The 56174-nt window shown below is 69.4% G+C and carries 52 protein-coding genes and 1 pseudogene; 27 read left to right on the forward strand and 26 right to left on the reverse strand.

Annotated features, from left to right (window positions below; genetic code table 11):
• Window positions 1-379: 379 nt before the first annotated feature.
• Both ACIRHA_RS03435 and ACIRHA_RS03440 read right to left on the reverse strand, forming a co-directional pair.
• A complete protein-coding gene (locus tag ACIRHA_RS03435) occupies window positions 380-2161 on the reverse strand; it encodes a glycoside hydrolase family 3 protein (RefSeq protein WP_403839337.1) in 1782 nt (593 codons plus the stop codon).
• Window positions 2162-2218: 57 nt separating this feature from the next.
• Window positions 2219-3553, reverse strand: a complete 1335-nt coding sequence (locus ACIRHA_RS03440; RefSeq protein WP_403839339.1) for an MFS transporter — start codon at window positions 3551-3553, stop codon at window positions 2219-2221.
• Window positions 3554-3723: 170 nt separating this feature from the next.
• Here ACIRHA_RS03440 and ACIRHA_RS03445 point away from each other — a divergent pair, with 170 nt between their 5' ends.
• A complete protein-coding gene (locus ACIRHA_RS03445) occupies window positions 3724-4428 on the forward strand; it encodes a TetR/AcrR family transcriptional regulator (RefSeq protein ID WP_403839341.1) in 705 nt (234 codons plus the stop codon).
• A gap of 41 nt (window positions 4429-4469) precedes the next feature.
• Here the strand turns inward: ACIRHA_RS03445 and ACIRHA_RS03450 are convergent, their stop codons facing one another.
• Both ACIRHA_RS03450 and ACIRHA_RS03455 read right to left on the reverse strand, forming a co-directional pair.
• A complete protein-coding gene (locus tag ACIRHA_RS03450; RefSeq protein ID WP_403839343.1) occupies window positions 4470-5672 on the reverse strand; it encodes a hypothetical protein in 1203 nt (400 codons plus the stop codon).
• A gap of 92 nt (window positions 5673-5764) precedes the next feature.
• A complete protein-coding gene (locus tag ACIRHA_RS03455; RefSeq protein WP_403839345.1) occupies window positions 5765-6919 on the reverse strand; it encodes a M20 family metallopeptidase in 1155 nt (384 codons plus the stop codon).
• A 169-nt stretch (window positions 6920-7088) separates the two neighbouring features.
• Between ACIRHA_RS03455 and ACIRHA_RS03460 the strand changes: the two genes are divergently transcribed.
• Window positions 7089-8072 (forward strand): Lrp/AsnC family transcriptional regulator, encoded by a 984-nt coding sequence (locus ACIRHA_RS03460; protein WP_403839347.1) that lies wholly within the window; start codon window positions 7089-7091, stop codon window positions 8070-8072.
• Between the two features lie 28 nt (window positions 8073-8100).
• Here the strand turns inward: ACIRHA_RS03460 and ACIRHA_RS03465 are convergent, their stop codons facing one another.
• Window positions 8101-8751 carry a TetR/AcrR family transcriptional regulator gene (locus ACIRHA_RS03465; RefSeq protein WP_403839349.1) on the reverse strand — a complete coding sequence of 217 codons (651 nt, stop codon included), beginning with the start codon at window positions 8749-8751 and terminating at the stop codon, window positions 8101-8103.
• A 252-nt stretch (window positions 8752-9003) separates the two neighbouring features.
• Between ACIRHA_RS03465 and ACIRHA_RS03470 the strand changes: the two genes are divergently transcribed.
• The 5 genes from ACIRHA_RS03470 (at window position 9004) to ACIRHA_RS03490 (ending at window position 13620) form a co-directional block, all read left to right on the forward strand.
• A complete protein-coding gene (locus ACIRHA_RS03470; protein ID WP_403839351.1) occupies window positions 9004-10218 on the forward strand; it encodes a cytochrome P450 in 1215 nt (404 codons plus the stop codon).
• A gap of 91 nt (window positions 10219-10309) precedes the next feature.
• Window positions 10310-10633: a 2Fe-2S iron-sulfur cluster-binding protein gene (locus ACIRHA_RS03475; RefSeq protein WP_403839353.1), complete on the forward strand. Its 324-nt coding sequence runs from the start codon at window positions 10310-10312 to the stop codon at window positions 10631-10633.
• Window positions 10630-11853 carry an NAD(P)/FAD-dependent oxidoreductase gene (locus tag ACIRHA_RS03480; RefSeq protein ID WP_403839355.1) on the forward strand — a complete coding sequence of 408 codons (1224 nt, stop codon included), beginning with the start codon at window positions 10630-10632 and terminating at the stop codon, window positions 11851-11853. The genes ACIRHA_RS03475 and ACIRHA_RS03480 overlap by 4 nt, the downstream gene beginning before the upstream one ends.
• 31 nt (window positions 11854-11884) lie before the next feature.
• A complete protein-coding gene (locus ACIRHA_RS03485) occupies window positions 11885-12970 on the forward strand; it encodes an S-(hydroxymethyl)mycothiol dehydrogenase (RefSeq protein WP_403839357.1) in 1086 nt (361 codons plus the stop codon).
• Window positions 12970-13620, forward strand: a complete 651-nt coding sequence (locus ACIRHA_RS03490; RefSeq protein WP_403839359.1) for an MBL fold metallo-hydrolase — start codon at window positions 12970-12972, stop codon at window positions 13618-13620. Before ACIRHA_RS03485 ends, ACIRHA_RS03490 begins: the two co-directional genes overlap by 1 nt.
• A 25-nt stretch (window positions 13621-13645) precedes the next feature.
• Here the strand turns inward: ACIRHA_RS03490 and ACIRHA_RS03495 are convergent, their stop codons facing one another.
• Complete coding sequence (locus ACIRHA_RS03495) at window positions 13646-14152, reverse strand: MarR family winged helix-turn-helix transcriptional regulator (RefSeq protein ID WP_403839361.1); 507 nt, start codon at window positions 14150-14152, stop codon at window positions 13646-13648.
• Between the two features lie 65 nt (window positions 14153-14217).
• Here ACIRHA_RS03495 and ACIRHA_RS03500 point away from each other — a divergent pair, with 65 nt between their 5' ends.
• The 3 genes from ACIRHA_RS03500 (at window position 14218) to hisC (ending at window position 17124) form a co-directional block, all read left to right on the forward strand.
• Window positions 14218-15285 carry an amidohydrolase family protein gene (locus ACIRHA_RS03500; RefSeq protein WP_403839363.1) on the forward strand — a complete coding sequence of 356 codons (1068 nt, stop codon included), beginning with the start codon at window positions 14218-14220 and terminating at the stop codon, window positions 15283-15285.
• Complete coding sequence (locus ACIRHA_RS03505) at window positions 15282-15875, forward strand: nuclear transport factor 2 family protein (protein WP_403839365.1); 594 nt, start codon at window positions 15282-15284, stop codon at window positions 15873-15875. Before ACIRHA_RS03500 ends, ACIRHA_RS03505 begins: the two co-directional genes overlap by 4 nt.
• Window positions 15876-16053: 178 nt before the next feature.
• Window positions 16054-17124 carry a histidinol-phosphate transaminase gene (gene hisC / locus ACIRHA_RS03510; RefSeq protein ID WP_403839367.1) on the forward strand — a complete coding sequence of 357 codons (1071 nt, stop codon included), beginning with the start codon at window positions 16054-16056 and terminating at the stop codon, window positions 17122-17124.
• A 46-nt stretch (window positions 17125-17170) separates the two neighbouring features.
• Here the strand turns inward: hisC and ACIRHA_RS03515 are convergent, their stop codons facing one another.
• The 8 genes and pseudogenes from ACIRHA_RS03515 to ACIRHA_RS03550 form a co-directional block, all read right to left on the reverse strand.
• Window positions 17171-18736 carry an FAD-dependent monooxygenase gene (locus ACIRHA_RS03515; protein WP_403839369.1) on the reverse strand — a complete coding sequence of 522 codons (1566 nt, stop codon included), beginning with the start codon at window positions 18734-18736 and terminating at the stop codon, window positions 17171-17173.
• 142 nt (window positions 18737-18878) lie between these two features.
• Entirely contained in the window at window positions 18879-19445 is a 567-nt protein-coding gene (locus ACIRHA_RS03520; RefSeq protein ID WP_403839371.1) for a VOC family protein, read from the reverse strand.
• A gap of 57 nt (window positions 19446-19502) precedes the next feature.
• A complete protein-coding gene (locus ACIRHA_RS03525) occupies window positions 19503-20345 on the reverse strand; it encodes a fumarylacetoacetate hydrolase family protein (protein WP_403839373.1) in 843 nt (280 codons plus the stop codon).
• Between the two features lie 76 nt (window positions 20346-20421).
• Window positions 20422-21645: an acyl-CoA dehydrogenase family protein gene (locus tag ACIRHA_RS03530; RefSeq protein ID WP_403839375.1), complete on the reverse strand. Its 1224-nt coding sequence runs from the start codon at window positions 21643-21645 to the stop codon at window positions 20422-20424.
• A 97-nt stretch (window positions 21646-21742) separates the two neighbouring features.
• The gene (locus ACIRHA_RS03535) at window positions 21743-22264 is read right to left on the reverse strand and encodes a flavin reductase family protein (RefSeq protein ID WP_403839377.1); all 522 of its coding nucleotides are present in this window, start codon (window positions 22262-22264) and stop codon (window positions 21743-21745) included.
• A 309-nt stretch (window positions 22265-22573) separates the two neighbouring features.
• Window positions 22574-23263: a GntR family transcriptional regulator gene (locus ACIRHA_RS03540; protein WP_403839379.1), complete on the reverse strand. Its 690-nt coding sequence runs from the start codon at window positions 23261-23263 to the stop codon at window positions 22574-22576.
• A 60-nt stretch (window positions 23264-23323) separates the two neighbouring features.
• Window positions 23324-23785 (reverse strand): Lrp/AsnC family transcriptional regulator, encoded by a 462-nt coding sequence (locus ACIRHA_RS03545; protein ID WP_403839381.1) that lies wholly within the window; start codon window positions 23783-23785, stop codon window positions 23324-23326.
• Window positions 23739-23858: pseudogene (locus ACIRHA_RS03550) on the reverse strand (hypothetical protein); the annotation flags it as partial. The pseudogene ACIRHA_RS03550 and the gene ACIRHA_RS03545, both read right to left, overlap by 47 nt.
• Before the next feature lie 230 nt (window positions 23859-24088).
• Here ACIRHA_RS03550 and ACIRHA_RS03555 point away from each other — a divergent pair.
• Window positions 24089-26416: a transketolase-like TK C-terminal-containing protein gene (locus tag ACIRHA_RS03555; RefSeq protein WP_403839383.1), complete on the forward strand. Its 2328-nt coding sequence runs from the start codon at window positions 24089-24091 to the stop codon at window positions 26414-26416.
• Window positions 26417-26426: 10 nt separating this feature from the next.
• A complete protein-coding gene (locus ACIRHA_RS03560; RefSeq protein ID WP_403839385.1) occupies window positions 26427-26630 on the forward strand; it encodes a hypothetical protein in 204 nt (67 codons plus the stop codon).
• 380 nt (window positions 26631-27010) lie between these two features.
• Here ACIRHA_RS03560 and ACIRHA_RS03565 read toward each other — a convergent pair whose 3' ends face one another.
• Window positions 27011-27478 carry a hypothetical protein gene (locus ACIRHA_RS03565; protein ID WP_403839387.1) on the reverse strand — a complete coding sequence of 156 codons (468 nt, stop codon included), beginning with the start codon at window positions 27476-27478 and terminating at the stop codon, window positions 27011-27013.
• 425 nt (window positions 27479-27903) lie between these two features.
• Here ACIRHA_RS03565 and ACIRHA_RS03570 point away from each other — a divergent pair, with 425 nt between their 5' ends.
• Window positions 27904-28395, forward strand: coding sequence for a TetR family transcriptional regulator C-terminal domain-containing protein (locus ACIRHA_RS03570; protein ID WP_403842081.1), 492 nt, complete (start codon window positions 27904-27906; stop codon window positions 28393-28395).
• A gap of 490 nt (window positions 28396-28885) precedes the next feature.
• On the opposite strand, the gene ACIRHA_RS03575 is transcribed toward ACIRHA_RS03570, so the two are convergent.
• From ACIRHA_RS03575 to ACIRHA_RS03590, 4 genes are all read right to left on the reverse strand, one after another.
• The gene (locus tag ACIRHA_RS03575) at window positions 28886-29593 is read right to left on the reverse strand and encodes a FadR/GntR family transcriptional regulator (RefSeq protein WP_403839389.1); all 708 of its coding nucleotides are present in this window, start codon (window positions 29591-29593) and stop codon (window positions 28886-28888) included.
• A 258-nt stretch (window positions 29594-29851) separates the two neighbouring features.
• Window positions 29852-30790, reverse strand: a complete 939-nt coding sequence (locus tag ACIRHA_RS03580) for an alpha/beta hydrolase (protein ID WP_403839391.1) — start codon at window positions 30788-30790, stop codon at window positions 29852-29854.
• A 194-nt stretch (window positions 30791-30984) separates the two neighbouring features.
• Complete coding sequence (locus ACIRHA_RS03585) at window positions 30985-31860, reverse strand: cyclase family protein (protein WP_403839393.1); 876 nt, start codon at window positions 31858-31860, stop codon at window positions 30985-30987.
• Window positions 31861-32005: 145 nt separating this feature from the next.
• The gene (locus tag ACIRHA_RS03590) at window positions 32006-32446 is read right to left on the reverse strand and encodes a MarR family winged helix-turn-helix transcriptional regulator (protein ID WP_403839395.1); all 441 of its coding nucleotides are present in this window, start codon (window positions 32444-32446) and stop codon (window positions 32006-32008) included.
• A 72-nt stretch (window positions 32447-32518) separates the two neighbouring features.
• Between ACIRHA_RS03590 and ACIRHA_RS03595 the strand changes: the two genes are divergently transcribed.
• The 6 genes from ACIRHA_RS03595 to ACIRHA_RS03620 all read left to right on the forward strand — a co-directional run bounded on the left by ACIRHA_RS03595 (window position 32519) and on the right by ACIRHA_RS03620 (window position 40019).
• Window positions 32519-34120: an FAD-dependent oxidoreductase gene (locus tag ACIRHA_RS03595; protein WP_403839397.1), complete on the forward strand. Its 1602-nt coding sequence runs from the start codon at window positions 32519-32521 to the stop codon at window positions 34118-34120.
• Window positions 34121-34265: 145 nt separating this feature from the next.
• Window positions 34266-35276, forward strand: a complete 1011-nt coding sequence (locus ACIRHA_RS03600; protein WP_403839399.1) for a LacI family DNA-binding transcriptional regulator — start codon at window positions 34266-34268, stop codon at window positions 35274-35276.
• Window positions 35277-35398: 122 nt separating this feature from the next.
• Window positions 35399-36757 carry an ADP-ribosylglycohydrolase family protein gene (locus ACIRHA_RS03605; RefSeq protein WP_403839401.1) on the forward strand — a complete coding sequence of 453 codons (1359 nt, stop codon included), beginning with the start codon at window positions 35399-35401 and terminating at the stop codon, window positions 36755-36757.
• A 60-nt stretch (window positions 36758-36817) separates the two neighbouring features.
• Window positions 36818-38179, forward strand: a complete 1362-nt coding sequence (locus tag ACIRHA_RS03610; protein ID WP_403839403.1) for an ABC transporter substrate-binding protein — start codon at window positions 36818-36820, stop codon at window positions 38177-38179.
• A complete protein-coding gene (locus ACIRHA_RS03615; protein WP_403839405.1) occupies window positions 38176-39120 on the forward strand; it encodes a carbohydrate ABC transporter permease in 945 nt (314 codons plus the stop codon). The genes ACIRHA_RS03610 and ACIRHA_RS03615 overlap by 4 nt, the downstream gene beginning before the upstream one ends.
• Window positions 39117-40019, forward strand: coding sequence for a carbohydrate ABC transporter permease (locus ACIRHA_RS03620; RefSeq protein WP_403839407.1), 903 nt, complete (start codon window positions 39117-39119; stop codon window positions 40017-40019). The genes ACIRHA_RS03615 and ACIRHA_RS03620 overlap by 4 nt, the downstream gene beginning before the upstream one ends.
• Window positions 40020-40114: 95 nt before the next feature.
• Here the strand turns inward: ACIRHA_RS03620 and ACIRHA_RS03625 are convergent, their stop codons facing one another.
• The 4 genes from ACIRHA_RS03625 to ACIRHA_RS03640 form a co-directional block, all read right to left on the reverse strand.
• Window positions 40115-40690, reverse strand: coding sequence for an integrase core domain-containing protein (locus tag ACIRHA_RS03625; protein WP_403839409.1), 576 nt, complete (start codon window positions 40688-40690; stop codon window positions 40115-40117).
• A gap of 9 nt (window positions 40691-40699) precedes the next feature.
• A complete protein-coding gene (locus ACIRHA_RS03630; protein ID WP_403839411.1) occupies window positions 40700-41794 on the reverse strand; it encodes an integrase core domain-containing protein in 1095 nt (364 codons plus the stop codon).
• 9 nt (window positions 41795-41803) lie between these two features.
• On the reverse strand, window positions 41804-42208 hold the full coding sequence (locus ACIRHA_RS03635) for a hypothetical protein (protein WP_403839412.1): 405 nt from the start codon (window positions 42206-42208) through the stop codon (window positions 41804-41806).
• Between the two features lie 222 nt (window positions 42209-42430).
• On the reverse strand, window positions 42431-44524 hold the full coding sequence (locus ACIRHA_RS03640; RefSeq protein ID WP_403839414.1) for a beta-galactosidase: 2094 nt from the start codon (window positions 44522-44524) through the stop codon (window positions 42431-42433).
• A 315-nt stretch (window positions 44525-44839) separates the two neighbouring features.
• On the opposite strand from ACIRHA_RS03640, the gene ACIRHA_RS03645 reads away from it, so the two are divergent.
• From ACIRHA_RS03645 to ACIRHA_RS03665, 5 genes are all read left to right on the forward strand, one after another.
• Window positions 44840-46132: an ABC transporter substrate-binding protein gene (locus ACIRHA_RS03645; protein WP_403839416.1), complete on the forward strand. Its 1293-nt coding sequence runs from the start codon at window positions 44840-44842 to the stop codon at window positions 46130-46132.
• 32 nt (window positions 46133-46164) lie between these two features.
• A complete protein-coding gene (locus tag ACIRHA_RS03650; RefSeq protein ID WP_403839418.1) occupies window positions 46165-47067 on the forward strand; it encodes a carbohydrate ABC transporter permease in 903 nt (300 codons plus the stop codon).
• On the forward strand, window positions 47067-47975 hold the full coding sequence (locus ACIRHA_RS03655) for a carbohydrate ABC transporter permease (protein ID WP_403839420.1): 909 nt from the start codon (window positions 47067-47069) through the stop codon (window positions 47973-47975). The genes ACIRHA_RS03650 and ACIRHA_RS03655 overlap by 1 nt, the downstream gene beginning before the upstream one ends.
• Window positions 47976-48002: 27 nt before the next feature.
• Window positions 48003-49799, forward strand: a complete 1797-nt coding sequence (locus ACIRHA_RS03660) for a sulfatase (protein ID WP_403839422.1) — start codon at window positions 48003-48005, stop codon at window positions 49797-49799.
• A 121-nt stretch (window positions 49800-49920) separates the two neighbouring features.
• A complete protein-coding gene (locus tag ACIRHA_RS03665) occupies window positions 49921-51729 on the forward strand; it encodes a glycoside hydrolase family 3 N-terminal domain-containing protein (RefSeq protein WP_403839424.1) in 1809 nt (602 codons plus the stop codon).
• Between the two features lie 554 nt (window positions 51730-52283).
• On the opposite strand, the gene ACIRHA_RS03670 is transcribed toward ACIRHA_RS03665, so the two are convergent.
• Complete coding sequence (locus ACIRHA_RS03670; protein ID WP_403839426.1) at window positions 52284-52568, reverse strand: hypothetical protein; 285 nt, start codon at window positions 52566-52568, stop codon at window positions 52284-52286.
• Window positions 52569-52853: 285 nt separating this feature from the next.
• Between ACIRHA_RS03670 and ACIRHA_RS03675 the strand changes: the two genes are divergently transcribed.
• Genes ACIRHA_RS03675 through ACIRHA_RS03685 form a run of 3 tightly spaced genes read left to right on the forward strand, consistent with a single transcriptional unit; the run spans window position 52854 to window position 53950 of the window.
• Window positions 52854-53087, forward strand: coding sequence for an HNH/endonuclease VII fold putative polymorphic toxin (locus ACIRHA_RS03675; RefSeq protein ID WP_403842083.1), 234 nt, complete (start codon window positions 52854-52856; stop codon window positions 53085-53087).
• Entirely contained in the window at window positions 53056-53553 is a 498-nt protein-coding gene (locus ACIRHA_RS03680) for an Imm50 family immunity protein (protein WP_403839428.1), read from the forward strand. The genes ACIRHA_RS03675 and ACIRHA_RS03680 overlap by 32 nt, the downstream gene beginning before the upstream one ends.
• A gap of 34 nt (window positions 53554-53587) precedes the next feature.
• Window positions 53588-53950 (forward strand): Imm50 family immunity protein, encoded by a 363-nt coding sequence (locus ACIRHA_RS03685; protein WP_403839430.1) that lies wholly within the window; start codon window positions 53588-53590, stop codon window positions 53948-53950.
• A 1157-nt stretch (window positions 53951-55107) separates the two neighbouring features.
• On the opposite strand, the gene ACIRHA_RS03690 is transcribed toward ACIRHA_RS03685, so the two are convergent.
• Window positions 55108-55578 (reverse strand): hypothetical protein, encoded by a 471-nt coding sequence (locus tag ACIRHA_RS03690; RefSeq protein ID WP_403839432.1) that lies wholly within the window; start codon window positions 55576-55578, stop codon window positions 55108-55110.
• Window positions 55579-55714: 136 nt separating this feature from the next.
• Window positions 55715-56092 carry a hypothetical protein gene (locus ACIRHA_RS03695; RefSeq protein WP_403839434.1) on the reverse strand — a complete coding sequence of 126 codons (378 nt, stop codon included), beginning with the start codon at window positions 56090-56092 and terminating at the stop codon, window positions 55715-55717.
• Between the last annotated feature and the right edge of the window lie 82 nt (window positions 56093-56174).

The raw sequence follows: 56174 nt of genomic DNA on the forward strand, positions 1-56174 counted from the left end.
GGCGGTGAAGGTGCCGCCGTGCAGAGCGACGATCACAGCCATTGGCGCTGTCTCCGGCGGGGCCTGCGGCAATGGCTGTGATCTTGTGTCCATCGACTTCGAAGGTCAGGCTCTCGCGTTGCGTGGCCAGGCGGGGGCTCCCTGTCGAAGGATGGAGTGTGCGTGCGAGTACAGGGGCGCGGCTCATCGTGCATCGCTGCGGCCCGTTTCCTGGCGTGGGAGGTGACACGAAATTCGGCCGGGGCAGGCGGTATTGGTCCCTGCGGGGCTACCGCACAAGGGGCAGGTACGTACGCCGTCCTGCCTTGGGTGGACTGACCCACCAGGTCCGCCGACTCACCAAGGCGGGACTGCGCACCACCATTGGGCGAGATACCCCTCAGACCGGCGGATACCGAAGCCCGAAGCCCAGCGGGAAGAGTGGGTCGGGGCCCTGCTGGGGCTGGTCGGGGAGGCTCTTTTCAACCTCCGTCATGGAACGGGGGAGTTGGAAGGGGAGGCGTCCCTGCGGGGTCGCGTGGCCGAACAAGACGTCGAACAGTGCTGCGTCCGAGGCTCCGTAGACACCCAGCAGGGCGGCAGCGTCTTCGGCGATCTCCGGGATGACGGCCGGCCGGTCCAGGTGAAGGGCGACCACCGTGGGTACGGCGTTCAACAGGGCCTGGATCGCGGCCAGTTGATCGGCGGGGAAGTCGAGCCGGCCGGCGTGGAAGAACGCCTCGAAGCCGCCGGGACGGGGCTCGTACGGGGTGGACAGGCGGAGCACGGCGACGTCGGCCTGGGCCGGGTCGTCGACCACCTCGCCGTACTGGGCCGCCACGTCCGCGGCGACGCCTCGTACGTAGACCTTCGGACGGTCGTCGCTGAGCGGCAGGAGCCCGGCGTCGTTCTTGAGGAGCGTGAGGGAGCGTCGCTGCGCCGCGTCGCCGAGTGCCCGGAACCGGCGGCTGCCGACGACCTCCTCCGCCTCGTCGGGGTTGACGTAACGGCGGTCGTCGAAGAGTCCGAGACGGAACTTCTCGGTCAGCAGACGACCGGCGGACTGGTCGAGGCGTGCTGCGGTGATGCGGCCGGAGCGAACCAGTTCGACGACGAGGTCGGTGCACCATTCGCCGCCGAACTGGTCGGCGCCGGCGTCCAGGACCTTCGCGGCCCGTTCCAGCGGGGTGAGGTGTTCGACTCCCCAGGCGCGGGCGGGCATCGGCTGGCCGAATATCACGTCGTCGGTGATCAGGCCCCAGTCGGTGCACACGATGCCGTCGAAGCCCAGCTGCTCGCGCAACAGGCCGGTGATGACGCCCTTGTTGAAGCCGAAGCCGACCTCCTCGTACGAGGTGCCGACGGGCATGCCGTAGTAGGGCATGATCTGCGTCGCCCCGGCGGCGATGGCGGCCTTGAAGGGCTCCAGGTGATAGTCGAAGAAGCCGCCGGGATACACCTGTTCGCGGCCGTAGACGAAGTGTGCGTCCTCGCCGTCCTTCTGGGGGCCCGCGCCGGGGAAGTGCTTGACCATGGCGGCGACACTGTCCGCGCCGAGGTGTCCGTCGGGACCCTGTAGCCCCTCCAAGTAGGCGGTGACGAGGCGGGAGGTGAGGTCGGCGTCCTCGCCGAAGGTGCCGCTGACGCGCGCCCATCGCGGCTCGGTCGCCAGGTCGATCTGCGGGTGCAGTGCGAGCCGGATGCCGACGGCGAGGTACTCGCGGCGCACGACGTCGGCGTACTCGCGCATCAGCTCCGGGTCGTCCAGCGCGGCCAGACCGAGCGTCTCGGGCCACTGGGAGAAGGCACCGGCACGCATCGCGGTGCCGGGGTTGTCGGTGAAGGCGTGCCGGGGGTCGGAGGAGAGGGTGACCGGGATGCCGAGGCGGGTGTCGGCGGCCAGTACCTGCAGCCGGTTGTGCCATTCCGCGATCTGCCGCGGACCGGCGCCGCCGAGCAGGTTGAAGTGGTTCATCTGCTGCTGCCCCACCAGCTCACCGGCGGTGTAGGGGAGCATGTCGGGTGCGTCGGCGAGGGAGCCGTCCGTGTTCATGGTGAGCACGGTCTGGAAGAGCAGGCCCACCTTCTCCTCGACGGTCATGCGGGCCAGCAGGTCGGTGACGCGCCGCTCCACGGGGAGGTTGGGGTCACGGTAGGTGCCGGCGTCGGCGGGAGTGGTCATGCGGTTGCTCCGGAGGTCACGAGTGTGCGGGGAAAAAGAGGAAGGCGAGCGAGACGCTCAGCGCACGGCGCGGATGAAGCGCAGTGCCACGGCGCCCGCTGCCGCAGCGGCGGCGCCGAAGAGGTAGAGCGCCAGGTAGTTGGTCCGGTCGGCGCTGGCGATGCCGAGGAAGAGGGGAGCGATGGCCGGGACGAGTGACTGCGGGAGGGCGTTGGCCACGTTGAGTACGCCCAGGTCCTTCGCCGCGTCCTCGGCGCGAGGCAGCGTCTTGACGGCGATGGCGGTGTCGACGGCCAGGTAGGCGCCCATGCCGAGACCGAACACCGTGATGGCCGCGAGGAACGCGCCCGTGGAGTGCGCCGTCGCGAGGCCCGCGATCCCGGCGGCGAGGATGGCGGTGCCGGTGTAGACGCAGAACTTGCGGCGGCCTGTCCGGTCCGACAGCCAGCCGAAGAACAGGGAGCCGAAGACCGCGCCGATGGTCATGACCGTCATACCGATGGCGACGGTGCCGGTGGCCTCGTGCGTGCTCTGGCCGAGCTGGTCCTCGGCGAAGTAGAGCTGGTAGCCCGTTGCGGACGAGACACCGACGAAGACCAGGAAGCGGCCGACGAAGTTCCAGGCGAAGTCGGGGTGCCGGCGCGGCGAGACCCAGAAGGAGCGCAGGAACGAGCCGATCCGGAACGGCGGCAGCGCGCCCTTGTCGGCGGGCGGGTCGCCGCGCAGCGCCGTGTTGATCAGCGCTGCTCCGGCCAGGCCCAGCACGCCGGGGAGAGCGAACAGCAGCAGGGAGGATCCGGTCAGTGCCCGCGCCAGGACGGCGCCGACGACCATGGCCACATACGTCATCATCCCCACGGCGCCGGAGATACGGCCCCGGACGCGGTCCGGTACCCGGTCGGCCAGCACCGCGTGCATGGCGGCCAACGCGGCGTTGACGCCGAGCTGGGTGATCGCCCAGCCGCAGGCCAGGACCGCGATGTTGTCGGCGAGGCCACTCACCACGAGACCGACGAAGCCGACCGCCATGCCGCCTGCCACCCACGGACGCCGGCGGCCGAACCGGGACGTGGTGCGGTCGGAGAGCGCACCGAAGAGCGGGCCACCGATCAGGGCGAGGAACCCGCCGATCGCCAGCACCGTGCTGAGCGAGGAGGCCTTGCCGTCCGGGTCGATCTGCGAGACCCGCAGGGACAGCGAGACCGTGACCGGGGTGAAGAGCGCGAGGGATATGAGGAACTGAGCGGCGACGAGCCGGATCGCGAAGCCGGTTGTGTAGCCGGGCAGTTGGCTCGATTCTGACCCGGCCGCTCGATGGGTCGGTACGGCCTCGGGCGTCGCCTGGTCCGCGCTTACGGGCGACGTCTGCCGGTCGGCGAACGATCTTTCCATGGTGACCTCCATGTACGACGGCACCGTCGCGCGTCGACCGGGCCACAGTAAAACTGAACGAGTCGAATAGTTTCACTTAGTGACGCAGCTCACCCTGTGGTTGGGTGTCGCCGCGGAGTGGTGGTGGCTCTGGGGTCGCCTCGAAGATCGTCCTCGATAGGGTGATGCCCATGACCCCTACGGCTGGATCTTCGGCGTCGAGCCCGAAGACGGCGGGCAGACGACGGGCAGGTGGCACCTACGCCGCGGCCGACGCCCGCCGTGAGGCGATCCTCGACGCCGCCACGACGGCCTTCGCGCAGGCCGGGTACGGCAGTTCCTCACTGGCCCGGATCGCCGCCGACGCCGGTACGTCCGCGACGGTGGTCGTGCACCATTTCGGTTCCAAGGAACGGCTGTTGGTGGCCGTGCTCGAGCAGCACGAGGCCGTCACGCGTGATCGTACGATCGCGCTGGAGACGGCCGGTCTGCTGAACTCTCTGGCGGCGCTGCGCGACCTCAAGCTGGAGACCGCCACGTACAACCTCGCCCACCCGGGCAGGCTGCAACTGTTCGTCCAGCTCTCCGCGGAGGCGGGGAACCCGGCCCACCCGGCACACGAACGCTTCCGTCGCCGCTATGTCGAGAACCGTGCCGCGCACGAGCGTTGTCTGCGTGCGGCGATCGCCTCGGGCGAGATCCGCGACGACGTGAACGTGCGGTCGGTGGCCCGCGAGATTCCGGCCGTCAGCGATGGCCTCCAGGTCCAGTGGGCGCTGGAACCCGACTCCATCGACCTGCACGCCGAGCTGAACAGCTACTTCGACCGCCTCTCCCGCGCCCTCAGCCCCGACGGCAGAACCCTGCCACCACCCACGGAGCTGCCGCAGGTCTGAGCGGCCGGGGCTCGGGTCTCGGTGGCTTGGGAGGCTCGGGCTCAGAGGGTCCGCACCAGCAGACTCGCGATGACGACGGAACCGATACTGACCGTGGTGAACCCGCCGGTGAGCATCGGGGCGAGCAGGTCGTCGGTGATGGCTTTCCGCTCGTGCTCGTCGCCGCCCACACTGCGAGCCACTTCGGTGGTGGTGAGATAGTCCAGCGGGAAACCGAGCAGCGCCGTGAGCGCGACCGCCATGCCCTTGACCGGACGCCAGCCGACCAGCCGCGCTCCCACCCAGCCGCCGAGCATCAGGCCCGCCACACCGACGAGGACGATCGAGGCGACGACGGGCAGCACCCGGAACAGTTGCCCGGTCGAGATGGTGGTGGCGCTCGCCAGGGCGACGACGAGCAGGCCGATCATCGCGACGGTGAAGCCGTTCGCCTTCTCCAGGGCCTTCTCCGGATACACGCCCAGCCACGGGCCGAGGACGCCGATGCCGAGACCCCACACGCTGTAGCTGATGTGCGTGAGGGACTGCAGGCCGACGGCGCAGGCGCCGCCGGTGAAGACGAGCAGCAGGAGCGCGGTGTTGCTCTGTGCGTACCGCTCCGGGACGAGCAGTTTCCGCCGCGCCGGTGGAAGGTCGTCCGGCTCCTGCGGCGGGGAGGCCGCGGCGGGCAGGCCGTCGGGTGTCACGGGCACCGGCTGTCGCGGCTGCCGGGCGAGCGCCGTGATGTGTGCGGCGTGCCGGCGCAGCAGGTTCGTCACCAGGGGGAGGCCGACCAGTTGTTGCAGGGCGAACACGAGCAGCGGCACAGCTGTCAGCGAGGTCAGCCCGACCTGGTGAAGTGCCTTGTCGGTGATGAGGTAGGCCAGCAGACCACCGTTGATCGGTCCCACTCCCGCGACCGCGGCGGCGTAGCCGAACAGTGGGGTGACGACGGCCGTCACCAGCAGGGCCGCGCCCAGCATGCCGCAGACGCCGATGAGTACCGCGCGGTACTGCTGCCGCATGACGCGCAGCGGGATCATGGTGCCCATGTGCACCATGAGCGCCGGAGCCAGCAGGTTGCCGGTGGTCGTCAGCGTGGAGTCGGCCACGAGGTGGTGGGGCAGGACATGCAGGCTCGTCAGGGCGAACAGCGTCACGAAGGCGACGAGGAAGCCGGGGACCCTGGCCCGGGTGAGGACGGAGAGCACCTCGCCGAGGGTCAACAGGGCCAGGACGAGGGTGGCAGCCAGTACCGGGTTCATGCGCGGTGTTGCCTTTCCGCCGCAGGGCGCACCCGAGGGGGCGTCCGTTCGCTGAGTACGGGGGCACTGCCAGGTGTGACGGGATGAGGTGGTCAACCCGCGGCGCGCAGAAGGCTGTTGCGCCGGTCGTCGTCGAGAGCGAGGTCGATACCTGTCCAAGCCATGGCGAGGGCGCCTTGCAGCATCGCCGCTTCTGCCGCCGTGGTCGCGCAGGCCTTGGTGAAGCCCTTCTGGTGGTTGACGTGTCCGGCCGCGTCGATGCCGACGCTCGCGTGCAGGGCGGGCATGGCCTGCGAGACGTCGGACATGTCCGACGAGGCGCGGGGGCTCGGTTCGGTGGAGAAGCGGCGGCCGAGGGACTCGGCGTTGCGCTGATAGAGGCCGGTGAGCGTGGTGTTGTTGCGGAACTCGGCGTACGGCGGGCACGGCGCGTCGATCTTCAGCGTCGCACCGGTGGCCGTGGCGCCCGCCTCGAAGCACGCCTCGACCCGGGGCCGTAGCCGCTGAAGTCCCTCCAGGGTCTCCGAGCGCAGGATCCAGGTGCCGGTGGTGTGGCCGGGCACGATGTTGGGGGCGTCGCCGCCATAGGTGACGATGCCGTGGATGCGGTCGCCGTCCGGGATGTGCTGGCGCAGCAGCCCGATGCCGACCTGCGCGACGGTCTGCGCGTCGGCGGCGTTCACGCCCCGCTCCGGCCAGTTGGCGGACTGCGCGGACCGTCCCGTGTAGTCGATCTCCAGCCGGGCGTTGGCCATCATCCGGGCGTCGGCCCGTTCCGTGGGGGCCGGTACGGGGTGGATCATCATCGCCGCGTGGGTGCCGTCGAACACGCCGCGGTCGAGCATGAGGATCTTGCCGCCGCCGTTCTCCTCCGCCGGAGTGCCGAACACGCGGACGGTGAGCCCGAGTTCGTCGGCGAGCGGGGCGAGGGCCAGTGCGGTCGCCACACCCGAGGCGGCGATCAGGTTGTGCCCGCAGGCGTGCCCCACATCCGGCAGCGCGTCGTACTCGCAGCAGATACCGAGGACGAGCGGCCCGGAACCGACCGAGGCCAGCAGGGCCGTCGGCAGGTCCGCTACACCGCGCCGCACCTCGAACCCGGCCTGCTCCAGTGTGTCGGCCACCCAGCCGCTCGCCCGGTGCTCCTCGAAACCGAGTTCGGGGTGGGCGTGAATGCGACGGCTGAGATCGGTGAGCCGGTCGTGCTCGCGCTCGAGCGTCCTACGGGCCTGGCCCTTGGTATCCACGAGGCACCTCGCTGGTGAAGGGGGAATTCGATGTAGCCAGTACCGTCCCGTTTCCTGATGAGATGGGCCAGACAGCTGGTTCTCTTCGTAAGAAACAGCCGCCTTGATGGCGGAGAGTTTCACAAGTGGGGGCTGTGCCACGGACTTGGTGGGGGCATATCGTCGCGATGTGTCTGAGCCGACCCGACCTCCCCTGACCGAGCTGGACCGCCGGATCGTGGGGGCGCTGCAAGTGAACGGCCGTGCGTCGTGGCGCCGGATCGCCGCAGCACTCGGCGAGCCCGAGCGCACGGTCGCCCGTCGCGGCAGTGACCTGCTGCGGTCCGGCGTCGTCTCCGTGGTGGCCACGGCCGCGCGCGGTGAGGCCGCTGTTCTCCGCATCCGGTGTGCCCCCGGTGCCGCTCGGCTCGTCGGCTCGGTGCTGGCCGGACGTGTCGAGTGCACGAGCTGCTACCTGCTCACCGGTCGCGTGCACTGCCATGCCGAGGTGTTCGTGCCGCGCGGCCGGCTCGCGTCCTTCGCACTCGACGAAGTGAACGCCACACGGGGGCTGTTGGAGGTCGAGACGCACATGGTCACCCGCTACTTCCGCGGAGTGCACCGCTGGCGACCCGGTCTTGTCACCTCGCAGGAGGCGGCCGGGCTGACGGACGAGCCGGACGAGCCCGCCCCGTCCACGGGCGCCGCAGCCCTGCCGGTACTCACGCGTGAGGACCGCGTCATCCGGGACGCGCTGGCCGCCGACGGCCGGATGGCCAACGAGGCGCTGGCCCGCCTCGCGGGAGTCTCCGAACCCACCGCTCAGCGGCGTGTACGCAGCCTGCTGAGCACGACGCGCGTGAACGTACGGGCAGTCGTCGATCCGGCGCTGATCGGCCTGCACGTGTGCGCCGTCGTGTGGATCCAGGCCCGCCCCGGTCGCGTCGACGAGATCGGCAAGGCCCTGGCCGAGTCACCATACGTCCGGTACGCGGCGGCGACGACGGGGGAGTTCCAGCTCGTCGCCGACCTCGCGGTCCCGGACATGCCCGCGCTGCACGAGGCGCTGACGGGATCGGCCTGGGCGGAACACGCCACCGTGGTGGAGTCGGCGGTCATCGTCGAGGCGCCCAAGCGCAGTGGCGTCGTCCGGGTCGAGGACGAACGCCGCTGAGCCGTTTCGTGGCGAGGGGCGGGGGCCGTCAGCCCTTCCGGCTGTCGCGGGGGGCCAGGAGCGGCATCAGCACATGGGTCACGATGCTGTCGATGTCCCGGTCGGTGATGGTGCCGCGTTCCATGTGTTCGGCGCTGACGAGGCGCTGCCCCACTGCCGCGATCTGCGGGGTGACCGCCGCGGGGTCGACCTCTCCGCGCTCCGCGCCCGCCTGCAGCACCGACAGCAGGATGTCCAGACGCTCCTGCACGACCAGTTGGTGCACCTGGTTGTAGAGGTCGGGGTGGCGCGGACGCTGGGTCATCAGCGGTCGCAGTGCCTGGCCGTGCGGCTCGTCCAGGACGCGGGCGAAGTCAGTGAGCACGGCGGTCAGGTCGTCCCGGACGGAGCCGGTGTGGGGATGCACGATGTCGGCGTAGCCCGCGCAAGGGTCGGTCAGCGCCTGCAGGACGAGCTCGGCGGGAGTGTTCCAGCGCCGGTAGAGCGACGCCTTCCCCGCTCCCGCACGTGCGGCGATCTTGTCGAAGCTCAGTTCCTCGAAGCTGGTCTCGGCGAGTTCGGCGAGGGTGGCCAGGTAGATCGCCCGGGTCAGGTTCGCCCCGTGGCGGCGCGGAGGCCGGGCCTCGGGTCGCTGGGGATCCTGATGTGTGCGGGATGTCGTCTTGGGCGCGGAGGTCACTCTTCCTGTTATAGCCGCGGCGACGCCGCCGCGTCGACCCGGGCCTGGTGGGCACGGAACGCGGCGTGCTACGTTCGGATCTCAGTGAACAAAGTTGTCTCTTGAGTGCCGGGTCGACGCGTCGTCGTGGTCCTGCCGACGGCGGCCTCGACCCGCAGCAGCCGCAACAAGGTCCCCCCACCTGACGAGCAGTCACGAGACAGCCCCTCATCAGTCCAGGTCCATCGCATGCGCAACAGGAGGGAATTCACCATGACTTCCGCCGCTCCTACCGAACCCCCCACCGACTGCCCGATATCGGACGTGGACCCCTTCTCCGACGAGTTCCTCGCGGACCCCTTCCCGTCCATGGATCGGCTGCGTGAGTCGGGCGAGGTCTTCTACCTGCGCGCGTACGACGTGTGGGGTGTCGCGCGGGACGAACAGGTCGCCGCGGTGCTGCGCGACCACGAGACCTTCTCCAACGCCGCGGGCATCGGCTACACCAACCTCGCCGAGGAAGACGCGTGGCGTTCGCCCAGTCTGATTCTGGAAGCGGATCCGCCCGCACACACCAGGACCCGCTCGGTCGTCACCCGCGTCCTCTCCCCGCGTGCGCTGCGTGATCTCAAGAAGCCGTTCGAGGAGCAGGCCGGGCTACTCGCCGACAGCCTCGTGGCCAAGGGCACCTTCGACGCGGTCCCCGAACTCGCCGAGGCGTTCCCCCTGCGGGTCTTCGGGGACGCCCTGGGCCTGCCCGAACGCGACCGGCACAAGCTGCTCGTCTACGGCGGCATGACCTTCAACGCCAACGGCCCGGACAACCGGCACTTCCAGGAAGCCGTCGCCCAGGTCGGCGGCATGCAGGGCTGGGTCGACGAGCAGTGCTCGCGTGAAGCGCTCGGCCCGGACTCCTTCGGCGCGCACATCTACGCAGCGGTGGACTCCGGCGAACTGGCCGAGAGCGAAGCCAAGTTGCTGGTGCGCTCGTTCCTGACGGCCGGCGTCGACACCACGGTCAGCTCGCTCGGCTTCGCGATCCGCCGCTTCGCCGAACACCCCGACCAGTGGGATCTGCTGCGCGCGGATCCGTCCCTGGCCCGCTCCGCGTTCGACGAGATCGTGCGCCTGGAGTCGCCGGTGATCGGCTTCTTCCGCACCACCAAGACCGAGGCCGTCCTCTCCGGCGCCACGATCCCGGCCGGATCGAAGGTCATGGTGTTCTTCGCGGGCGCCAACCGCGACCCCCGCCGCTGGGACGACCCCGAGCGCTTCGACATCCGCCGCCGCAGCGCCGGGCACGCCGGCTTCGGCGTCGGCGTCCACGGCTGCGCCGGGCAGATGCTCGCCCGGTTGGAGGCCGAGACGATCCTCAAGGCCCTGGCCACCCGGGTCGCACGGTGGGAGCTGACCGGCACACCCCGCGTCAGGCTCAACAACACCCTGCGCGGCCTGGAGACCCTGCCCGTGCGGGCGCACCCCGCGTAACCACCCGACACACCAAGTCTCCCCGCCCGCTTCTCGTAGCCGCAGTGGGTGGGCCGTGGTGTCCACACCTGCTTCAGAAAGGAGCACAGGCATGCCGAAAATCCACTTCCACAATGTCGACGGAGGCGAGGACACGGTGGAGGCGGACGCCGGCACCAGCGTCATGCAGGCCGCGATGGTGCACGACGTGCCGGGCATCGTCGCCGAATGCGGCGGATCCATGATGTGCGCCACCTGTCATGTCTACGTCGACCCCGACTGGGCCGAGCGGCTTCAGCCGTGCGGCGAGGTCGAGGACGAGATGCTGGAGTCCGCCGCGAGCCCCCGCCAGGAGAGCAGCCGACTGTCCTGCCAGATCACCATGACCGACGAACTCGACGGCCTCGTCGTGCACACCCCGGAGGCCCAGCTGTGAGCTCGCCCCGCGTACTGATCGCGGGGGCGGGCCACGCCGGCTACCAGGTGGCCACCTCGCTGCGGTCGGCCGGTTTCGATGGGCACGTGACCCTCGTGGGTGACGAACCCTGCCTGCCGTACCAGCGCCCACCGCTGTCCAAGGACTACCTGCTCGGCAAGGTGCCCGAGGAGTTGGTTCCGTTCCGTGCGCCGGCCTTCTATCCCGACCACGACATCGAGGTACGGGTCGGGGCCGCGGTGGCCGGGATCGACCGGGACCGGCGCCACGTCGCGCTCGCCTCCGGTGAGGACGACCTCGGCTACGACCACCTGGTCCTCGCCCTCGGCGCACGTTGCCGCCAACTCGGGCTTCCCGGCTCGGACTTGCGCGGCGTGGTGGAACTCCGCACCCGAGCCGACGCCGAACTCCTGCGCCGACAGCTGACGCCCGGCGTACGGGTCGCCGTCGTGGGCGGCGGCTTCATCGGCCTGGAGGTCGCCGCCGCGGCAAGGAGCCTCGGCGCCGAAGTGACCGTCCTGGAGGCGTCACCGGAGCTGATGGGCCGCGTGCTGTCGCGACCCACCGCCGCCCACCTCGCCGATCTGCACGGACGCAGCGGCGTGAACATCCGCTGTGCCACCGGCGTGGCGGCGATCGAGGGTACGGACGGGCGGGTCACCGCGGTGCGCACCGCCACCGGGGACCTCCTCGACGCCGATGTCGTCGTGCTCGGCGTCGGCGTCGTCCCGAACACCGAACTCGCTGCCGACGCAGGCCTCGTGGTCGACAACGGCATCGTCGTCGACCACGATCTGCTGACCAGCGATACGGCGATCTCCGCGATCGGTGACTGTGCGAGCTTCCCCACCCGCTTCAGCCCGCACCCGACCCGACTGGAATCGGTGCAGAACGCCGCGGACCAGGCCCGCCACGTCGCCGCGCGCCTCACCGGCCGCGCCGACGGCCCGTACGACGCGGTGCCGTACTTCTGGAGCAGCCAGTACGCCGCCAAACTGCAGATCGCCGGTCTCCGCAACGGACATGACCACACCGTGCGCCGCGGCGGCGTCGACGCCTTCTCCACCTTCTGCTTCCAGGGAGACCGGCTCCTGGCCGTCGAATCGGTCAACGCGCCCGCGGATCACCTTGCCGCCCGCAAGATCCTCTCCGCACAGACGCGCATCACCCCTGACCAAGCCGCAGACATGAGCGTCAAGCTTCGCACGCTTGTTCCGTGACAACTCACCCCTGCACGAAAGGAGTTACGCAATGTCCCAGCAAGTACGAGGTGTGATCGCGCGGGCGAAGGGCGCCCCGGTGGAGATCGCCACGATCACCGTTCCGGACCCCGGGCCCGGCGAGGCCGTCGTGAAGGTCCAGGCGTGCGGGGTCTGTCACACGGACCTGCACTACCGGGAGGGCGGGATCAACGACGACTTCCCGTTCCTGCTCGGGCACGAGGCGGCGGGCATCGTGGAGGCGGTGGGCGCCGGTGTCACGGAGGTCGTCCCCGGTGACTTCGTGATCCTCAACTGGCGTGCGGTGTGCGGCCAGTGCCGTGCCTGCAAGCGGGGGCGGTCCCAGTACTGCTTCGCCACGCACAACGCGAAGCAGAAGATGACGCTGGAAGACGGGACGGAGCTGTCGCCGGCGCTGGGTATCGGTGCCTTCGCCGAGAAGACCCTGGTGGCCGCCGGGCAGTGCACCAAGGTCGATGAGGCGGCCTCGCCGGCCGCGGCGGGACTGCTCGGCTGCGGTGTGATGGCCGGGATCGGCGCCGCCATCAACACCGGCAACGTGGGCCGCGGTGACTCGGTCGCCGTGATCGGCTGTGGCGGGGTCGGCAACGCCGCCGTCGTCGGGTCCCGGCTGGCCGGCGCCGCGAAGATCATCGCCGTCGACATCGACGACGAGAAGCTCGCCACGGCGCGCGAGCTGGGCGCCACGCACACCGTCAACTCCCGCTCCACCGACCCGATCGAGGCCGTGCGCGGGCTGACCGGCGGGTTCGGCGCGGACGTCGTCATCGAGGCGGTCGGCCGCCCGGAGACGTACGAGCAGGCCTTCTACGCGCGCGACTTGGCGGGCACGGTCGTCCTGGTCGGGGTGCCGACGCCGGAGATGCGCATCGATCTGCCGCTCCTGGACGTGTTCGGGCGGGGTGGCGCCCTCAAGTCGTCCTGGTACGGCGACTGTCTGCCGGCCCGCGACTTCCCGATGCTCATCGACCTCTACCAGCAGGGCCGGCTCGATCTCGACGCGTTCGTGACCGAGACCATCGCCCTGGAGGACGTGGAGAAGGCGTTCGAGCGGATGCACCACGGCGACGTGCTGCGATCGGTGGTGATGTTCTGATGTCCGCACACACCGCGAGCGGTTCCGTCCGCATCGAGCACCTCGTCACCTCCGGCACGTTCTCCCTCGACGGAGGCACCTGGGAGGTCGACAACAATGTATGGATCGTCGGTGACGACCGTGAGGCGATCGTCATCGACGCGGCGCATGACGCCGACGCCATCGCGGAGGCCGTCGGCTCGCGGCGGCTCGTCGCGATCGTGTGCACCCATGCCCACGACGACCACATCGACGCGGCGCCCGCGCTCGCCGAGCGCACCGGCGCGCCGATCCTGCTGCACCCCGCCGACACGGACCTGTGGAAGCGTACGCACCCGGACCGCGCGCCCGACGGAGAACTCGCCGATGGGCAGCAAGTGGCCGTCGCAGGAGTGGAGTTGACGGTTCTGCACACGCCGGGCCACTGCCACGGTGCGGTCAGCCTGTACGCGCCCGCGCTCGGCACCGTCTTCACCGGGGACACCCTGTTCCAGGGCGGCCCCGGCGCCACGGGGCGGACGTTCAGCGACTTCCCGACGATCGTCGAGTCGATCCGGGAGCGTCTGCTGACGCTGCCGCCCGAGACCGCCGTACGCACCGGACACGGTGACAGTACGACCGTCAAGGAGGAGGCGCCCCACCTGAGCGAGTGGATCGCCCAGGGGCAGTGAGAGGAGAGAGGAACGCCGGGCGGCGCTACCGGCCGTCCTCGCGCTTCCCGGGAAGGGGAACGGGCGGAGCGTCGTCAATCGTGCCGAGGATCGACTGCAACTGCTGCAGGGTGTCTTGCAGTGTCGCGGTCGGCACCGCGGACAGAGTGCCGTGGAGTGCGGCGGTCGCCGCGGTGGTGATGGCCTCCGCGTCGGTGACTCCCTCAGGCGTCAGGCGCACGTTGTGGCTGCGTCCGTCCTGGGGGTCGGGGACGCGCGACACGAGGTCGCGGGCCTCCAGCCGGCGCAGGACGTTGCTCAGTCCGCCGGTGGTCAGCAGCAGACGCGTGGCCAGCTCCTTGGGCCGGAGCTGGTAGGGCTCGCCGACGGCACGCAGCGCGCCGAGCACGTCGAGTTCCGCGGCCGTGAGGCCCTGTGCCGCAAGAGATGGGGCTATGGCGCGCTCCAGCAGACCCTGCAGGCGAACGACATGTTGAGAGAGCGTGAGCGCCAGACGTTCGTCGCTCAAGCCGTTCTCGCTGTGGGAAGCCATGGCCCGATCATACCGAATAATGCTTTTGTGATACCTTTCAAGAAAGGTAAATGGAGGAGGTCCTGATGGCGACTGTTACTGCGATCGACGATGTCCGCGTATTCACGGGCGACGGTCTGACCCGGCCCCGGCGGGTGTACGTCGAGGGCGAGAGCATCGTCGCCGACGGAACCCCGGACGTGGTGGTGGACGGTGCGGGCAAGGTGCTGCTGCCGGGTCTGATCGACTCGCACATCCACACGCTGGGGCGGGACGACCTGGCGGACCTGGCACAGGCGGGCGTCACCACCGGCCTGGACATGGCGGCCTGGCCGCTCCCGTTCGTGACCGAGATGCGCGGACAGGCAGGCGTGGCCCAGATCCTGTCCGCGACGACTCCCGCGGTCGGGCCCGGCGGCAACCACGCCAAGATGCCCGGCTTCCCCGCGGACGGCATCGTCACGACCCCGCAGGAGGCGCACGCCTTCGTCGAGCGGCGGATCGCCGACGGCGCCGACTACATCAAGATCGTCACGGAGGCCGCGCCGCCGGAGGGCATGGACCGGGCGACCGTGAAGGCGATCGTCGAGGCGGCGCACGAGCACAACCGCCTCGTCGTGGCGCACTCGATCACCACCGGCGCGTTCCGCGTCGCGGTCGAGGCCGGCGTCGACATCAGCACGCACGCGCCTCTGGACGCCGTCCTCGACGACGAGACCGTCGCGCGGATGCGGGACGCCGGAATGGTGTCCTCACCCACCCTGACGATGATGAGGGGCATCGCCGGCGTCCGGGCCGGGGCCGGGCTCAAGTACGAGTACGCCCGCGACACCGTGACCAAGTTCCACGAGGCCGGAATCCGGCTGCTGGTCGGCACCGACGCGAACTCCGCGCCCGGGGTCCCCTTCGCACCCCGGCACGGCACGTCCTTCCACGACGAGCTGGAGCTCATGGTCGAGGCCGGGCTCACGCCCGTCGAGGCGCTGCGCGGTGCCACGACGCTCACCGCGCGCACCTTCGAACTCGACGACCGCGGTGCGGTCGAACCGGGCCGACGCGCCGACCTGGTCCTCGTCGACGGCGACCCGACCACCGACATCACCGCGACGCGCGCCATCGAGGGTGTCTGGATCGCCGGGGAGCGTGTCCGATGAGCAGGAGCGACGCTGTCAGCCGGATCGAACAGGCCATCCTCCACGAACGGCAGGGCCGTGATCGGGGCTGGTGGGCCCAGATGGGCGCCTCCTTCGCCGCCGACTCGTCGGTGAGTCTGTCCTGGTACACCGGTGACGGGCCCGGCTTCGTGGCGGCCTCGGAAGGTATGAGCGCTCAGGGGGACACGGCCGTGCACCGGCTCTCCCCGCCCGTCGTCCATGTCCGGGGCGACCGTGCCATCGCGGAGGTGTCGTGCGGCGTGGAGTTCCAGATCACGATCAAGGGCGTTCCGGCGCACCTGGTCTCGTACACACGGCTGAACTACCGGCTCACCGAGCGCGACGACCGCTGGCTGGTCCAGCGCATGGACGCGATCTACGAACGGGACACCCTCACCCCGGCGTACCCCGGCGACACCGTGGACGTCGGCAGCTCCGACGTAGCGGGGTTCCGGACCAGCTACGCGCTGCTGACCTACTACCTGGGCAGCAAGGGATACACCATCGGAGAGGACCTCCTCGGCGACGATCGCCCCGGTGAGGTGCAGGCGTTCTACGACGGTCTGCTTGAATGGCTGAACGCTGCCTGAGCGGGGCGTCTCTGACGGAATGCGCGCGATGCGCGGGATCAACGGGGGCCGGTGGGCCTGGCCGCAGCGCCGACCACCAGCCGTCGGCCTCCAGCCCCCGGGTCGATCATCACTGGAAAAGTCGGCCGGTAAGGCCGGTGAACGGACGCACATGAGCACACCAAGCAAGGACATGGCAATGACTCCAGCCGGCAGAGGCTCGTCACCGCGGCTGCGTACGTCGCTGGACGCGATCCCGGTCTACGTGCCCGGTAAAACGGCCGCGTCCGGCTGGAAGCTGTCCTCCAACGAGAACCCCTACCCGCCGCTCGACGGCGTGCTGGACGCCGTGACCGCCGCCGCCGGGCAGATGCACCGCTACCCGGATCTGCACAGCACCGAGCTGACGGACCGGCTTGCGGAACACCTTTCGGTCCCCGTCGCGCACATTGCCCTGGGCACGGGTTCCAGCGGGCTGCTGCAGCAGTTGATGCAGATCACCGTCGAGCCGGGTGACGAAGTCGTCTACGCCTGGCGGTCGTTCGAGTCCTACCCCATCGTCACCCGCCTGTTCGGGGCCCGTCCGGTAGAGGTGCCCCTCACCGGGGACGAGGCACACGACCTCGACGCGATGGCACAGGCGGTCACCGACCGCACCCGGCTGGTGTTCGTGTGCACGCCCAACAACCCCACCGGCAGGGCCCTGCACCGGGACGAACTGGAACGGTTCCTGGACCGCCTGCCGGTCGACGTGCTGGTCGCCCTGGACGAGGCCTACGTGGAGTTCATCACCGACCCCGACTGCGCCGACGGCGTGGAGCTGTACCGGGACCGGCCGAACGTCGTGGTCCTGCGGACGTTCTCCAAGGCCTACGGTCTGGCCGGGCTGCGGGTCGGCTACGCCGTCGCCCACGCACCGGTCGCCGAGGCGCTGCGCAAGACCGCCGTACCCTTCGGTGTCTCCACCACCGCGCAGAGCGCCGCGATCGCCTCGCTCGACCGGCAGGCCGAGCTGATGGAACGCGTCGACGAACTCGTCACCGAACGCGGACGCGTCCACCAGACGCTGTCGGAACAGGGCTGGACCGTGCCCGACAGCCAGGCCAACTTCGTCTGGCTCCGCCTCGGCGAACGGACCACCGCCTTCGCCGACCACTGCCGTGACGCCGGAGTGATCGTGCGGCCCTACGGCCAGGACGGCGTACGGATCACCATCGGCGAACGACAGGCCAACGACGCCTTTGTGGTCGCGGCCGGGCAGTTCCGCTGACGGGAGCGTGCCCCGTCCCCTGGCGCGGCGTGAGACGGGCGTCCGCTCACGCCGCACCGGCGCGAGCGGTCACCCGTGCGAGGACCTGATCGGCGGCGGGCAGCCGATCGCCGGCCCAGGCGACGTACTGGTCCGGACGGACGAGGACCAGGTCGGCTCCGTAACGGGAGCGCAGACCCGCATCGCCGAGATCCACCACGGTGAGCGGGACTCCCGCTGCCGCCGCGGCTTCCGTCAGGGGCGTGACACCCGTCCGTGCGTCCTGCGTCAGGCAGAGCAGGGTGAACCCGGTCCCCAGCCGGTCGTAGAGCGATCCGGAATCCAGCTGGGCATGGGGCAGCCTGCTGCCCGCGACCCTGTCGGCCCCGTGGGAGATGAGCGGTGAGGAGTCGAGGCTGACGTCGAGCACCAGGTCGAGGGCGTGGAACTCCGCCGCCTTGGTGGCCTGGATCCGCTTGTCGGCCGCTTGGCGCGCACTGTCGCCGAGCGGCCCTTCGACGTCGAGGCCGTCGTCCATCAGCTCGGCGGAGGTGTTCGCCATGTTGGCCGTCGCCTCCTGGATCACCAACTCCTGCACCGGGCGGCGCTCCGCTTCATAGCTGTCGAGCAGAGCCGGGCCGCCCCAGCCCTGGAGGACCGCGGCGAGCTTCCACCCGAGATCGACAGCGTCACCGATGCCGGTGTTCAGGCCGTGGCCGCCGAACGGCGGGTTGAGATGCGCGGCGTCACCCGCGAGGAAGATGCGGCCGTCGCGCATGCGGTCGGCGATCTGCATGCGTGCCGTCCAGGGGTCCGTCGACAGGACGGTCGCGTCGGTGGGTGTGCCGGCCGCTGCGTCGATGAGGTCCCTCGCCGTCCGCTCTCCCGTCTCACGGTCCACGCCGAACGCGATCATCCACCAGGTGCCGGACGTGTCGATGGGCCCGAGGAGCGCAGGGCAGGCCGCGTTGAGGACCCAGTACTGCACGGCCGGGCCGTGTCGCACGTCCGGCCACAGCTCGGGGGCCTCGAAGACCATGCCGAAGTTGGGGCGCAGAGCGTGCTCGCCGTCGTAGCGTGCGCCGATCTGTTCCCGCACGCTGCTGCGCGGTCCGTCGCAGCCGACGAGGTAGTCGCAGGTGACCGTCCTGGTCGCGGCGTCGCCATCCGTGAGTGTCACGTGTACGCCGGTCCCGTCCTGCTGTGCCTTCGAGAGGGCCCACCCAGTCTCCAGCGTGCACGTGGGCAGTTGGCGGACGGTGTCGCGCAGGAGTTCCTCGAGCACGTACTGCGGAGCCTGCTGCCCGAGTTCGGGGAAGCGCTCGCCTTCGTACGCGAGGCCCAACACGCCTGAGAAGCGCGAGAGTTCGCGTCCTGCGAGGGACGTACAGAACACGACGTCCTGGGACCAGTCCGTCGTCAGGGGTGCGCGTCGGCGGAGATCGTCGGCGATGCCCCAGCGGCTCAGGTGTTCCATGGTGCGTACGTTGATGGTCTTGCACCGGGGGCGGGCATGCGAGACGGTCGCCCTCGGCTCCACGACCAGAACGTCGATCCCTCGCCGCCCGAGTTCCACGGCGGTGGCCAGGCCCACCGGTCCTCCGCCGGCGATGACCACTTGGTGGTCGCTCATGTGTCGGGCCTCTTTCGATGGTGTGTGCCGTGCTGGGCGGCCGAGTGGTGGGGGAGCGGTGATGCCTGGCCCGCCCGTCGCGTGCTGGTGCACAGGAGGGGCGGACCAGGCATCCGGGTGCCGGTGGGTGACCGGCACCCGCTCAGCCGCCCATGAGCGTCTGCATGGGGTCGGGCAGGTCCTGCTTGATGGCCCAGGTGCGGTCGGTGAGTTCCCTGGTGGCCACGCCGGCGCGGTGCGCGGCGAGCAGCGCGGCCGGGTCGAAGGCGGGGCCGACGGAGTCCTCGCGGTACTCGTCGCCGTGCATGTAGGCGGTGGCCTGCTCGGGCTCGGCGAAGTTGTCGATCTGCATCTCGACGAAGTTGCCGTCGGGGTCGCGGTAGTACATCGACGTGGTGACACCGTGGGCGATACACACCGCCGGGAGGACGCCGCTGTCCTGGAGCTTCTCGAAGCGGGCCAGCAGATCGCCGAGGGTGTCGAAGGTGTACGCGACGTGGTGGGCGCCGGCCGCCATGGGGCTCTTGCGCTCCAGCGGGGTGGGCGGGGTGATCAGCGCTACGCGGTGGTGCTCCTCGTCGAAGGTGAGGAAGCACAGGGCGTCGTCCTGGTAGACGGTGTGGCCGTCCAGGACCGCGCAGTACCAGTCACGCATCTCGGTGGGCTGGCTGGTCTGGAACACCACGTGGGCGAACTTGGGGGCTCCCATGTCGATCCTCCTTGATCGATACCGGGATCGGTACCGGTGGTACGAACCCGTCGGAATTCAGTTGGTGAAGCGCTGGCGGAGCTCACCGATGCCTTCGATGGTGCTGACCAGCTCGTCGCCGACGGCGATCCAGTGCGGCGGCTTCTGGCCGATGCCGACACCCGCCGGGGTGCCGGTGAAGACGACGTCGCCGGGGAACAGTGGGACGACGGCCGACAGGCGGGCGAGCAGGTCGGGGACCGAGAAGATCATTTCGCCGGTGCGGCTCTTCTGGACCTCTTCACCGTTGAGCGTGCAGCGCAGCTCCAGGTCGTCGGGGTTGTCGAGATCGTCCGGGGTGACGAGCCACGGGCCGATTGGTGCGAACCCGGGGAAGGACTTGCCGAGGCTGAACTGGGGTGAGGGACCTTCGAGTTGAGTGATGCGCTCGGAGAGGTCCTGGCCGGCCGCGAGGCCCGCCACGTGCTTCCAGCCGTCCTCGGCCGTGATGCGGTGGGCGTAGGTGCCGATGACCACCACGAGCTCGATCTCCCAGTCGGTGTGGCCGCCGGTCGGAAGTGCCACATCGGTGACGGGGCCGCTGATGCTGGAGTTGAACTTGGTGAAGACCGGCGGCATCCGGTCGGGCAGCTCGAACCCGGCTTCGGCGGCGTGGTCACGGTAGTTGAGACCTGCGGCGATGAGCTGGCGAGGGGCCGGGGCGGGCGAGTCGAGGTCAGCGGCGTCGAATTCCGTGCCGCGCGGCAGCCGGGCGTCGGCCGCCCAGGTACGGAACTCCTCCCAACGCCCGTAGACGGCCTGCGGGTCGGCGGAGAAGAGGCCGTCACTGGCCTTCTCCACATCGACGGTAAGGCCGTCGACGACGAGAGCCAGACGGCCGGAGAGATTGGCGATGCGCACGATGTGCTCCGTGGGAAAGGGCGGCCGCTCGCAAGCGGCCTGTGCGGATACTGGGTGGTCGGCCGTTCTGCCGCGCTCACACCAGCGGGGTGATCTTCTCGTCGAGGTTCAACAGGGCCTTGCCGTACACCTCGTAGCTGACGGCGGGCAGCGTGACCGCGTGGCGGGCGGCGACGGCGGAGTCCCGCCAGATGCGCTGCAGCGGGTTCACGTCGGCGAAACTGCCGGCCCCGTGGGCGTACAGCAGCACGTCGATGGCCTTGGTGACGTTCTCGATGGCACACGCGGTGTCGGCACGGACCCGGGAGCGGATCAGGGTGTCGGGGTACTCGCCGCGGGCGGCCGCCTGCTCGATGTCCGCGGCGGCACGGTAGGTGTGCAGATGCGCGGTGTCGATCATCATGGCGGCCTGGGCGATCTGGTTCTGGAAGGTCACCGACTCGGACTGCGCGTCGAAGAAGGTGTACGAGATCGGCTTCCGGCCCGCCTTGCCCCGGACTATCTCCAACGCCGCTCGTCCCAGACCGAGTTGGGGACCGGCGAGCACCAGGGAGAGAATGGGCACGAACGCGGAGCGGTAGAGCGGCTCTTCGCCGCCTCGCTCGGTGGGGTAGTTGCCCTCGATGGCGGCGGGCACGGAGACCACGCGGTGCTCGGGGACGAACACGTCTTCGGCGACCAGGCAGTTGCTGCCGCTGCCCTTCATCCCGGCGACGAACCAGGTGTCCTCGATGGTCATCTCCGGAACCGGGATCAGCACCAGGCTCTGGTCGACGGCCTCGCCCGCCTCGTCGGTGAGCGGTACCCCGAGGACGGCCCAGTCGGCGTGCAGAGAACCGGAGTTGTAGTACCAGCGGCCGGTCACCCGCCATCCGCCCTCGACCTTGCGGGTGGTGGAGGTGGGGGCCAGGACGCCGGAGACCCGGGCGTCGGGGTTCGCGCCGAAGACATCGTCCTGGGCCTGCTGCGGGAACAGGCCCGTCATCCAGGCGCAGACGTTGACGAGGGTGACCACCCAGGCGGTGGAACCGTCGCCCTCCGCCACCTGGGCGGAGACGTCCAGCATGGCCTTCACGCCGGCTTCGTGACCGCCGTAGCGCCTGGGTACGGCGGTCTTGAACAGCCCGGCATCGGCCAGGGCATCGATCACTTCCTGCGGGACGCGGCGGTCGGCCTCGGTGCGCGCCGAGTGCTGGCGCACGAGGGGGCGCAGCTCCGCGGCCCGGGCGACCAACGCCGCTCGATCTGCCGCCTGGTCCTCGGGGGAGAGCGGGGGTTGGGTGGGTGCGGTGGTGGTCATGTCGTCCCTTCGTGCTGAATGCAAGTGGGTGCCGAATGCCGCTGCGGGCGTCGGGGTGCCGTGGGTGCCGCGGGCGCCGTGGTCGCTGTGGAACGGATCAGCGGGAGCAGGCCAGCAGCTGATCGGTGAGGGGGCGTCGGGGGCGCTGCGCGAAGCCGGAGTGTGTGCCGAAGGTGCGGTGGCCGTACACCAGCGGGGGAGCGGTCGTGGTCTGCGCGTGCGCGACCGCGCCAAGGAGCAGGCGGTGGTCTCCGCCGGGCACGTTCTGGGCGAGGTCGCACACGATCCAGCCCGGTGCCTCGCCCAAGCGCGGCAGGCCGTGGTCCAGGTTCCACTCCGCGCCGTCGAACCGGTCCGCGGAGCGGCGGGCGAACTGCAGCGCCAGGTCACCCTGCGCGTGCGACAGCACGTTGATGCCGAACCGGCCGGTCCGCTCGATCCGCGCCAGTAGCTGGGAGTTGGTGTCCAGGGCCACGGTCACCATGGGCGGCCGCAGGGACAACGAGGCGAAGGCGCTCACCGTGGCGCCGTGCGGACGGTCGTCCTCCAGGGCGGTCACCACGGTGACCGGAGCGCACACGCCGGCCATCAGATCACGGAATTCCTGGTCAGCCACCATGGTCGGCTCCTCACAGAGGGTGGGCAACTGTGCAGACGGTGGGATCACGCGCGGGAAGCGGGATCCCGTCGTCAGGGGGGCGCTGCTCGGCTGCCGTCCCGACAGATCCGACTGCGCGCCGTCGTGCCGTACTGGGCGGCTGCGATGCGCATCACCATAGGCAGCTATATGTGATAACAGCAAGAGGTGGGGTGCGGCGAACTTCTTGCGGCGCGACCAGACTTGATCAAGAAACGCGCTCGTCGGGGCCCTTGGGGCCCGCCTGCCGAGGCGTCGGGCCGGTTGACTGCCCGCGGCCGGCCGGACTGCTCAGTCGGCGATCGCGGCGATGCCCTGCTGGGCGATCTGCTCGTTGAGGTCCAGATGGGCCAGCACGGCGTGGGAGGCGCTGCCGGGGTCGCGCTTCGCCACCGCGGCGAGGAGTTCGGCGTGGGCCGCTTCCCGGCGTCTCGGCTCGTCGGGATCGCTGTCGCGGCCACCGAAGGCCAGCCGCACGTAGCGCTCGGCGGAGTGCCACAGCATGCCCAAAATCCGCAGGTCCCAGTCGGTGGCCGCGGGCCGCAGCAGGTCCAGGTGGAACTCGTGGTGGGTCTCGTAGATCTCGTCGAGCCCCAGGCTCTCGTCACCGATGACGGTGAGGTGTTCCATGAGCCGGGCGTGGTCGCGGTCGGTCAGGAGCAGGCAGGCCCGCCCGACGAGTTCGGGCTCGATCTGCCGGCGCAGGCGGTAGATGGCGCGCAGGTCGTCGTGGCTGAGCGGGGCCACCACGGCGCTCTTTCCGGGGGTCGTGACGACGAGGCCCTGGCCTTCGAGGTGACGCAGCGCCTCGCGTACGGGGATCATGCTCACGCCGAGGCGGCCGGCGATCTCCCGGAGCGAGAACTCCTGCGACGGGAGAAGGTCGCCGGAGAGGATGGACCGGCGGATCTCCTTGGTCACCTGCTCGACGACCGACATCGGTTGCACGCGGCGTACGCCTTTGGTGCTCACTCCAGCCATGACGGTCTCCCTAGGGCATTGTCCTCACACCTCGCCGGTTCCGGGATGCTATCAGTTATATCAATTTGCGGACCGATGTCTGTCGGCAGCCGCCTTCTTCAACAGAGGGGTGATGCGGTAGTCCACCAGCTGGCGCATCACGAGCGAGGTGGTGGTCCGTTCGACCCCGGGGATCGCGAGGATCCGGCCGGCCGTCCGGTACAGGTCCTCCGCGTCGGTGGCCACCACGTGAACCAGCAGATCGCTGTCCCCGCTCAGGCCGGACACCTGCAGCACCTCGTCGACGGCGGCGAGCGCGCCGGCCACCTCGTCGAGCCGTCGCTGGACGACCTGGACGGTGATGAAGGCGGTCAGTGGATAGCCGAGCGAGGCAGGGCTGACGCGACGCTCGTAGGAGGACAGCGCGTCGGTTCGCTCCAGGGTGGCCAGCCTGGACGGTGTTGCGGCTGAGGCCTGCCTGATCGGCGAGCGCGACGGCGGTGGCCCTGGGGTGCTCGCTGAGAGCGAGCAGCAGTCGGGCATCGGTGGAGTTGATCCGCGCGGAGCTTGGCATGATGCACGCCTTCCCTGGGGCTGGACGGGGAATCTTGGGCATCCTGCACTGTTATCACACGAAGTCTTGTGCGCATTCCGCCCGGCTGGTGTGCTCAGAAGCAACTCCGCACCGCCGATGCTCCGAGTCCGGCCGCGATCCGGCCCGCTTCGCACCGATGCACCTGGAACCTGGAACAGCGTGCCTTCGCCGCCGTTCCAGGCGTCTCCCCTGTCACTCCCGACCGCTCAACTCGCTTCGGCGAAAGCAGGTCACGAGGAGGTCCGTTCCGTATGACCATTGCCCCAGACCGAGCCGCCACCTTCCGCGCGACCGACGACTTCGACGCCCTGCGCGAGGTCGAGGAGCGCGTGCTGTGGCTGTCCAGCTCCATCGTCCACCACGCCAACCGGGTGCGGCCCAACCCGACAGGACTCAAGGTCGGCGGCCACCAGGCGTCGTGCGCCTCGATGGTGTCGATCATGACCGCACTGTTGTTCCGGCACCTGCGGCCCGAGGACCGTGTGTCGGTCAAGCCGCACGCCTCGCCGGTCCTGCACGCCATCAACTACCTGCAGGGCAGCCTCGACGCCGAGCATCTGACGACCCTGCGCGAGTTCGGCGGCCTGCAGAGCTACCCGAGCCGCTCGAAGGATCCCGACCCGGTCGACTACTCCACCGGCTCCGTCGGCATCGGCGCGACCGCCACCATCTGGGGAGCCAACGCCCGACGTTACGTCTCCGAGGACCCCGGCACCCCGGCCGGCCGCCAGTACGCGCTGGTCGGCGACGCCGAGCTGGACGAGGGCGCGGTCTGGGAAGCGGTCATGGACCCCCAGGTCGCCCGACTCGGTGAGCTGGTGTGGATCGTCGACCTGAACCGGCAGTCCCTGGACCGGGTCGTGCCCGACATCGCGGCGGACCGGCTGCAGGGCATGTTCGGCGCGGCCGGCTGGCAGGTCCTCACGCTCAAGTACGGGACGCTGCTGGAGGAACTGTTCGACCGCCCCGGCGGTGAGCAACTGCGCCGCCGCATGGACGCGATGCCCAACCCTGAGTACCAGCGGCTCCTGCGCTGCTCCGCCGACGAACTGCGCGACCGTCTGCCCGGCACGGGCGTGGACGCCCAGCCGATCGCTTCCCTGATCGGGCAGTTGGACGACTCGGCCCTGGTGCGGGCGCTGCGCAACCTGGGCGGCCACGACCTGCCCGCGCTCGACACCGCCCTCGACTCGGTCGACGACCACCGCCCGACCGTGATCTTCGCCTACACGGTCAAGGGCTACCGGCTGCCCACGCAGGGCCACCCGCAGAACCACTCCTCACTGCTGACCGAGGACCAGATCAACGAACTCGCAACGCAGGTCGGCGCCGACCCGGACCGGCCCTGGGACGCCTTCTCCACCGACAGCGAGGCGGGCCGGCTGTGCGCCGAGGCCGGAGCCCGACTGCGCCGGGAGCCCATCGCGCCGGCCGAACCACCCACGGTGCCCACCGACATCGGCCGCACCCCCACCGGAACGACGACCACCCAGGCCGCGCTCGGCCGGGTCCTGCTCGACCTGACCCGCGCGGCCCCCGACGCGGCACGCAGGATCGTCACCGTCAGCCCCGACGTCAGCTCCACCACCAACCTGGGCGGATGGGTCAACAAGGTCGGCGTCTGGGCCCCGTCCGAACGCCTCAACTGGTTCCACGACGACGCCGAGACCCTGCTGCACTGGCGCGAGAAGCCCACCGGTCAGCACATCGAACTGGGCATCGCCGAGACCAACCTCGTCGGCATGCTCGGCGAACTCGGCGCCACCTGGAGCCGCTGGGGCGAGCCCCTGCTCCCCATCGGCGTGATGTACGACCCGTTCGTCCAACGCGCTCTGGAGCCCTGGTCGTTCGGAATCTACGCAGGTGGCCAGTCCATCCTCGTCGGCACTCCGTCCGGAGTCACCCTGGCCCCCGAGGGCGGTGCCCACCAGTCCATCACCACGCCCTCCCTCGGGATCGAACAGCCCGGCTGCACGACCTGGGAACCCGCCTTCGCCCTCGACACCGAATGGGCCCTGCTCGCGGCGCTGTCCCGTTTGGGCAGGCCGGACGGCGGCTCCGCCTACCTGCGCCTGTCCACCCGGCCCGTCGACCAGGCCCTGGCCTCGGTGCCCACCGACCCGGCTGCCCGCGAACGCCGCCGACGGCAAGTCGTCGCCGGCGCCTACCCGTTGCGTCGCGTCGAACAGCCGGAGGTCACGATCACCGCGATGGGCGCCATGGCCACCGAGGCGCTGCAGGCCGCCGACCGCCTCCACCAGCAGGGCGTCGCGGCCGACGTCGTCTGCGTCACCAGCCCCGGCCTGCTCTTCAAGGCCCTCGACGCACGCTCCGGACACGGCCACGCCGACACCTGGATCCTCGACCAGGTCTTCCCTGTCTCCCGGGCCACGCCGATGGTCACCGTCCTGGACGGCCACCCGCACACCCTGGCCTTCCTCGCGAACATCAACCGGGTCGAGCTGCGCACCCTGGGCGTGACCCGCTTCGGCCAGAGCGGCGACCTGCCGGACGTGTACCGCTACCACCAGATCGACAGCGACAGCATCATCCGGGCCGCTCTCGACCTGACGCAGTGAGGGAGAACCGATGAACGCGCTGAGCGGCATCGACCGTGTTTGGTCCGGCGCGCGGGCCGTCCGCGAGCACAAGGAGGCCCCGCAGCCGAGGGTCCGCCACCTGACGCCGGGCGGCAGGATCGGGACGGTGACCTCCTCGGTGCCGCCCGACGCGGAGGCATCGGGTGACGATGTGGTCGATACGCCTTCCAGGGGTGGTGACCGGGACCGGTAACGGAACGGCGGTGGCGGGGGGGGGGGGGGCGGGCGGGGCCAGGCGCTCGCGGGGGACCCCGGCCGCCCCGCCGCCGACGCCCCGCCGGCCGGCGCGCCCGCCGCCCCCGCGGCGCCGGCGTGGCGGGGGGGGGGGGGCCGCGGGGGGGGCCGCCCCCCCGGGGGGGGGGGGGGGGGCGGGGGGCGCCCCCCCGGGGGGGCGGGGCCCCCCCCCCCCCCCCCGCCGTTCCGCTTGCTCGGCGTGCCGTGTGCAGGACGGATCCGGAGCGTCAGGTGTGGTCGGGCAGGACGGGCCCCGCGCTCCGGATCCTTCCCGCCACCGGCCCCGCCCTGATGGCGGGAAGGCCGGTGGACTGTAAGGAGCGTTACCGATGGATGCGCTCAGCCGCCGACGGTGACCTGGGCGCCCGACTCGGCGAGGCGCTGGTAGGCGCTGCGTACCGCGGGCACCAGCCGTGCCGCCTCCTCGGGTTCGCTCCGCTCCGAGCGCAGCTTGAGGATGTCGCCGTTCCTCCTGTCGTCGGGGACGTCCTCCGTGCGGGCGATGACGAGTACGTGGAAGTGGCGGTGGTTCTCGCCGAAGGCGAGCAGGTACGTCGCCGGGGCGCCGGTCACCTCGCCGACCGCCGCCGTCAGGTCCCGCGCACGGCGGCCGAAGGTCTCCAACTCGGCGTCGCTGAGCCCCGTGAGGCGCTCGGCGTGCCGTCGCACGCGCAGCACGAACCAGCCGGGGACGTCGTAGCCGGGCACCGTCTGTCCCGACCACAGGTCGTCACGGAACACCACGGTCGCATCGTCACTGTCCTCCAGGCCGCACATGTGGCAGTCATGGTTCGTGGAGTCGCTCAAGGGTCGCCTGCTTTCCGGTTCGGGTCGGCACGTGGATGCCGTGGCGTGACCCGGTCAGCGTAGGTCGGTATACGTTATAACAGCAAGAGGTGAGGCTGCGTCGAGGTCTTCCAACTTCTCGGTTGTGGGGCACGAGAACGCCTGATGTCGAGCACCCTGTGCAGAGATGGTCTCCCTCGGTCTGTAGAGACAACGTGTGTCAACTACCGCAAGGGCAGACTGGGTTGGCTCTCGCCCGGGAAGACCGAGGGTTCTCAGGGCTCGTAGGTTGCCGCGCGCCTACGGGCCGGTGTCGGCGATCGTGAGCCACGGATCACGTCTGTCCGCGGCTCGACTCGTTCTGGTAGTCACCGAATACGGGGTCCCATTCGGTGATGGTCAGCTCGGTCACGAGGCCGTGGACGACAAAGGGGTCCTCGTTGACGGTGGCGAGGACCTGGTCCCGGTCGCTGCCGTTCCGGTACTTCCGCAGCAAGGAAGAGCTCATCGACGCCACCGCCGGAGTCGGTCTCGGCCTGGTCGGTGAGATCTTCACCGGCATCCTGGAGACCCGGCCGAATCCCGGTCCTTCACAGACTCTCGCCACGATCGTCGCCGAGCTGCGCGCCCGCACAGAGCACCCGGATTACGACCTGTCCAAGCTCGCCATGCAGACCTGGGCGGAGGCCCTGCGCCGGCCTCCGTTGCGCGAACGCACCCGGGCCTTGTACGCCGAGACCCAGGGGCATCTCGCCGAACTCGCGGGCCGGTGGCGGGAGGACGGGCGACTGCCGGCGGATGCGGAACCCGAGGCCGCGGCGTCGGTGATCTTCGCGCTCATGCACGGTCTCATCGTCTGCCACCATCTGGCCGACGGTGTGAGCGCCGACGAAATCGGCCTGGGACTGTCGGCGCTCGGCGCCGGCCTCTCCGCGTAGGTCCCGCACCCCGAGGGCGTGTACGGCCGCTGTCCTGTCTGCGGGCCAGAGAGGGATTCCGGGCATGCCAGGTGTGCTGTTCATGCTTACTCCTTGGGCTTGCACGGGGTGCGGTGCCCGCGCGCCTGTCGCAGGCGGCACACGTGGCTCAGCCGCGTGCGCCCAGGCGGAGATCGATCTTCATGCAGGCAGGCGCGGCGGTACTTGGGAGCCACAGAGGTAAGGGCACCCGGAGCCACAGGGGGGAGGGGCGGATGCCGTCGAGGAGGCGTCGCTGGGCTTCGTCGACGGCGCGCAGGCCGGAGCACAGGGAAGCGGGGTCGCAGGGCCGCAGGTGTGCGGCCGTGTGCTCGGGCGTTGAGGCGAACTGGGAGTGATGTTGGGCGGGTCGCGGCACCCGATGTCAATGCCCCGGACGCGTAAGGCCCTGCCGGGGGCCAGCCCCCGGTGCAGGCACCGTGTTCCGCTGCCGGGCGGGCGAAGTCGCCGGTCAGCGAGGTGTGTTGGGCTCCTCGCACGCCGCGAGGCTGGTGTTGTGTTCGTGGATCAGACGCAGGGCCTCGTCGCGGTCGCGGCGGTCGAGGGCATCGATGAGGTCGCGGTGCAGTGCGTGCCGGTGCGCGATGTACTCGCCGAGCGGCTGCTCGCTGGCGGGCAGGACCGTCAGGGTGTGCGCCTCGATCAGTTCCAGCAGGCTGCTGTAGAGCGAACCGAGCAGGGTGTTCGGGCTGATCGAGGCGATGTCCGCGTGCAGGGCCCAGTTGGCGTGGACGAACGCGACGGGGTCCTCGGCCTCGACGGCCGCTTCCATCGCCCCGATGTGCGCGCGCAGCCCGGCGACATCGGCGGGGGAGGCGTGCCAGAGGGCGTCCTCGATGAGCAGGGGGTCCAGGGCGTCGCGGATGCGTACCGCGTTGGCGACGTCGGTCTCCTGTGTGTCCAGGGCGAGGACGGAGTTGCCGAGGCGCACCATCGGGGTCTGTTCGGCGCTGAAGAGTCCGCCGCCCGGGCCCGGCTTGACCGTGACCAGGCCGCGGGACTGCAGCAGACGGAGGGCCTCGTTGAAGGTGCCCACCGAAACCTCGCACCGCTTGCGCAGCTCGTCCTTGGTGCCCAGGCGGGTCCCCGGTGACACCGTCTCGATGAGCGCGACGACGCGCTGTGCCGCCGCTTCCGCCCGGCCTGGTGTCGTGCTCACCCTCATCGCGTGAACGCTGGACGCAGCCGGCCCTCGTCGAAGCCATCGACGACCCGAGCAGCAAGCCCGGGACTTCAGTCCCGGGTAGTTGACCAGCTCGACCTTCCGCCAGGAGCGGATCGAGCGGCGGCAGCGCCTGATCCCGGCGTGGACGTGTCCGATCATGATCATCGAGGGGTACGACAGCGAGACGCAGCCCCGCGAGTTCTACGAGCACGCGCGCGACTACATCCCGAACGCCAGGGACGTCCAGGTCCGTTACGTCGAAGGGCCGACTGCCGGCGACCGTTCGGGGGTGATGCAGCAGGACAGGGCGAAGGCGAGTTGGTCGAGCTGGAACGACGCGCCGCCGCGGTGGAAGTCGATGCAGTGGCCGGACGAGGGGACCAGCCGGGCGTCGACGACGGGAGCCGACACGAAGGCCTCCGCGAAGGCCGCGACCTGTGCGGTGTCGGTGACCCACAGCCGGTCGAACTCGCCCTGCCGGTAGTGCACCGGCACGCTGATCTCCGCGACCACCGACCGCACGCGCTCGATCCACCCTCCGGTGATGTCGAGCAACTCGGCCTTGGGGACCGGTGAGTCGGCGACGTGGCCGGCGTCCGGCATGTCTGCGCGACGGGTCCACTCCGGCCCGAACATGACGAAGTCCTTGGTCTCGCCGGGCATCTCCACCACGGGCAGATCCGGCAACGCGGCCCACGCCTCTCCGGACTCCGCGGGCGTCTGAAGGAGACACCCCGAGATCGCGATGCCCAGCAGCGGCCACGAGGGTCCGCGCGCGGCGAGGGCACTGACGGTGGCCCCGCCGATGGAGTGGCCGATCAGTACGACGCCCGCCGTGCCGGCTCCGTACTCCTCCCACAACTCGCCGACCAGATGGTCGAGGACCCCGGCGTTGGCCAGGATGATCGACTCTCCCGGGTTGACGGGGGTGCTGCCCTCGTACCCCGGCCGGTCGACGGCCAGGACCGGTATGCCGAGCGCCGCCGCCCGGTCCAGGAGGGAGTAGCCGGCCACGTCGAAGTACGCCGAGGTGTAGGCGCCACCGTGCACGGCGACGACCAGCGGTGTGTCGGGCCGGACGGCTCCCTGCTCCGGCAGCCGCCCCCGCCCGGAGAAGGTCATGCCTTGAGCGGGGCCGGCTCCGAGGACGGTGTGCGTGAAGCGCCGTGTCCGGGTGGTGTCTGTCGTCATCGTCGTTCTCCAGCGGTCGGGGGTCGGGGGTCGGGGGTGGTCGGTGGCTGGTGTCTGGCGACATTCCGGACACCGCCCCGGCATGGTTGACGCCGCGCAGCAGGCGGGGACTTGGGAGACGCGCCCATCGGAATTGGCCCTGACGGTCGGACCTCGCCGCGGTGCGGTAGAACCCCAAGTCAGCGAGTCGTCGGTCAGAAGACGGCGAGTGGGTTGACGACGAGTCCGGTGGTTCGGGTGATGCGCGGTGGTGCCAGTACGAGCATGAAGGTCCAGCGGCCGAGTGACGCGCAGACCTCGGCGAGGTCGTCGAGGCCGGCGGCGTCGACCAGCGGCAGACCGAGCCGGGCGAGCGCGACCTGGTGCACGGGCATCGGGAACTCGGGCGGGCGCCGGTCGCCGATGTCGCCGACGTAGACACTGACCCCGTGCTCGTCCATCCACCTGACCGCGCTCAGGTCGAGACCGGGCACCGGCTGGCCGAGCGGCCGGTTGACGTCCCACCCGCCGCGCAGCACCAACGCGTCCCCGGAGCTGAACGAGGCACCGGTGCGGGCGAGTGCGGCGTCGAGGTCCGCGCCCCCGATGTGCCGGTCGGCCGGGAGACTGCCGCCCTCCGGTGCCAGGTCCAGGAGCACGCCGCGGGTGAGGATGCCCGCGGTGAAGGGCTCCGCCGAGCCGTGGGTGACGCCGGTCGGTGTGACGGCCTCCTGCACCGGCACACCGGGGTAGATGTGGTCGTCGACCGGCATGTGGGACACGGCGTCGAGATGGGTCAGCGCGGCGTTGTGGGTGTTGATGACGAGCGAGTCGGTCAGCGCGAGCGGCTTCGCCCCGTTGAAGTTCACCATCTGCAGGACGCCGGCCGGCATCATCGCCGGACTCGCGACCGGTCCGAGCCCGGTCGTGAGCGGCACCGGATCGACCGACCGGGCAAGGCTCACGTGACGCGCCTCGCGCACCTCGGCCGCCGCCCGGACACGTGCCGCCGCATCGATCAGGTTCAGGGTGCCGAACTGGTCGTCGTCACCCCACCGCGCCCAGTTGCTCGGCAGTTCGTCCTCGGCCATCTTCTCCTCCTTCGTGGATACTTCGTGGACACGCCCCCTGCTCCGGCCGGGGGAGGCGACGGGGCTCCTGCGGCAGCAGGGCTACCGGCGTGGTTCGACGGCGAGTGCGACGAGCATGTGCCACCGCCACCAGTCGGCAGGTTCGTCACCGCGGCCACGCTCGCGTCAGGGTGTCCCGCAACTCCGCCAGTGCCGCGGGCCCCAGTTGACTGCCAAGATCCTGTTCCAGGTCACGAAGAATTCCCGACGCGACGTCACAACGCCGGCGACCCGCATCGGTCAGCCCGATGAGGGTGCTGCGTGGGAACCCCGGCCCCGGCGTGCTGGACAACAGGCCTTCGTCGAGGAGCTGTGTGACAGCGCGATGCATCGTCTGGCGGGTGACGCCGGCACGGCGGGCGAGTTCGGCGATGCTCAGTGGTGTGCCGGACCCCAGGTGTGCGAGCACGGCCGCGTGGGCCGGGGTGATGGGGTCCACGCCCGCGGCGGCGAGGCGCGCCAGCAGCTCGTCGGAGAACCACCTGACACTCCGTTGCAAGAGTGTGAGGAGGGGCGGGTTCACGTCCGGGTAATCCTCGGCGCCCATTGCTCGCGCTCCTCTCCCTCGTGAGATACGGTCCTGTGTCAGCATAGCTGACACAGAGGGAGTTTGGTGGCAATGACAGACCATGACGTCGACGTCCTCGTCGCAGGGGCCGGCCCGGTCGGACTCACGGCGGCGTTGCAACTGGCCCGGCGGGGTGTCTCGGTTCGCGTGGTGGATGCCGCGCCCGGCCCGGCCACGACCAGCCGCGCGCTGGGTGCTCACGCCCGCAGCCTGGAGATCTACGATCAGCTCGGGATACTCGGCGACATCGCGCCGTACGGAACGCGGATCAACGGCTTCATCCGCCATCAGGCCGGCTCCACGACCCGGCTCGACTTTGACTACGGCGACCTGGTGACCCGGTTTCCGTACATGTTCAACATCGATCAGGTGATCACCGAGCGCCTGCTTCGCGGTCACGTCGCCGCGGCCGGGGTCGAGGTGGAGTGGAACACCAGACTGGAATCCTTCCAGCACGACGAGGATGCCGTCACGGCGGTGTTGAGCGGCGGTGACGGCTCCGGCACGGGGAAGGAGACCGTGCGTGCCCGATACCTCTGGGGCTGCGACGGCGGACACTCGACCGTCCGCAAGACCCTCGAGCTCCCCTTGAAGGGCGAAGCCGCCCACACCTGGCTGATCGCCGACGCGATCGTGCACACCGATCTGGAGCGGGACGGCGTGCACTGGCTGTTCCCGCCGGGCGGCGCGCTGATGATGTTCCCGTTCCCGGAGCCGGGCAAGTGGCGGCTGCTGGACACGACCGGCGAAGGAGAGGCCGAGCAACCCGGGCCGATCGCCCGGCAGTTCAGCACCAAGCTGTCGCAGGCGCTGGGTCGCGACACCGTCGTGGACAGCCCCAGCTGGGTGTCGAAGTTCACCGTCCAGCAGCGCGCGGTACCTACGATGCACGTCGGGCGGTGTCTCGTTTCCGGCGACGCCGCGCATGTCCACTCCCCGGCGTCCGGGCAGGGTCTCAACACCGGTATCCAGGACGCGTTCAACCTGGCGTGGAAGCTGGCCATGGTCGTACAGGGCCACGCCGACGCCGCCCTGCTGGACACCTACGACGCCGAGCGCGTTCCCATCGGCCAGGCCCTGCTCGCCTCCACCGGGGAGGTCATGAACAACGCCATGGTCGACACCGGCGACGCCAAGGAAGCCCTGGAGGAGGACCGTGGCTTCATGCGCCGGCTCATTCGGAACATGTCGGGTCTGAGCATCTCCTACCTCGACAGCCCGCTGACGGTGCCCGACGACTCGCCGGGGGTGGGTCCGCGACCCGGTCAGCGGCTCACCCAGATCTCCGCCGCCGATGCCCAGTCACCCGGCTGGACGGCACTGCGCGCGGTGCTCAGGAACTCGGCCTGGCACCTGCTCGTCTTCGCGGGGAGCGAGCAGGCCACCGGTCGGGATCAGGTCACCGCGGACGCCGGGTCGCTCCCGGCTTGGCTGGCCAGGGTGACGATCAGCCGGCGCCGGCCGGACGAGGGGGGCCATGGTGTGTGGGATCCCGACGGCCGGGTCCAGGACACGCTGGCCGCGACCGATGGCGACTGGATCCTCGTACGTCCCGACGGCTATCTCAGCGCTCGCGGCACCGGGGACACCAGCCTCCGTGATGCCCTCGATGGCTTGACCGTCCTTCGCACGCGGGAGTCGGCACGGATCTGATCAGGGCTTTGAGCGCAGGGCTGTCTCCGGTGGGGATGGAGTGTCTGCACGAGTCTTGACTGCCACACGTGTCGTGTCCGTATGGTCAGAACCGCACCGGACGCAAATCGTTTTGCGTCCGGGCTCTGTCTGAAGGGGACACGCGATGTCGCGGAGGAACGACCGTCCCAGCATCGAGAGCGTGGCCGTCGCCGCGGGGGTCAGCCCCACCACGGTGTCGCATGCTCTCAGCGGGAAGCGTGCCGTCTCCGCCGCTACCCGCGAGCGTGTCATGCAGGCCGTCGAGACCATGAACTACCGCCCCAACATGGTCGCGAGGGGGCTGCGCAGCCGACGGACTCAGACGGTGGCGCTGCTCTTGGTCGACGTGGCGAACCCGTACTATCCCGCCGTGGCCCGTGCGATCCACGATGTCCTGGCGGGGGAGGACTACGTCTCCTTCATCGGCAACACTGACGGTGATGCGGCCACCGAACGTCGGCTGCTGGAGGAGATGGTGGCTCGCGGTGTCGACGGGGTGGTGATGCAGCCCGTCGCGCTGTCCGCCGCCGAGGTGCGCGAGGTCGTCGGCCCGGAGATGCCACTGGTCATCACCACCGACGAGTACCGCGACATCCCCGCGGACTCCGTCCTCACCGACGACGTGCTCGGCCTCCGCGAGGCCGTGTCGCACCTGGTGGAGCAGGGCACGCGCGAACTCGGCTTCATCGGCGGCCCCTTGGTCGGAACCAGGGAGATCTTCCGGCTGGGGGCCTTCCGTGCCGCCATCGCCGCCGCGAGTGTAGAGGTGCCCGATCGCTGGATCGGGCACGCTCCGTTCACCCGCGAGGGCGGATTCGCTGTCGCATCCCGCCTGTTGAGCGCCCACGACCGCCCGCGCGCGGTCCTGTGTGCCAATGACCTGATCGCGATCGGCGCCCTGCAGGCGGCCCAGGCCGCCGGACTGAGGGTACCGAAGGACATCGCGATTGTCGGATTCGACGACATCGAGACCGCCGCGCTCGTCTCTCCCCGTCTCACCACCGTCGTCAACCCCGCTTCGGAGGTGGGTGAGGCCTGCGGGCGCACCATCCTCTGGCGCGTCGAGAGCGGCCCTGACGCACCGTACCGGCGCACAGTCCTGCCGACCCGATTGGTCGTCAGGGAATCTGCCTGATTGGTCGTCAGGCGGCCTGCCTGGCCTGGGCATCGGAATCTGCCCCAGGGATCGGTAGGGCTTGTGCTGCACCACCCCATCGACGCAAAACGATTTGCACGCAGAGAAACGGAGAACAGACCATGACACAGACTCCGACCGTCACCGCAGTGGAGCTCGACGAGGCCTACCGGGGCACCGGAGCCGACGCGTGCCGGCCGGAGGACCTTCTCGCCGGCGAGGTCGCCCAGCGCCGGGAGACCGGATACGACGTCGACGACGTGGTGCGTGCGGCCAACGTCACCGGTCCGGAGGACCGTGTCGCGCTGCTGGCTCTGGTCGACGGCATGCGCGACAGTACGCGGCTGCCCGGCTGGACGTACGAGGAGCCCGAGTCGCTCGACGACATCCGGGGCTCGGTGCAGGCGGCCCCCGCCGCCGCCCACGACCGGGACAGGTATGCAGACCAGGTGCACGCGGCCTGGCTCGGCCGGATCGCGGGCTGCAACCTCGGCAAGCCGGTCGAGGACGGCTCCCACTGGAGCCCGGAGCGTATCCGTGAGTACCTCGAACTCACCGACTCCTACCCGCTCACCGACTACTTCGCCACGCTCGACCCGCAGCCGGAGAACTACCGCTTCCGCGAGTGCTGGACGGAGACCACGCGCGGCAACGTTGACGGATCGGCGCGTGACGACGACATCGACTACACGATCCTCGGCCTGCACCTGCTTGAGACCCACGGCCGGACGCTGCGCCCGGAGCACGTGGGCGCCGCCTGGACGGAACTCTTCCCGCTCCGGCAGGTCTTCACCGCCGAGCGCGCCGCCTACATCAACCTGGGCAATGGACTGCGGGTGCCCGAAGTGGCCCGTTTCCGCAACCCCTACCGTGAGTGGATCGGCGCGCAGATCCGCGCCGATATCTTCGGCTACGTCAGCCCGGGCGATCCGGCAGTCGCCGCCGAACTCGCCTACCAGGACGCTGCGTTGTCCCACACGGCGAACGGCGTCTACGGCGAGATGTGGGCCGCCGCTCTCGTCTCGAGCGCCTTCACCGCGGCGGATGCCGCCGAGGCCGTCGGCACTGCGCTCACCGTCGTGCCGCCCCGCTCCCGGCTGCACGAGGCTCTCACCCACGTGATCCGGCTCCGCGCCGAGGGTGTCGCCTGGGAGGCCGCGCTCGCCGAGATCCACGCGTCCTACGGCCACTACTCGTGGGTCCACACCATCAACAACGCGGCCGCCGTCACCGCCGCCCTGCTGTGGTCCGACGGCGACTACACCAGCGCCGTCGGCAAGGTCGTCATGAGCGGCTGGGACACCGACTCCAACGGCGCCACGGTCGGCTCGGTCGCCGGCATCCTCACCGGCACCGCCGGCCTCCCCGAGCAGCTGATTGAGCCCCTGCACGACCGCACCAGGTCGGCGCTGTTCGGCTTCGACCACTCCATCATCTCGGACCTGGCCGCCCGCACCGTGCGCCTCGCCCAGGCGGGCTGACCCCTGGCGGCCCGCTCGGGGCGGGCCGCGGCAGCGAACCCTCTATCAACGGAGATGAGGATGGCCACGATCTCACGCCGTCACTTCCTGGGCGCCGGGGGCGCCCTGGGGGCATCGGCACTGCTGAGCGCGTGCGGATCGACAGATGCTGGGGGCTCCGGCAGCGACCTCACGATCTGGAACAACCTCCCGGACGCGCAGCAGAACGAGTACTTCCGCAAACACTTCGCCGCAGGTTACCGGGGCAAGTACCCCGTGCGGTTCAGCCCGAAGGCCAGCAGCACCATCGACCGTCTGATCCAGACGGCGCTCGCCGCCGGGTCGGGGCCGGCGATCATCGTCACGCCCGGCCCGTCGAGCTTTGTCTCCTCGTACTGGTCCGCCGGTTACCTCGCCGACCTCGGGCCCTACGCGGACCACTATGGCTGGCAGAACACCTTCGCGCCCTGGGCGCTGGGCGCCTCCCGGGTGGACGGCAAGCTCGCCACCCTCCCGGCCTCGTACGAGACGATGGCCTTCTACTGGAACCCGGACACGCTCGACAAGCTCGCTCTCACCGTGCCCAGGACACGCGACGACTTCGAGGCGTTCTGCGCCGAGTCCAAGGGCAAGGGACACGTCCCCCTGGCCGCGGGCAACGCCGACTACAAGGGCGCCAACGAGTGGTTCGTCGGGCTCGGCCTCAACCACGGCGCGGGACCCGAGGCGGTCCACTCGGCGCTGACCGGCGAGACCAAGTGGACCGACCCGGTCTTCGTGGACGCGATCGACCGGCTCGCCTCCTACTTCAAGAAGGGCTGGTTCGGCGGCGGCGTCGACCTGTACTTCACCAACAACTTCCCGACGGTGTACGGGGATCTGGCCTCGGGCAAGGCCACTGCGATGCTCTCCGGCAGCTGGGAATTCTCCAACTTGGGCGCCTACTTCGGCAAGGCAGCCGGCAACGACGCCACATGGGACTGGACGACCGTGCCCGCACTCGGCAAGGACATCCCCGAAGTGGTGTGGGACCTCGCCATTGGCCAGTCCGTCGGTGTCAACACGAACTTCGAGGACACCGCGGCGGCGGCCGACTACCTGAACTTCCTCACCACCGACCTCAAGACGATTATCACTGGTGTTGAGCGGATGAACTTCGCGCCGCCGCCGGTCCACATCAAGGCCGCCGACTTCTCCGCCGACGCCGACCCGCGGATCGTACGGCTGTACTCGCGGCTGTCGGCCGCACAGTCCATCGGCTACACCACCTGGACGTTCTTCCCGCAGCAGACCGAGACGTACATGATCGACTACTTCGAGAACGTCATCACCGGCAGCCTGAGCGCCAGGGACTACTGCGCCGGCATCCAGTCCCGCTTCTCCCGAGAGCGGGCCCAAGGACGGGTGCCGACCGCCCCGAAGCCCGCGGGAGGACTGTCATGACGACGCCCGCAGCCACCACCGCGCGGCAGGCGGAGGAAGCCCCGGACCGGGCCACGACCCCGGCGAGACACGGCCCCCGACGTCTCGACCGGCTGCGCGACCGCAGGGTCTCCGGCTGGCTGTTCCTGTTGCCGCTGGTCGCCCTCAACGTGTTCGTCGTCCTCGTCCCGAGCGCCTTCTCGGTCTGGTACTCCTTCACCGACTGGACCGGCATCAGCTCCAAGGCCCACTTCATCGGCCTGGCCAACTACCGCAACCTCTTCCACGACCCCGAGTTCGTCCAGGGCCTCGTGCACAACATCCTGTGGACGCTGTTCTTCCTGGTCGTGCCGATGGCCATGGGTCTCTTCGGCGCGTACGCCCTCTCCCGGATCCGCCGCTTCCGACTGCTCTTCCGGACGCTGTACTTCATCCCGTACATCGTCGCCAGCGTCGTCAACGCGTCCATCTGGCGCAGCATCCTCGACCCGCAGCACGGTGTGGGCAACCTGCTCGGCATCAACCCGCTCGGCGACCCGCAACTCGCCCTGTGGTCAGTTGAGTTCGTCAACAACTGGGCCTGGTGGGGCTTCCTCGTCGTGGTGTTCCTCGCCGCGATGCAGGGCGTCGACCCCAGCCTCTACGAGGCCGCCACCATGGACGGTGCCGGCGCGACGCGGCAGTTCTTCGCTGTCACCCTGCCCGCCATCCGGCCGACGTTCGCCTTCCTCGGACTCATGACGATCATCTGGTCGTTTCTCGCATTCGACTACGTCTACGTCCTCACCCAAGGAGGGCCGGCCGGCTCGACCGACCTGCTGTCGACCGTCGCCTACCGCAACGCCTTCTCCAACCTCCAGGCCGGATACGCCTCAGCCACCGGCATCGTCATGGCCCTCATCAGCGGCGTGGTAGTCACCGCGTACCTCGTGATCCGCAAGACCAGGAAGTGGGAGACATGAGCGTCGCCGCGCCCTCGCGCACACCCGCACGCACCACAGAGGGCGACGCTGCGGCCCCGGCCGGCCGGCCCCGCCGGTTCCCCGTCGGCCGCACCGCTGTCTACGTAGCCCTCACTGCGCTCGCCATCTTCGCCCTCGGCCCGATCGTCCTGTTCCTCTTCAACGCACTCAAAACGAACAGCGAGTACGCGGCCGACTCCCTTGGTGTGCCCAAGAGTTGGAAGTGGAGCAATTTCACCGACGCGTGGACCCAGGCCAACATGGGTGCGGGCCTGTGGAACTCGCTCATGATTGTTCTCGGCACCGTCCTGCTCACCTGCGCCGTGGCAAGCCTCGCCGCCTATGCGCTCGCACGGTTGCAGGTGCGCGGCGCCTCGGCGTTCATGACGTACCTGCTCGTCTCCAGCGCTCTGCCGGCCCAGATGTTCCTGGTTCCGCTGTTCTACATGTGGGCCCAGGCCGGGCTCTACGACACCCGGTTCGGTCTCGTCCTCATCTACTGTGGGCTGTTCTCGCCGTTCGGAACGCTGTTGCTGCGCTCGTTCTTGATCGGCATCCCGCGCGAGATGGAAGAGGCGGCCCGCGTCGACGGAGCGGGCGAACTGCGTGTCTTCCTGCAGGTCGTACTGCCCAACGCGCTGCCCGGCATCCTCACCGTGGCGCTGACCACCGGCCTTTCGGCGTACAACGAGTTCCTCTTCGCGGTCACGATGATCCAGTCCGACGCGAAGATGCCACTGTCGACGACCTTCTTCACCTTCCAACAGGGCTTCACCCAGAACTTCTCGCTGATCAGCGCGGCCGGCTTCATCATGATCGCGCCGATGCTCCTGCTGTTCCTCCTGCTGCAGCGCCGGTTCATCAACGGGCTGGCCAATTCGGGGATGGGAGGCATGTAACCCGCCGCCGGTGTCGGGAACCGGGGCCGCGTACGTCCTCAATCGTTCGCTGCAGTCGCTTCAGCGTGTGGGGCTCGGAAAGTCGTCGCTGCAGGTCATGAGACGTAGCGGTATTCGTTGATGGCGCCGCTGAGGACTTGGGTGCGGAGGAGTTTGCGGGCGTCGATGTCGTGCACGGTGGCGGGCTGATGGAGGGCGTCGGGCGGTTGTTGATTCCGTGCTCGATGTGGCCGGTGCCCGTTGTAGTGCCGCTGGTAGGCGGCCAGGACCTGCCGGGCGTGGGTTGCGTTCATGATGAGGATGTTGTCGAGGGCCTCGCGTCGGATGCTGCCGATTACTCGCTCGCAGTGGGCGTTCATCCGGGGAGCTTGTGGCGCGCTGAGTAGCACGTCCATGTCATCGGCTTCGAAGACGGCGTCGAAGGATTGGCCGTACTTGCTGTCGCGGTCGCGCAGCAGGAAGCGCAGGGTCTCCATGCGTGTGCCCAGGTCGGCGGCGACGTTCCGGGCCTGTTGCACGGCCCATTCTCGGGTGGGGTGGGCGGTGACGCCGGCGATGTGCAGGCGTCGGGTGCCATGTTCGAGGAACGCCATCGCGTACAGCCGTCGGCCGAGCACTGTGTCGACGTGGAAGAAGTCCACCGCGAGGATTGCGCCTGCCGAAAACTCCATCCGTGCAGTTCAGGCGGCATGTTGGTATTCGTGCAGGACTCCGCCGAGGCGGTCTCTCCGGCGTACCTTCAACTTGGTGATCTGTGCGTGGGGGAGCGGTTCGGGGGCGGCGCGCAGAGGCGCTGCCTGATCGATCGCTTGGTGGGGGCGGTGGAGGTTGTAGTGCAGCTCGAACTGGCTCAGTGCGTGGCGCAGATGACGCTCGTTCCAGATGAGCGTGCGGTCCAGCAGTTCGTGGCGGCAGGTCTGGACCCAACGCTCCATGATGGCGTTCATACGCGGGATGCGGACGCCGGTGAGGACGACTTGGATGCCAGCGTCGGCCAGGATTTCATCGAAGAGGGCGGGGTACTTCGCATCCCGGTCCCGGATCAAGTACGCGACGGTGGCTTTGGCGTCCGTCAAATCCATGGCCAGATTGCGGGCGGCTTGCGCGACCCAGGTCGCGGTGGGGTGTGCGGTGGTGCCGAGGATCCGGACGCGGCGGGTGGCATGTTCGATGACGGTGAGGATGTACTGGCGCTGTCCGGTCAGAGTGGCGGTTTCGATGAAGTCGCAGGCCAGGAGGGCGTTGGCTTGGGAACGCAGGAAAGCAGCCCAGGTGGTGGCGGCCCGGTCGGGCGCCGGATCGATGCCCTCGCTCGTGAGGATTTCCCAGACTGTGGAGGCAGCGACTTGGATGCCAAGGGTGGCGAGTTCGCCGTGCACTCTGCGGTAGCCCCAGGCGGGGTTTTCACAGACCAGGCGCAGGACGAGTGCGCGGATCGAACGGATGGTGGGTGGCCGGCCCGGTCTCTTCGGCCGGCATGTGCGGGCATGGCGCCGCTTCATCAGATCGCGGTGCCAGCGCAGCACGGTGTCGGGCCGGATCAGTAACCGGAGTCGGCGCATGCTCTGGCGGGGCAGGGGCGCCAGTAGCGCGGCGAGGAACGCCCGGTCGGCGGGAGTGAACTTGATCCGGTCCGTACCGAGTTGTCGTTCCAGGACGGTGAGCTGGTGGCGCAGGGCGAGGATTTCCGCGTCTTTGTCGCGGTCGTTCATCGACAGCAGTCGCAGCGCGGAGAACGTGTTGGTGATGGTCAGGTAGGCGAGACGAAGCAGCACGAGTGCTTATCATGCCGCACCGTCGAAGGCGCTCATGAGCTGCGCGGATGAAAATATCGGCAGGCGCAATGTCGTGCCGCCCGCCAGCGCAGGGGTCTGGAACTGGTACGGCGACTCGACCGACCCCGACCCGCTGCCCTGCCCGGTGCGCGGGGTGGGGTTCGTGTACCACCCGGGAGGGACACCATCCTCGATCTGCTGAACCCAGAAGCGGGCGCCCTCGTTGGCGCCACCGGCCGCGGTGTCGGGCACCACGAAGTTGCAGTCACCGTCCGCGTCCGAGGTGCACTGTGCCCAGTCACCGGACACCGGGTCCGTGCCGTCCTCGTCCGCGTACAGCGCCAGCCGCACCCCGGCCAGCGGGCTGACATCCGCGTCGCCGGTCCGGTCCGCTCCGGTCTTCACCGTGATCACGGATGTTCCGGGTGCGGGGCTCGGCACCGAGCGTGGTGCTGCCGTCGCCTTGGGCGTACTTCCCGCCGACGAGGTGGACTGCGCCTGCCCGGTAGTGCAATTTGCCCCATTAATTACGCAATTCTCACTAGTCTACATGTCGACTGCCGGTCAGTGACGGGTCCGAAGCTATGCAGTACCCCGGTCGGCCCAGTCCCAGGCCCGTACCGTCGCCCGTGCGCCTCACCGCTCGCGCCCCGGTTCCGCCTCGACGCGTACGGGCTGCGTGTTCTCGCGCACCACCGCCACTCCCAGCGGCGGGACGAGCACGGACGTGGCCGTCGGGTCGGCGTCCCGGGTCAACTCGCGCTCTCCGCCGGTGATCCGGACGCCTGAGGTGCCGTGGTTGAGTACGAACAGGTAACTGTGATGCCGGCCTCGCCGACGTACCGCCTCCACGCGGTCGGGCAGACCGGCGACGGTGGGTGCCACTCCCGCTCGCTCGCAGATGCCGTCGAGGAGACGGCGCAGCGCGTCGTCGGGCAGGTGGGTGGAGATGTACCAGGCATGACCGGCGCCGACGGTGTGGCGGGTCACGGCGGGAAGGCCGTCGAGGGGGCCCTCGGCGTAGTGCGTCACGGCCTCGGCGCCCCGGAGATTGACGGCCTCGCTCCACCGGGTCGCGAGGGTTCCGTCGTCCAGGTGGACGTGTTCGTCGTCGCCGAGCGGGCACAGCTCGGTCGTGCTGATGCCGAGCAGGTCGCGCAGCGCTCCGGGGTAGCCGCCGGGGACGACGTGCAGGTGCTCGTCCGTCATTCCCGTGAAGTGGCCGAAGACCACCGTGCCACCCGACTCCGCGAAATCCCGCCAGTGTGCTGCCAGTTCCGCGGAGACCGGCATCATGGATGGGACGAGGAGGACGCGGTAGCTGGACAGGTCCGCGTCGGCGGGCACGAAGTCGGCCGGGATGCCGGACCGCCAGAGCGCGGCGTGGGTGCGGCGCACCGCCTCGGGGAAGCTCAGTCGGCTCGACGGAAGGCCGTCGTTCTCCAGCGCCCACCACCCGTCGGCTTCCCACAGGATCGCCACGTCTGCCTCGACGAGGGGGCCTTCGGCGGGCGGCTCCGCGACCTCGGCCAGGCGGTGCAGGGTGGCGCCGAGCTCCACGACAGACTCGAAGCGGGCGGTGCCGGGGCCGGTGTGTGGCACCATGCCGCCGTGCCAGGTCTCCGATCCGGCGACGGAGGCGCGCCACTGGAAGAACAGCGCGCCCTGAGAGCCGCGTGCGAGGTAGGACAGGGTGTTGCGCAGGACCCGGTCCGGGGACTTGGCGGCGTGCCGGTCGCGCAGGGCGATCTGGGTGGTGCCCTGCTCCATGAGCAGCCAGGGGTTTCCGCGGGACCAGGAGCGGGCCAGGTCCCCGGCGTACGCCGCGTGCGTCTCGCCGGCGGGTCCTGTGGTGTCCAGGTAGTGGTCGATGGAGACGGTGTCGAGGTGCGGCCGCCACGACCAGTGGTCGAGGTGGTTCCAGTCCGGCAGCATGAAGTTGGTGGTCGCCGCGGCGGTCGAGCCGGCGGCCCGGATCTCGGCGACCTGCTCCGCGTAGGCGTCACGGAACTCGTCCGCGGTGAACCGGCGGAAGTCGAGTGCCTGGGTCGGGTTGTGCATGTACTGGGTCTGGCGGGGCGGGAGGATCTCGGCCCAGTCGCCGTAGCGCTGCGACCAGAAGGCCGTGTACCAGCGACGGTTGAGCTCGTCGAGGGTTCCGTACCGCTTCTGCAACCAGGTCCGGAACGCGGCCGCGGCGTGGTCGGAGTGGTCCAGGCTCCCGTACTCGTTGTGGATGTGCCAGCCGCGCAGCGCGGGGTGTGTGCCGTAGCGTTCGGCGAGCTTGCGGGCGATGCGGCGGCAGGCCTCGCGGTAGGCGGGGGCGCTGATCGCGTAGGTGTCGCGGCTGCCGTGGGTGTGCCGGCTGCCGTCGGGCTGGACCGGGAGTGCGTCGGGGTGGCGGAGCGAGAACCAAGGAGGCGGGGAGGCGGTCGGGGTGGCGAGGACGACGCCGACGCCGCCCTCGTGCAGCTGCGCGAAGACCTCGTCCAGCCAGCCGAACTCGTAGTGCCCTTCGGACGGTTCGAGCCAGGACCACGCGAACACCCCGACGGTGGCGGTGTCTACGCCGGCCTGGCGCATCAGCTCCAGGTCCTCGGCCCGGGTTGCCGCGTCCCACTGCTCGGGGTTGTAGTCGCCGCCGAACAGGAAGCGGCCTCGCGGGGTGAGGCCAGCGGCGGGGTCGCCGTCGGCATCGGGGCCGGGATGCGCGGATCCGGGCAGGCTCATGCGGTCGGTCTCCTTGGTGGGGTCGGGTTGCCTTCGGCGGGCCCGCCGCCCGGCGTGGCCAGTGGGAACTGCGCGGCCCCGGGGGGAAGTTCAGAGGGTGTGTGTCGAAGCGCTTCCCAAATACTAGGAACCGCCTCCGGTTTCGACAAGGGATACGCCGACGTCGCCTGCCTGGAGCGCAGTTCACGAAGGGCAATTGTGTGCAGGGCATTGTCACGGAGGGAACCCATGGTTAGTGTCACCGGCGCCGAATTGATCGAAGCGCTTCGATTCGGTTTCGGTGACGATCCCGACCCCCGAAGGAGTGGGCCACGCATGACGATCTCGCCCTCACGGCGAACGTTCCTGGGCCTGGCCGCGGCCGGCGCTGGCGCGCTGGCCACCGCGGGCTGCGGCGCCGGCCGGAGTACGCCGGGCGCTAAGGTGACGTTGCAGTACTGGGCCTGGGCCACCGGCATCGACAAGGTCGTCGAGATCTGGAACAGGGCGCACCCGGATATCCATGTGCACGTGGTCCAGGCCGCGGGGCCCGACGACATGATCCCCAAGCTGCTGGCCGCCGTCCGCGCGGGGCAGGGCCCCGACATCGCGCAGGCTGAGTACCACAAACTGCCGAACCTGGTGGTCAGCGGCATTGCGAAGGACATCAGCGAGTACAAGGGCATGTTCGCGGAGCACTACTCGGACGCGGTGATGAAGCTGGTCACCATGGACGGTGTCACCTACGGCGTGCCGCAGGACATCGCGCCGATGCTGTTCATGTACCGCCGGGACCTGTTCGACAAGTACGGCTTTGACGTCCCGGACACCTGGAAGGACTACGCGCGCCTCGCACACCGGGTGCCCGAGGTCGCTCCGCACTCGGCCCTCGGCGGCTACCCCCTGGACGCGTCGACGGCCGCCGCCTACGCGCAGCCGCTCGGCGCGAAGTGGTGGAGCACGGACGGTGCGTCGTGGCATGTCGGTATCGACGGCGCCGGCACTCGCAGGATCGCGGAGTTCTGGGACCGGTTGACGGACGACCGGGCCACCGACGGCTCGGCGATGTGGACGCCGGAGTGGGGTACCAAGATGAACTCCGGCAGGCTGCTGAGCTGGACGGTGGGGGCCTGGGGGCCGGGCTCCGCCATCTCCGTCGCACCGAGGACGGCGGGGCGGTGGGCGGTCGCGCCGATGCCGACGTGGGCCGGCGAGAAGGGCGCCGGACTCATGGGTGGCAGTTCGGTGATGCTGACCAAGGACGCGAAACACCCCGAGGAGGCCCTGAAGTTCCTGGCCTGGCTGAACACCACGACCGCGGGCACCCGGGAAATGTCCGCGAAGTACGGGCTCTTCCCCGCGTCCGACCCTGGGCTCGATCAGCTCACCGACCTGCCGGAACCTGAACTCGTCAAGGGCCAGCGCGACTTCTGGGACATCGCGGTCACCGCCGCTGAGCACGCCGTCCCGGTCACCTGGGGGCCGAACGTACAGATCGGCTACGACACCTGGGAGGACGAGGTGAAGAAGGTGGCCAACTCCGGTGCCTCGTTCCTCGACGTGACCGCGGCGACCCAGCGCGCCGTCGTCGGCGACCTGTTGCACTCCGGTTTCAAGGTCACGCCCTAGCCGCACCTCCCGCCCCGCACCCGGAGACGTACATGAAAACCAACAAACGTTCAGCGCTGCCGCCCTGGGCCTTCCTGGCGCCGGCCCTCGCGCTGTTCCTCCTGTTCATCGTGGTACCAGTCGGCTACGCGGTCTATCTGAGCCTGATGCAGCAGCGCTCCAGCGGCGGCGCGTACGGGGTCAAGCGGCCCGTCTTCGCGGGCCTGGAGAACTACGCCACCGCCCTCACCGACCCCGAGATGGTCGACTCGCTGCTGCGCCTGGCACGCTTCGCGGTGATCTCCGTCCCGCTCACCCTCGGCCTCGCCCTGGTCTTCGCCCTGTTGCTGGACACCCCGCGAGTGCGGGCGACCCGGTTCACCCGGACCGCCATCTTCCTGCCGTACGCGGTGCCGGGCGTGATCGGGTCACTGCTCTGGGGCTTCCTCTACCTGCCGTCCACCAGCCCGGCCAACCGCATCCTGGGACAACTGGGCCTGCCCGACGGGGACTTCCTCTCCTCGGGCAGCGTCTACGGCTCGCTCGCCAACATCGCGATCTGGGGCGGCGTCGGCTTCAACATGATCGTCCTCTACACCTCGCTGCGGTCGATCCCGGTCGAGGTGTGCGAGGCCGCGTCCATCGACGGCGCGTCCCAGTGGCAGATCGCCTGGCGCATCAAGATCCCACTCGTCGCGCCCGCGCTCGTCCTCACGCTGCTCTTCTCCCTGATCGCCACGCTGCAGACCTACTCCGAGCCGATGACGCTGCTCACCATGTCCCCGTCCATCTCCTCCTCCTTCTTCCCGATGATGAAGATCTACCAAGACGGTTTCGGCACCGACGACCTGTCCGGCTCGGCCGCCATGTCCGTGGTCCTGGCAGCAGGAACAGTGATCGTCTCCCTGGGCCTGCTGCGGATGCTGCAGCGGCGGACGATGAACGAGGACGCCTGATGACGACGACCCCCACCCTGAACGCGAAGCCGCGGCCGGTGAACAGGACACCGCGCGCCGCGCCGGTGAAGCCACGCCGCGAGCGCGTCGCCGTCCTGCCCACCGCCGCCCTGGTCCTGGGCGCCCTCTACACCCTGACGCCGATCCTCTGGGTCCTCACCTCGGCGACGAAGCGGCAGGGCGACCTCTTCTCCACGGCGCCGTTCCTGCCCGGCTCGGGTTTCCTCGACAACGTGGCGGACCTGTCGCGCTACGAGAACGGCAACTACTGGCTGTGGGCGGCCAACAGCCTCCTCTACGCAGGCGGCGGCGCCCTTCTGTCCACCGCGGTGTCCGCCGCCGCCGGATACGCGCTGGGCCGCTTCCGGTTCCGGGGACGCAGCGTGGTCTTCACCGTCCTGCTGGGCGCGGTGATGATCCCCCAGGTGGCACTGGCCATGCCGCAGTACTTCCTGGTGTCCGGGCTCGGCCTCACCAACACTTACTGGGCGGTGCTGCTGCCCAGCGTCATCCACCCGTTCGGGATCTATCTCGCCTGCATCTACACGCAGGGATCGGTACCGCTGGGCACCCTGGAAGCCGCCCGGATGGACGGCGCGGGCGAGTTCCGGACCTTCCGGTCCATCGCGGCGCCCATGATGCTCCCCGGCCTCGTCACCATCTTCATGCTGCAGTTCGTCGGCATCTGGAACAACTTCCTGCTGCCATTCATCATGCTCAGCGACGACTCCAAGTTCCCCCTCACGCTTGGCCTCTACCTGATGCTCAACCGGGGCGCGTCGGCACCGGCGTTGTACACACTCGCCATCACCGGCGCTCTGCTCGCGATCGTCCCGCTGGCCGCCCTGATGCTGTTCCTCCAGCGGTACTGGCGGGTGGACCTGCTCAGCGGCGGGGTCAAGGGCTGACAAGAGACGGGAAGGGAGCGACACACCATGGCACGCGCCATCATCCTCATGTTCGACAGCCTTAACCAGCACCTCCTGCCACCGTACGCACCACGGGACGCGGCGCCCGTCGTACAAGCCCCCAACTTCGAGCGGCTGGCGGCCAGAACGACGACGTACGACCAGTTCCGCGCCGGCTCGATGCCCTGCATGCCGGCCCGCCGGGAGCTGCACACCGGCCGGTACAACTTCCTGCACCGAAGCTGGGGACCGCTGGAGCCGTTCGACGACTCGATGCCGCAGCTGCTGCGGGACGCCGGTGTCCACACCCACCTGGCCAGCGACCACCCGCACTACTGGGAGGACGGCGGCGCGACGTACCACACCCGCTTCTCCACCTGGGAGTTCTTCCGTGGTCAGGAGAACGATCCGTGGAAGGGCGTGGTGAACCCGGGGCCGCCGCCCGCACTGCGCGGACGTGCGGCGGACAGTCCGCAGAACCTGGTGAACCGGGCCTACCAACCGACCGAGGAGACACACTCACAGACCCTCACCGTCGACGCAGGACTGCACTTCCTGGAGACCAATGCGGACGCCGACGACTGGCTGCTACAGCTCGAACTCTTCGACCCGCACGAACCGTTCTTCGCCCCCGAGCACTACCGCAAGCTCTACCCCGACGGCTACGACGGCCACGCCTTCGACTGGCCGCCCTACGCCAAGACGAGCGAAACGGCGGAGGAGATCGCACAGGCCCGAAACGCGTACGCGGCGCTGATGTCGATGTGCGACCACTCCCTGGGACGGGTCCTCGACCTCATGGATGCCCACGACATGTGGTGGGACACGATGTTGATCGTCAACACCGATCACGGCTTCCTGCTCGGCGAGCACGGCTGGTGGGCCAAGTGTGTCCAGCCCTGGTACGAGGAGCTGGTGCACCTCCCGATGTTCCTGCATGATCCGGGCGATCCCCGGCCGGGAATACGCACCGACGTGCTGGCGCGGACGATCGACCTCGCCCCCACCGTGCTCGGCCACTTCGGCCTGCGGCAGCCCGCCGACATGCAGGGCCGGGACCTCGCGGCGGTCGCGCGCGGCGACGCCGACCCCGCCGAGGGGGCCCTCTTCGGCATCCACGGCGGCCACGTCAACGTCACCGACGGCCGGTATGTGTACATGCGCGCGGCAGCGCACCGCTCCAACGAACCGTTGGAGGAGCACACCCTCATGCCCACCCACATGACGTCCCGGTTCTCGGTCGCGGAACTCGCCGACTGGCAGCAGGCCGAACCGTTCACGTTCACCAAGGGCTTGTCGACGATGCGGATCAACGCGTTGTCCGGCTGGGGCGGTTCGTGGACACACGGCACCTTGCTCTTCGACCTCCACGACGACCCGGAGCAGCAACGCCCGCTCACCGACGACACCCTCGAACTGCGCATGGCCTCGCTGCTCTGCCGACTGATGCGCGAGACCGACGCGCCCCGCAGCCAGTACGAACGCCTCGGCCTGCCCCACGACACCGAGCCGACGGCCGAGCACCTGCTCGTACGGGCCCAGGCCGCGCGCGCCGCCGCGACGGCCGAGCCCCTGCCGGAACTCCACCGGCTGCCCGCCGGGGATCTGCTCGGCCGCCCCCTCGCGGACCTGATGGCCGAGCCCACCCTCCGCGCCGTCGTGGAACGCCACGCGTCCGAACTCACCCGCACCGAGGGCCTGGTCGTCCCGCGGGCCGCGAGCCTTCTCGACCTCGCCGGAAGTGGCGGGGTACCGGCGGCGATCCTGCACGCTCTCGCGGCGGACCTGGCGGACCTGGCGCCACAGACCGAACAGACCAAGTAGACCGAGTAGGCGACTGCCGGGGCGGGGCCCGCGGACGCTACGTAGACCGCACAGGACCGCTGGAAGAACCCGCTCCGCACACCCTTCACTGCCCAACTTCGCCAAACGCAAGGAGTACCCCATGGCGCGACCCGACGTCGGCCTGCCCTACCAGGACCCGACGCTCCCCGTCGAGCAGCGGGTCGACGATCTCGTCTCCCGGCTCTCGCCGCAGGACAAGGCCGGCCAGATGTTCCACCCGATGGGCACCCTGCAGGACGTCGACACACCGAACATCGAGTTCGGGCTGCCCGCGCTGCGGCCGACGATCGAGGATCAGCGCATCACCCACTTCGGGCTCCTCGGCACCAAGCAGACGCCGCGGGAGTTCGCCGCATGGCACAACGAGGTGCAGCGGATCGCTCTCGACCGGCCGTTGGGCATCCCGGTCACCTTCTCCACCGACACCCGCCACGCCCTGTCCGCCGACCCGCGCAACGCGCTCACCGGTGACCCCGAGAGCGAGTCGCCGGCCGGCTTCTTCTCGCAGTGGCCCGAGACCCTCGGCCTGGCCGCGATCGGCTCCGACAAGGTCACCGAGCACTTCGCCGACATCGTCCGGCAGGAGTACCGCTCGGTCGGCCTACACGTCGCCCTGCACCCGCAGGCCGACCTGGCGACGGAGCCGCGCTGGGCCCGCATCTTCACCACCTTCGGCGAGGACGTCGACCTCGTCTCCCGGATGGCGGCGGCGTACGTCCGCGGCCTGGACGGCGCGCATCCGGGCGGGGAGGCGGTGGCGGCGATGGTCAAGCACTTCCCCGGCGGCGGCCCCCAGAAGGACGGGGAGGACCCGCACTTCCCCTACGGCCGCGAACAGGTCTATCCGGGCGGGCAGTTCGAGCTGCACCTCAAGCCGTTCATCGCCGCGCTGGAGGCGGGCGCGACGCAGATGATGCCCTACTACGGCATGCCCGTCGGCACCGAACACGAGGAAGTCGGCTTCGGCTTCAACCGCTCGGTGATCACCGGGCTGCTGCGCGAACGCCTCGGCTTCGACGGCATCGTCTGCACCGACTGGAGCCTGATCAGCGACGGCACCGCCCTCGGGGACGACATCGCCGCGCGGGCCTGGGGTGTGGAGCAACTGACGCCGGAACAGCGACTGTTGAAGGCCTTGGACGCGGGCGTCGACCAGTTCGGTGGCGAGTACCGCACCGACCTCGTGCTCGAACTGCTGCGCAAGGGAGCGGTGTCCCAGGAGCGCATCGACCGGTCGGTGCGCCGCATCCTCACCGAGAAGTTCCGTCTTGGACTCTTCGACGGCCCGTTCGTCGACCCCGAGCGGGCCGAACAGGTGGCGGGATGCGCCGCGTTCAAGCGCGCCGGGCTCGACGCGCAGCGACGCTCACTGACCCTGCTCACCAACCGGGCCTCCGGCGACGCCTCCCGCCTGCCGCTGCGCGACGGGCTCCGCGTCTACGCCGAGGGCATAGCCCCCGCCGCGCTCGAGGAGTACGCTGAGGCCGCCGCCTCCCCGTCGGAGGCCGACGTGGCGGTGCTCCGTGTCCGGGCCCCGTTCGAGGCCAGGGACGGACTCGCGGCCGGCTTCCACGCCGGGTCGCTGGAGTTCGACGAGGCGGAGCGCGACCGCATCCTGAGCTTGGCGAAGCAGGTGCCCACGGCGCTCGTCATCTTCCTCGACCGTCCGGCGGTCCTGGGCGAACTGGCCGACGCCGCCGCCGCGATACTCGCCGACTTCGGCTCCGGCGACGAGGCGCTGCTCCAGGTCCTCTTCGGCCGCGCCGCTCCGCGAGGCCGTCTGCCGTTCGACCTGCCGAGCTCCATGCGGGCGGTGCTGGAGAGCCGCAGCGACGTCCCCTTCGACACGGTCGAGCCGCAGTTCCACCACGGCCACGGCCTGGCGTATGAGCCTGGCCCTTTGGCCTGAGGCGACGGGCAACGGGCCGGGGGGTGCAGCGCCGGCTTCTGCAACACGGACGGCGGCACAGCACGTGCCTGCCTGCCGCCGACCGAGCTTCGCCGCCGTTTCGGCGGTGCGCTAGCGGTCACGACCGCACATGGGTGACATCTCCGGCAGGGGTGATGACGACGCCGGACCTTCCTGTAGTAGGTAAGCGCGGCGTCGTGTGCGCGGCGGGTGTCCGGGACGCGGTCAGGCGTCCGTTGTCGGGGACTGTGTGGAGGCGACGCGTATGTCTGTGCGGTGCGGGGAGGCCGCGACGTTCCGGCCGACGACGCGGCCGGAGACCATCGCCCAGGCGATGTGCCGGTCACTGTCAAGCGCCTGTCGGGCTGGTTCCCATTCTCCTGACGCACGACGACGAGAGGGCCAGGCGCTCGTGTACCCAGCCCTCATGCATTGTCCGGCTTGTGTGTCGCGAGCTCCACGACCTCTGGGTGGTGACCTTTCACCGGCGTGGGAGTGGGGCGCCCTGAGCCGGAGCGATGGGCTGTCGTTCATGACGCTCTGGGTGGGCTGGACTACGCGGACACTGGCTGTTGGCCGCCGCTCCGGGCGGTACCGTCGCCCGTCGCCTTGGAGGGCGGCAGAGCGGCAAGGTTGCGCAGGAGTGCTTCGGCGGAACTCGTGAGCAGCCTGATGTCGGAGGCGACGGCGAAGAACGATGCCCCGGCGGTGAGCCAGTCGGACAGGTGGGCCTGTGGACCCATGACACCAGCTGGTATCCCCGCCGCGCGTGCCTGCCGGATCACTGCGCAGGACGCCGCGACGACGTCCGGGTGTCCCGGCTCACCAGGGTGTCCCATCGAGGCGGCCAGATCGCGGCCAGGTACCTCACGCCCGACCCACTGGGGCTGACGCCTGCCCCCAACCCGGTGTCGTACGTGCACAATCCGCATACCTGGACGGACCCGCTCGGCCTCGCGCCCAAGGAATGCGACCCTGATAACGTCCCGGGCACCAGGCGCTCCTATGACGACGCCAAGGCCAAGGCGCTGAGGGACGCGGGGATTCCTGACGGCGCCGTCCCGCTCGAGCGCGACGACTGGGTCAAGGCTACGACGCCGGAGTGGCAAGGGTCGAAGCACCTCATGGACGAGAACAAACAACCGATCTACTACACGGAGGAAATATACGAACACGCCAAAGGTGAGGACTTGACCGTGTTTCAGGACCACCACTTTGGTCACCAGGAACCCGGAACTCCTGGCCACCAACCCGCGCACGTGCACGTGCGTCCGATCGATGACACCCGCAATGGGCAAGTTCCCGGAGCCGAAGAGCACTATTACTATGACCGTTCCACTCATTCCAGCAGACCCTGAACCGCTCCGTCGGCTCTACGGTGACTTCCCGAGCCTGGGCGAATTCCGGATTCGTTCGATCAACCTCAGCTGGAGAGGCCCTTCGCTCGCCCTCCGCGTCGACCTTCCTGACTACCCTCCACACCCGCCCGAGGAATGGACGGCGAACGTGTGCGATGTGGTGCAGTGTCACATCCACTTTGCCGCAGTCGAACACCTCGACCTGCAGGGTTGGAATCCACCAACGAAGGCACGGCTGACTGCTATGCCCACGGAGCAGCTGCGGATGGTTGACGTGTCCGTCCTAGGCTCCGGTGTCTCGCTCCGTTTTCGTAGCCACGAATCAGTGGTCATCCGCCATATCAGTGCCTACCGAACCACACCAGACGTGTCCGACGAGGTTCCCCATCACTTCCTGAGCAAGCTCGATGCGCGCCGCTTCTCGACGCTCCCTGGCACCCACGAAAAGACCTTCTATGAACGTTGACAGCTGGGTCCAACTCCTTGCTGACCATCATCCCATGACGGACTTGTACGATTCTGCACCCGAACTGAGCAGCTGCGACCTCTTCTACGTCCATATCGACGAGCGAGAGAGCTCTGTGACGCTGGGCTTCGATACCTCGCATTTCCCGGCGCGTCCTCTCCCTGAGTGGCAGGCAAGGGAGTTCAACGCTTTCGAGTTCCACCTGCGTTTCGACTCGGTTTCAGAACTGAACGTATCGGGATGGTCTGCGCCGGCACAGAAGACCGTACGGATGTCCGCTGATGATGATGGGGTGCTGAGGTTCTCCGCGCGTGGACCTGAGTCACTTCTCGAATTCTCGGCTCGGCAGGTATGCGTAATCCGAACGCGTACATACCTGGCCTCTGCGGCACCATGACACCCATACAGCAATCTGGCCTCTCAGGCGCCCAGGGCTTCGCTGGACCCTGTCTGAGTGTGTTTCGGTTTTTGTGGTGGCAAACCGCTTGATGCTCAGGGGTGCTGTACTGCTGACGATGTCCGCCAACAGCGTGTAGGGGTGCGGTTTTAATTGACAACCTGGGATGCCTCAGAACGGGGCGAGAGTTGACGGTCTGCTAACGGCGCGTACTGTACGCAGGGAGATTGGAACTCCTACCGGAAACGCTGAACCGTGAGCGTTGGGTGTGTAGTTCCACGACTCTCCGGTGAGCGCCGCGAGCAACTCTCAACGTCGCACTGGGGATTTCAACGGCTCATGTGGCGGCGACCGCGCCGCTGGGGGTCAAGGGGTCGCAGGTTCAAATCCTGTCGTCCCGACGGTTTTGCGGCATGAAGTCGCAGGTCATAAGCCGGTTCGAGGTAATCTCGAACCGGCTTGTTTCGTTTGACCGTTGGGAGAGGATCGTGCTCCCTGGGCCGGTTCGATTCGAACGGCGTGACAGCGGGTCGCGCTGAGGGCCGGTCGTTTGTGCAGGCTGTCGTGATGGTACGGGCAAGTGTGCTGTTCGAGTGACAGCTTGTCTGCGGCGTAAGTGCGCAAATGTTGTGTGTGGGGCGCGGGTGATGTTGTGGGGCGTTTGAGGCGTCTCGATGGGCTCGTGGAGCTGCCGCCACTCTGGCGAATTGCTGCTGTTGTCGCAGTTGCCCTTCTTGGCGTGTGTGGTCAAGGGGTCGTTTTGCTCCCCGGCTGCTCCCAGGGTGTTCCCCGTGTTCGATTCTCGTGTCCGAACCGGGTGGGGCTGGTGGGGTGTGTGGGTCACCAGTGTGTGGGGATGCCGGGTATGGGGTCGCAGTTGGAGTTCAGGTAGTCGGTGAGGCTCTGTCCGGCGGTTGCGAGGTGGCGGATGCTGGGGTGGAGGTAGAGCTGGGTGGTGGTGATCTCCCGGTGTCCGGCGATCTGTTGGAGGACGTGGAGGGGATGCCGGCGTCGGCCATCCAGGTCAGGGCGGTGTGGCGGAGGTCGTGGGCGGCGTGGGTGAGGGCTTCGGCGAGGCGGAGCAGCGCGGTGTAGTCGGGCAGGGCGAGGCCGCGGGGTTCGGCCTGGAAGCCCTCGTTGGTGTAGTAGAGGCGTTGTCATCCGGTCAGGGGCTGTGGGGGTCGGGTGAGCCAGCCGTCGCGGGTGGCTTGGCGGGTGATGCGGGTCAGGGCGGCCAGGGCGTTTTTGATGGTGGAGCGGGTGAGGCCGGTGGCGGCCCATTGTTGGACGGTGCGGTCGATCGTCCCGGAGGTGAGGTGGTCGATCGGGGCGGTGCCCAGAGTGGGGATCACGTGTCGGCGCCACGCGGAGTGGTAGGCGCCTTGGGTGGTGGTCTCCAGGCCTGCCAGAGCGAGGTCGATGACGCGGGCCCCGTAGCCGCCGAGCGTGGGGGCGTCGGGGAGGCGGGGTGCTGGGCGGGCGGCGGCCGCGGTGAGGGCGGTCAACAGGGCGGCGGTCAAGTCGGCCACGAAGGCGTCGGATTGCTGCCGGGGAGCGATCAGTGCCTGAGGCGCGGATGCGGATGCCGTCGAGGAGGGGCCGGGCGATGCATGCCGAGGTGAGATCATGATCGCAGCGTGGGCGGCGCACCGGGCTCGCAGCTTCTCGGATTCCGGCCGATTGTGCGGGCGTGCACAACGCCGCTGCACGATGTACTCGAGGCCCTCGGTAAGGGTGTGGGTGCCGATTATCCGTTTGGCCAGGTCAGCGGCCTGATGGACTTTCGGGCCTGCGCGCCGGAATGGCTCGGTTCGGAGGCGGTCCGATCGCCGGGGCGTGGCCCGTGGGCGGCATGATTGTCCTGTGCTGCGACTGGCTTACCTTGCGATGACGTACGCCTTCGCCCTCATGCGCCTGCTGTCGATGAGCGACCGCGACAAGGACGTGGAAATCCTGGCACTGCGGCACCAGCTCGCTGTCCTGAACTGTCAGGTAGGCAAGCCGGTGTTCACTCCGGGCGACCGCACGCTGCTGGCTGCGCTCCTGCACCACCTGTCGATGGCGAAGCTGCGTCAACTCCAGTTGTTGGTGCGCCCGGACACGATTCTGCGCTGGCACCGTGATCTGCTCAACCGTCGGCATGCCGCGACGTGTGCACCCAAGCGCCCCGGTCGGCCGCGGACCCTGCGCTCGAAGCGCTGCCCCGCTGCGACTGCTGCCCGAT

The sequence above is a fragment of the Streptomyces sp. NPDC102360 genome, from assembly GCF_044766085.1.
Lineage (GTDB): Bacteria > Actinomycetota > Actinomycetes > Streptomycetales > Streptomycetaceae > Streptomyces.

Bases quoted from the DNA above. Each gene is read 5' to 3' on its own strand.
- ACIRHA_RS03435 (WP_403839337.1), bottom strand. From the start codon at position 2,161: ATGACCACTCCCGCCGACGCCGGCACCTACCGTGACCCCAACCTCCCC.
- ACIRHA_RS03440 (WP_403839339.1), bottom strand. From the start codon at position 3,553: ATGGAAAGATCGTTCGCCGACCGGCAGACGTCGCCCGTAAGCGCGGAC.
- ACIRHA_RS03445 (WP_403839341.1), top strand. From the start codon at position 3,724: ATGACCCCTACGGCTGGATCTTCGGCGTCGAGCCCGAAGACGGCGGGC.
- ACIRHA_RS03450 (WP_403839343.1), bottom strand. From the start codon at position 5,672: ATGAACCCGGTACTGGCTGCCACCCTCGTCCTGGCCCTGTTGACCCTC.
- ACIRHA_RS03470 (WP_403839351.1), top strand. From the start codon at position 9,004: ATGACTTCCGCCGCTCCTACCGAACCCCCCACCGACTGCCCGATATCG.
- ACIRHA_RS03475 (WP_403839353.1), top strand. From the start codon at position 10,310: ATGCCGAAAATCCACTTCCACAATGTCGACGGAGGCGAGGACACGGTG.
- ACIRHA_RS03485 (WP_403839357.1), top strand. From the start codon at position 11,885: ATGTCCCAGCAAGTACGAGGTGTGATCGCGCGGGCGAAGGGCGCCCCG.
- ACIRHA_RS03490 (WP_403839359.1), top strand. From the start codon at position 12,970: ATGTCCGCACACACCGCGAGCGGTTCCGTCCGCATCGAGCACCTCGTC.
- ACIRHA_RS03495 (WP_403839361.1), bottom strand. From the start codon at position 14,152: ATGGCTTCCCACAGCGAGAACGGCTTGAGCGACGAACGTCTGGCGCTC.
- ACIRHA_RS03500 (WP_403839363.1), top strand. From the start codon at position 14,218: ATGGCGACTGTTACTGCGATCGACGATGTCCGCGTATTCACGGGCGAC.
- ACIRHA_RS03505 (WP_403839365.1), top strand. From the start codon at position 15,282: ATGAGCAGGAGCGACGCTGTCAGCCGGATCGAACAGGCCATCCTCCAC.
- hisC (WP_403839367.1), top strand. From the start codon at position 16,054: ATGACTCCAGCCGGCAGAGGCTCGTCACCGCGGCTGCGTACGTCGCTG.
- ACIRHA_RS03515 (WP_403839369.1), bottom strand. From the start codon at position 18,736: ATGAGCGACCACCAAGTGGTCATCGCCGGCGGAGGACCGGTGGGCCTG.
- ACIRHA_RS03520 (WP_403839371.1), bottom strand. From the start codon at position 19,445: ATGGGAGCCCCCAAGTTCGCCCACGTGGTGTTCCAGACCAGCCAGCCC.
- ACIRHA_RS03530 (WP_403839375.1), bottom strand. From the start codon at position 21,645: ATGACCACCACCGCACCCACCCAACCCCCGCTCTCCCCCGAGGACCAG.
- ACIRHA_RS03535 (WP_403839377.1), bottom strand. From the start codon at position 22,264: ATGGTGGCTGACCAGGAATTCCGTGATCTGATGGCCGGCGTGTGCGCT.
- ACIRHA_RS03540 (WP_403839379.1), bottom strand. From the start codon at position 23,263: ATGGCTGGAGTGAGCACCAAAGGCGTACGCCGCGTGCAACCGATGTCG.
- ACIRHA_RS03545 (WP_403839381.1), bottom strand. From the start codon at position 23,785: ATGCCCGACTGCTGCTCGCTCTCAGCGAGCACCCCAGGGCCACCGCCG.
- ACIRHA_RS03555 (WP_403839383.1), top strand. From the start codon at position 24,089: ATGACCATTGCCCCAGACCGAGCCGCCACCTTCCGCGCGACCGACGAC.
- ACIRHA_RS03560 (WP_403839385.1), top strand. From the start codon at position 26,427: ATGAACGCGCTGAGCGGCATCGACCGTGTTTGGTCCGGCGCGCGGGCC.
- ACIRHA_RS03580 (WP_403839391.1), bottom strand. From the start codon at position 30,790: ATGACGACAGACACCACCCGGACACGGCGCTTCACGCACACCGTCCTC.
- ACIRHA_RS03585 (WP_403839393.1), bottom strand. From the start codon at position 31,860: ATGGCCGAGGACGAACTGCCGAGCAACTGGGCGCGGTGGGGTGACGAC.
- ACIRHA_RS03590 (WP_403839395.1), bottom strand. From the start codon at position 32,446: ATGGGCGCCGAGGATTACCCGGACGTGAACCCGCCCCTCCTCACACTC.
- ACIRHA_RS03595 (WP_403839397.1), top strand. From the start codon at position 32,519: ATGACAGACCATGACGTCGACGTCCTCGTCGCAGGGGCCGGCCCGGTC.
- ACIRHA_RS03600 (WP_403839399.1), top strand. From the start codon at position 34,266: ATGTCGCGGAGGAACGACCGTCCCAGCATCGAGAGCGTGGCCGTCGCC.
- ACIRHA_RS03605 (WP_403839401.1), top strand. From the start codon at position 35,399: ATGACACAGACTCCGACCGTCACCGCAGTGGAGCTCGACGAGGCCTAC.
- ACIRHA_RS03610 (WP_403839403.1), top strand. From the start codon at position 36,818: ATGGCCACGATCTCACGCCGTCACTTCCTGGGCGCCGGGGGCGCCCTG.
- ACIRHA_RS03615 (WP_403839405.1), top strand. From the start codon at position 38,176: ATGACGACGCCCGCAGCCACCACCGCGCGGCAGGCGGAGGAAGCCCCG.
- ACIRHA_RS03620 (WP_403839407.1), top strand. From the start codon at position 39,117: ATGAGCGTCGCCGCGCCCTCGCGCACACCCGCACGCACCACAGAGGGC.
- ACIRHA_RS03625 (WP_403839409.1), bottom strand. From the start codon at position 40,690: ATGGAGTTTTCGGCAGGCGCAATCCTCGCGGTGGACTTCTTCCACGTC.
- ACIRHA_RS03640 (WP_403839414.1), bottom strand. From the start codon at position 44,524: ATGAGCCTGCCCGGATCCGCGCATCCCGGCCCCGATGCCGACGGCGAC.
- ACIRHA_RS03645 (WP_403839416.1), top strand. From the start codon at position 44,840: ATGACGATCTCGCCCTCACGGCGAACGTTCCTGGGCCTGGCCGCGGCC.
- ACIRHA_RS03650 (WP_403839418.1), top strand. From the start codon at position 46,165: ATGAAAACCAACAAACGTTCAGCGCTGCCGCCCTGGGCCTTCCTGGCG.
- ACIRHA_RS03655 (WP_403839420.1), top strand. From the start codon at position 47,067: ATGACGACGACCCCCACCCTGAACGCGAAGCCGCGGCCGGTGAACAGG.
- ACIRHA_RS03660 (WP_403839422.1), top strand. From the start codon at position 48,003: ATGGCACGCGCCATCATCCTCATGTTCGACAGCCTTAACCAGCACCTC.
- ACIRHA_RS03665 (WP_403839424.1), top strand. From the start codon at position 49,921: ATGGCGCGACCCGACGTCGGCCTGCCCTACCAGGACCCGACGCTCCCC.
- ACIRHA_RS03670 (WP_403839426.1), bottom strand. From the start codon at position 52,568: ATGGGACACCCTGGTGAGCCGGGACACCCGGACGTCGTCGCGGCGTCC.
- ACIRHA_RS03675 (WP_403842083.1), top strand. From the start codon at position 52,854: ATGGACGAGAACAAACAACCGATCTACTACACGGAGGAAATATACGAA.
- ACIRHA_RS03680 (WP_403839428.1), top strand. From the start codon at position 53,056: ATGACCGTTCCACTCATTCCAGCAGACCCTGAACCGCTCCGTCGGCTC.
- ACIRHA_RS03685 (WP_403839430.1), top strand. From the start codon at position 53,588: ATGACGGACTTGTACGATTCTGCACCCGAACTGAGCAGCTGCGACCTC.
- ACIRHA_RS03690 (WP_403839432.1), bottom strand. From the start codon at position 55,578: ATGATCTCACCTCGGCATGCATCGCCCGGCCCCTCCTCGACGGCATCC.
- ACIRHA_RS03695 (WP_403839434.1), bottom strand. From the start codon at position 56,092: ATGCCGACGGTTGAGCAGATCACGGTGCCAGCGCAGAATCGTGTCCGG.